The sequence below is a fragment of the Vibrio sp. 10N.239.311.G01 genome, assembly GCF_041465805.1.
In the GTDB taxonomy this organism is placed as follows: domain Bacteria; phylum Pseudomonadota; class Gammaproteobacteria; order Enterobacterales; family Vibrionaceae; genus Vibrio; species Vibrio crassostreae_C.
In genome coordinates this window covers 119310-176980 of record NZ_JBFSRM010000007.1, presented here as the reverse complement: position 1 = coordinate 176980, position 57671 = coordinate 119310, and the positions used below count along the sequence as shown (strand labels likewise).

General features: G+C 43.6%; 53 protein-coding genes and 1 pseudogene (1 of these 54 only partly in view). 25 read left to right on the top strand and 29 right to left on the bottom strand.

Going from position 1 to position 57671, the window contains the following annotated elements:
- Nucleotides 1-406: the 5' portion of a sterol desaturase family protein gene (locus AB6D06_RS08085; protein ID WP_065584420.1), read on the bottom strand. The gene continues 398 nt to the left of window position 1, outside the view; only the first 406 of its 804 coding nucleotides appear in the window; the start codon lies at nucleotides 404-406; the stop codon falls past the left edge of the window.
- Between the two features lie 68 nt (nucleotides 407-474).
- Between AB6D06_RS08085 and AB6D06_RS08080 the strand changes: the two genes are divergently transcribed.
- Together AB6D06_RS08080 and nagK are read left to right on the top strand one after the other, a co-directional pair.
- Nucleotides 475-1221 carry a tRNA-uridine aminocarboxypropyltransferase gene (locus tag AB6D06_RS08080; protein ID WP_017080483.1) on the top strand — a complete coding sequence of 249 codons (747 nt, stop codon included), beginning with the start codon at nucleotides 475-477 and terminating at the stop codon, nucleotides 1219-1221.
- 163 nt (nucleotides 1222-1384) lie between these two features.
- The gene (gene nagK, locus AB6D06_RS08075) at nucleotides 1385-2293 is read left to right on the top strand and encodes an N-acetylglucosamine kinase (protein WP_004733781.1); all 909 of its coding nucleotides are present in this window, start codon (nucleotides 1385-1387) and stop codon (nucleotides 2291-2293) included.
- Between the two features lie 193 nt (nucleotides 2294-2486).
- On the opposite strand, the gene AB6D06_RS08070 is transcribed toward nagK, so the two are convergent.
- From AB6D06_RS08070 to AB6D06_RS08045, 6 genes are all read right to left on the bottom strand, one after another.
- Nucleotides 2487-2753 (bottom strand): DUF2960 family protein, encoded by a 267-nt coding sequence (locus AB6D06_RS08070; RefSeq protein WP_017063882.1) that lies wholly within the window; start codon nucleotides 2751-2753, stop codon nucleotides 2487-2489.
- 281 nt (nucleotides 2754-3034) lie between these two features.
- Complete coding sequence (locus tag AB6D06_RS08065; RefSeq protein ID WP_065584419.1) at nucleotides 3035-4852, bottom strand: bifunctional molybdopterin-guanine dinucleotide biosynthesis adaptor protein MobB/molybdopterin molybdotransferase MoeA; 1818 nt, start codon at nucleotides 4850-4852, stop codon at nucleotides 3035-3037.
- Nucleotides 4852-5436: a molybdenum cofactor guanylyltransferase MobA gene (gene mobA / locus AB6D06_RS08060; RefSeq protein ID WP_004733776.1), complete on the bottom strand. Its 585-nt coding sequence runs from the start codon at nucleotides 5434-5436 to the stop codon at nucleotides 4852-4854. The genes AB6D06_RS08065 and mobA overlap by 1 nt, the downstream gene beginning before the upstream one ends.
- Nucleotides 5414-6133: an energy-coupling factor ABC transporter ATP-binding protein gene (locus AB6D06_RS08055; protein WP_371725352.1), complete on the bottom strand. Its 720-nt coding sequence runs from the start codon at nucleotides 6131-6133 to the stop codon at nucleotides 5414-5416. Before AB6D06_RS08055 ends, mobA begins: the two co-directional genes overlap by 23 nt.
- Nucleotides 6134-6143: 10 nt before the next feature.
- A complete protein-coding gene (locus tag AB6D06_RS08050) occupies nucleotides 6144-6842 on the bottom strand; it encodes an ABC transporter permease (RefSeq protein ID WP_017068184.1) in 699 nt (232 codons plus the stop codon).
- Nucleotides 6843-7164: 322 nt separating this feature from the next.
- A complete protein-coding gene (locus tag AB6D06_RS08045; protein ID WP_017059611.1) occupies nucleotides 7165-7971 on the bottom strand; it encodes a substrate-binding domain-containing protein in 807 nt (268 codons plus the stop codon).
- Nucleotides 7972-8273: 302 nt separating this feature from the next.
- Between AB6D06_RS08045 and AB6D06_RS08040 the strand changes: the two genes are divergently transcribed.
- Together AB6D06_RS08040 and AB6D06_RS08035 are read left to right on the top strand one after the other, a co-directional pair.
- Nucleotides 8274-9737, top strand: a complete 1464-nt coding sequence (locus AB6D06_RS08040) for a sigma-54-dependent transcriptional regulator (protein WP_372099232.1) — start codon at nucleotides 8274-8276, stop codon at nucleotides 9735-9737.
- Nucleotides 9727-11754, top strand: coding sequence for a cache domain-containing protein (locus AB6D06_RS08035; RefSeq protein WP_102333335.1), 2028 nt, complete (start codon nucleotides 9727-9729; stop codon nucleotides 11752-11754). The genes AB6D06_RS08040 and AB6D06_RS08035 overlap by 11 nt, the downstream gene beginning before the upstream one ends.
- Before the next feature lie 368 nt (nucleotides 11755-12122).
- Here the strand turns inward: AB6D06_RS08035 and AB6D06_RS08030 are convergent.
- Together AB6D06_RS08030 and AB6D06_RS08025 are read right to left on the bottom strand one after the other, a co-directional pair.
- Nucleotides 12123-13010: pseudogene (locus tag AB6D06_RS08030) on the bottom strand (mechanosensitive ion channel family protein).
- Nucleotide 13011: 1 nt separating this feature from the next.
- Nucleotides 13012-15357, bottom strand: coding sequence for an ATP-binding protein (locus AB6D06_RS08025; protein ID WP_017068188.1), 2346 nt, complete (start codon nucleotides 15355-15357; stop codon nucleotides 13012-13014).
- Nucleotides 15358-15819: 462 nt separating this feature from the next.
- On the opposite strand from AB6D06_RS08025, the gene AB6D06_RS08020 reads away from it, so the two are divergent.
- Nucleotides 15820-17403 carry an ABC-F family ATPase gene (locus tag AB6D06_RS08020; protein WP_102305420.1) on the top strand — a complete coding sequence of 528 codons (1584 nt, stop codon included), beginning with the start codon at nucleotides 15820-15822 and terminating at the stop codon, nucleotides 17401-17403.
- 175 nt (nucleotides 17404-17578) lie between these two features.
- On the opposite strand, the gene fdhD is transcribed toward AB6D06_RS08020, so the two are convergent.
- Entirely contained in the window at nucleotides 17579-18424 is an 846-nt protein-coding gene (gene fdhD, locus AB6D06_RS08015) for a formate dehydrogenase accessory sulfurtransferase FdhD (RefSeq protein ID WP_010440869.1), read from the bottom strand.
- Nucleotides 18425-18777: 353 nt separating this feature from the next.
- On the opposite strand from fdhD, the gene AB6D06_RS08010 reads away from it, so the two are divergent.
- The 11 genes from AB6D06_RS08010 (at nucleotide 18778) to cobB (ending at nucleotide 30382) form a co-directional block, all read left to right on the top strand.
- Nucleotides 18778-19242, top strand: coding sequence for a DUF3305 domain-containing protein (locus AB6D06_RS08010; protein ID WP_010440867.1), 465 nt, complete (start codon nucleotides 18778-18780; stop codon nucleotides 19240-19242).
- On the top strand, nucleotides 19232-19903 hold the full coding sequence (locus AB6D06_RS08005) for a DUF3306 domain-containing protein (protein ID WP_372035708.1): 672 nt from the start codon (nucleotides 19232-19234) through the stop codon (nucleotides 19901-19903). The genes AB6D06_RS08010 and AB6D06_RS08005 overlap by 11 nt, the downstream gene beginning before the upstream one ends.
- Nucleotides 19904-20203: 300 nt before the next feature.
- Nucleotides 20204-21865, top strand: a complete 1662-nt coding sequence (locus tag AB6D06_RS08000; RefSeq protein WP_046209398.1) for a 4Fe-4S dicluster domain-containing protein — start codon at nucleotides 20204-20206, stop codon at nucleotides 21863-21865.
- Nucleotides 21866-21874: 9 nt separating this feature from the next.
- Nucleotides 21875-22507 (top strand): molecular chaperone, encoded by a 633-nt coding sequence (locus tag AB6D06_RS07995; RefSeq protein WP_010440860.1) that lies wholly within the window; start codon nucleotides 21875-21877, stop codon nucleotides 22505-22507.
- Between the two features lie 76 nt (nucleotides 22508-22583).
- Nucleotides 22584-22784, top strand: a complete 201-nt coding sequence (locus AB6D06_RS07990; protein WP_016768068.1) for a twin-arginine translocation signal domain-containing protein — start codon at nucleotides 22584-22586, stop codon at nucleotides 22782-22784.
- Nucleotides 22785-22794: 10 nt separating this feature from the next.
- Nucleotides 22795-25650 (top strand): formate dehydrogenase subunit alpha, encoded by a 2856-nt coding sequence (locus AB6D06_RS07985; protein WP_010440856.1) that lies wholly within the window; start codon nucleotides 22795-22797, stop codon nucleotides 25648-25650.
- 11 nt (nucleotides 25651-25661) lie between these two features.
- The gene (gene fdh3B, locus AB6D06_RS07980; RefSeq protein ID WP_010440854.1) at nucleotides 25662-26270 is read left to right on the top strand and encodes a formate dehydrogenase FDH3 subunit beta; all 609 of its coding nucleotides are present in this window, start codon (nucleotides 25662-25664) and stop codon (nucleotides 26268-26270) included.
- A 13-nt stretch (nucleotides 26271-26283) separates the two neighbouring features.
- Entirely contained in the window at nucleotides 26284-27357 is a 1074-nt protein-coding gene (locus AB6D06_RS07975) for a formate dehydrogenase subunit gamma (protein ID WP_016768065.1), read from the top strand.
- Nucleotides 27341-27757: a hypothetical protein gene (locus AB6D06_RS07970; protein WP_010440849.1), complete on the top strand. Its 417-nt coding sequence runs from the start codon at nucleotides 27341-27343 to the stop codon at nucleotides 27755-27757. Before AB6D06_RS07975 ends, AB6D06_RS07970 begins: the two co-directional genes overlap by 17 nt.
- Before the next feature lie 413 nt (nucleotides 27758-28170).
- Nucleotides 28171-29391 (top strand): ammonium transporter, encoded by a 1221-nt coding sequence (locus AB6D06_RS07965; RefSeq protein WP_016791188.1) that lies wholly within the window; start codon nucleotides 28171-28173, stop codon nucleotides 29389-29391.
- 256 nt (nucleotides 29392-29647) lie between these two features.
- Nucleotides 29648-30382 carry a Sir2 family NAD+-dependent deacetylase gene (cobB, locus tag AB6D06_RS07960; protein ID WP_010440846.1) on the top strand — a complete coding sequence of 245 codons (735 nt, stop codon included), beginning with the start codon at nucleotides 29648-29650 and terminating at the stop codon, nucleotides 30380-30382.
- A gap of 94 nt (nucleotides 30383-30476) precedes the next feature.
- Here cobB and AB6D06_RS07955 read toward each other — a convergent pair whose 3' ends face one another.
- The 5 genes from AB6D06_RS07955 to potA form a co-directional block, all read right to left on the bottom strand.
- Complete coding sequence (locus AB6D06_RS07955; protein ID WP_016784888.1) at nucleotides 30477-31514, bottom strand: extracellular solute-binding protein; 1038 nt, start codon at nucleotides 31512-31514, stop codon at nucleotides 30477-30479.
- 219 nt (nucleotides 31515-31733) lie between these two features.
- Nucleotides 31734-32768: an extracellular solute-binding protein gene (locus AB6D06_RS07950; RefSeq protein ID WP_010440842.1), complete on the bottom strand. Its 1035-nt coding sequence runs from the start codon at nucleotides 32766-32768 to the stop codon at nucleotides 31734-31736.
- 148 nt (nucleotides 32769-32916) lie between these two features.
- Nucleotides 32917-33687 carry a spermidine/putrescine ABC transporter permease PotC gene (gene potC, locus AB6D06_RS07945; protein ID WP_010440840.1) on the bottom strand — a complete coding sequence of 257 codons (771 nt, stop codon included), beginning with the start codon at nucleotides 33685-33687 and terminating at the stop codon, nucleotides 32917-32919.
- Nucleotides 33687-34544, bottom strand: a complete 858-nt coding sequence (potB, locus tag AB6D06_RS07940) for a spermidine/putrescine ABC transporter permease PotB (protein ID WP_017059630.1) — start codon at nucleotides 34542-34544, stop codon at nucleotides 33687-33689. Before potB ends, potC begins: the two co-directional genes overlap by 1 nt.
- Complete coding sequence (gene potA, locus AB6D06_RS07935) at nucleotides 34528-35643, bottom strand: spermidine/putrescine ABC transporter ATP-binding protein PotA (protein ID WP_017059631.1); 1116 nt, start codon at nucleotides 35641-35643, stop codon at nucleotides 34528-34530. Before potA ends, potB begins: the two co-directional genes overlap by 17 nt.
- Nucleotides 35644-35972: 329 nt before the next feature.
- Between potA and AB6D06_RS07930 the strand changes: the two genes are divergently transcribed.
- The 4 genes from AB6D06_RS07930 (at nucleotide 35973) to ttcA (ending at nucleotide 39602) form a co-directional block, all read left to right on the top strand.
- A complete protein-coding gene (locus AB6D06_RS07930) occupies nucleotides 35973-36788 on the top strand; it encodes a membrane protein (protein WP_017063864.1) in 816 nt (271 codons plus the stop codon).
- Nucleotides 36781-37632, top strand: a complete 852-nt coding sequence (locus tag AB6D06_RS07925) for a glucosaminidase domain-containing protein (protein WP_137001777.1) — start codon at nucleotides 36781-36783, stop codon at nucleotides 37630-37632. The genes AB6D06_RS07930 and AB6D06_RS07925 overlap by 8 nt, the downstream gene beginning before the upstream one ends.
- Nucleotides 37633-37755: 123 nt before the next feature.
- The gene (locus AB6D06_RS07920; protein ID WP_017059634.1) at nucleotides 37756-38406 is read left to right on the top strand and encodes a DUF2987 domain-containing protein; all 651 of its coding nucleotides are present in this window, start codon (nucleotides 37756-37758) and stop codon (nucleotides 38404-38406) included.
- A gap of 302 nt (nucleotides 38407-38708) precedes the next feature.
- On the top strand, nucleotides 38709-39602 hold the full coding sequence (ttcA, locus tag AB6D06_RS07915) for a tRNA 2-thiocytidine(32) synthetase TtcA (protein WP_372110101.1): 894 nt from the start codon (nucleotides 38709-38711) through the stop codon (nucleotides 39600-39602).
- A gap of 103 nt (nucleotides 39603-39705) precedes the next feature.
- Here the strand turns inward: ttcA and uspE are convergent, their stop codons facing one another.
- The 10 genes from uspE to ccoN form a co-directional block, all read right to left on the bottom strand.
- Nucleotides 39706-40656, bottom strand: a complete 951-nt coding sequence (uspE, locus tag AB6D06_RS07910) for a universal stress protein UspE (protein ID WP_017070547.1) — start codon at nucleotides 40654-40656, stop codon at nucleotides 39706-39708.
- Nucleotides 40657-40788: 132 nt separating this feature from the next.
- Nucleotides 40789-41535, bottom strand: coding sequence for an FNR family transcription factor (locus tag AB6D06_RS07905; protein WP_017059637.1), 747 nt, complete (start codon nucleotides 41533-41535; stop codon nucleotides 40789-40791).
- An 86-nt stretch (nucleotides 41536-41621) separates the two neighbouring features.
- Nucleotides 41622-42296: a sulfite exporter TauE/SafE family protein gene (locus AB6D06_RS07900; RefSeq protein WP_017059638.1), complete on the bottom strand. Its 675-nt coding sequence runs from the start codon at nucleotides 42294-42296 to the stop codon at nucleotides 41622-41624.
- Nucleotides 42286-42522: a cbb3-type cytochrome oxidase assembly protein CcoS gene (gene ccoS / locus AB6D06_RS07895; RefSeq protein WP_017059639.1), complete on the bottom strand. Its 237-nt coding sequence runs from the start codon at nucleotides 42520-42522 to the stop codon at nucleotides 42286-42288. Before ccoS ends, AB6D06_RS07900 begins: the two co-directional genes overlap by 11 nt.
- Nucleotides 42522-44894, bottom strand: coding sequence for a heavy metal translocating P-type ATPase metal-binding domain-containing protein (locus AB6D06_RS07890; protein ID WP_029235846.1), 2373 nt, complete (start codon nucleotides 44892-44894; stop codon nucleotides 42522-42524). Before AB6D06_RS07890 ends, ccoS begins: the two co-directional genes overlap by 1 nt.
- 5 nt (nucleotides 44895-44899) lie before the next feature.
- A complete protein-coding gene (locus tag AB6D06_RS07885; protein ID WP_017059641.1) occupies nucleotides 44900-45379 on the bottom strand; it encodes a FixH family protein in 480 nt (159 codons plus the stop codon).
- A gap of 108 nt (nucleotides 45380-45487) precedes the next feature.
- Nucleotides 45488-46462, bottom strand: coding sequence for a cytochrome-c oxidase, cbb3-type subunit III (gene ccoP / locus AB6D06_RS07880; protein ID WP_372110100.1), 975 nt, complete (start codon nucleotides 46460-46462; stop codon nucleotides 45488-45490).
- Nucleotides 46462-46635 carry a CcoQ/FixQ family Cbb3-type cytochrome c oxidase assembly chaperone gene (locus tag AB6D06_RS07875; protein ID WP_004733679.1) on the bottom strand — a complete coding sequence of 58 codons (174 nt, stop codon included), beginning with the start codon at nucleotides 46633-46635 and terminating at the stop codon, nucleotides 46462-46464. The genes ccoP and AB6D06_RS07875 overlap by 1 nt, the downstream gene beginning before the upstream one ends.
- Before the next feature lie 9 nt (nucleotides 46636-46644).
- Nucleotides 46645-47265: a cytochrome-c oxidase, cbb3-type subunit II gene (gene ccoO, locus AB6D06_RS07870; protein WP_017059643.1), complete on the bottom strand. Its 621-nt coding sequence runs from the start codon at nucleotides 47263-47265 to the stop codon at nucleotides 46645-46647.
- A gap of 11 nt (nucleotides 47266-47276) precedes the next feature.
- Nucleotides 47277-48710 carry a cytochrome-c oxidase, cbb3-type subunit I gene (gene ccoN, locus AB6D06_RS07865; protein ID WP_009846707.1) on the bottom strand — a complete coding sequence of 478 codons (1434 nt, stop codon included), beginning with the start codon at nucleotides 48708-48710 and terminating at the stop codon, nucleotides 47277-47279.
- A gap of 252 nt (nucleotides 48711-48962) precedes the next feature.
- Between ccoN and AB6D06_RS07860 the strand changes: the two genes are divergently transcribed.
- The 5 genes from AB6D06_RS07860 (at nucleotide 48963) to AB6D06_RS07840 (ending at nucleotide 54830) form a co-directional block, all read left to right on the top strand.
- Nucleotides 48963-49328: a hypothetical protein gene (locus AB6D06_RS07860; RefSeq protein WP_372110099.1), complete on the top strand. Its 366-nt coding sequence runs from the start codon at nucleotides 48963-48965 to the stop codon at nucleotides 49326-49328.
- A gap of 114 nt (nucleotides 49329-49442) precedes the next feature.
- Nucleotides 49443-50627 carry an FIST signal transduction protein gene (locus tag AB6D06_RS07855; RefSeq protein WP_017059646.1) on the top strand — a complete coding sequence of 395 codons (1185 nt, stop codon included), beginning with the start codon at nucleotides 49443-49445 and terminating at the stop codon, nucleotides 50625-50627.
- On the top strand, nucleotides 50627-52348 hold the full coding sequence (locus AB6D06_RS07850) for an ATP-binding protein (protein ID WP_017059647.1): 1722 nt from the start codon (nucleotides 50627-50629) through the stop codon (nucleotides 52346-52348). Before AB6D06_RS07855 ends, AB6D06_RS07850 begins: the two co-directional genes overlap by 1 nt.
- A 938-nt stretch (nucleotides 52349-53286) precedes the next feature.
- Entirely contained in the window at nucleotides 53287-53889 is a 603-nt protein-coding gene (locus tag AB6D06_RS07845; protein ID WP_017059668.1) for a porin family protein, read from the top strand.
- 338 nt (nucleotides 53890-54227) lie between these two features.
- Nucleotides 54228-54830 carry a DUF2971 domain-containing protein gene (locus AB6D06_RS07840; RefSeq protein ID WP_372110098.1) on the top strand — a complete coding sequence of 201 codons (603 nt, stop codon included), beginning with the start codon at nucleotides 54228-54230 and terminating at the stop codon, nucleotides 54828-54830.
- A gap of 100 nt (nucleotides 54831-54930) precedes the next feature.
- On the opposite strand, the gene AB6D06_RS07835 is transcribed toward AB6D06_RS07840, so the two are convergent.
- The 4 genes from AB6D06_RS07835 to matP form a co-directional block, all read right to left on the bottom strand.
- Nucleotides 54931-56151 (bottom strand): hypothetical protein, encoded by a 1221-nt coding sequence (locus AB6D06_RS07835; RefSeq protein WP_372099252.1) that lies wholly within the window; start codon nucleotides 56149-56151, stop codon nucleotides 54931-54933.
- A 144-nt stretch (nucleotides 56152-56295) separates the two neighbouring features.
- Nucleotides 56296-56607 carry a hypothetical protein gene (locus tag AB6D06_RS07830; RefSeq protein WP_017059671.1) on the bottom strand — a complete coding sequence of 104 codons (312 nt, stop codon included), beginning with the start codon at nucleotides 56605-56607 and terminating at the stop codon, nucleotides 56296-56298.
- 105 nt (nucleotides 56608-56712) lie between these two features.
- The gene (locus AB6D06_RS07825) at nucleotides 56713-57021 is read right to left on the bottom strand and encodes a DUF3634 family protein (RefSeq protein WP_017059672.1); all 309 of its coding nucleotides are present in this window, start codon (nucleotides 57019-57021) and stop codon (nucleotides 56713-56715) included.
- A gap of 23 nt (nucleotides 57022-57044) precedes the next feature.
- Complete coding sequence (matP, locus tag AB6D06_RS07820; protein WP_010440786.1) at nucleotides 57045-57500, bottom strand: macrodomain Ter protein MatP; 456 nt, start codon at nucleotides 57498-57500, stop codon at nucleotides 57045-57047.
- Nucleotides 57501-57671 lie beyond the last annotated feature (171 nt).

Here is a 57671-nt window from a genome sequence, read left to right as displayed (position 1 = left end):
CAATAGGGTGAAAGCGCGTTCCGGTTGTGACATCAATATCTAGGTCCGCATGGTGAACTCGATGTAGCTTCCACAACCAAGGAACACGGTGAAACACCAAGTGCTGCAGGTAAATGGCGCAATCTAACAGTAATACGCAGACCAGAATGGTGAGTTCTTTCGGAAGTGACAGGGTATTGAACAGACCCCATTGGTTTTCTTGCGCAATGACCGCCGCTTGGAATGCTGCAATAGGAATCAGAGTGGCTAATAGAAAGCTGTTCAAAGCGACCAGCGCAAAGTTGTTTCCCCAACGAAACCACTTGTTTTGAGTCAGTGTTTTACGCGGAAAACGGTATTCCCAAAGCGCACACAATCCAAAAACGACAATAAAACAAACAAGGCGAAGCAGTGATGGGTCTTGCATGGGAATTCCTTCTATCATTCTAAGGACACTGTAAGTACAATCGTGCCACTTTTCTAGAGTTATCGTTATTGTCCATGAGAATCCACGCTTTTCACCGTTTATATCAACATCGTTTATCCATTGCTACCAAACCGTTTAATGCGCGCGGGTGTAAAGTCGTGCGATGTGAATTCTGCAAAATCAAACAAGACAGCTGTATCTGTGAGCATCAACCTAACGTTGATACGAACGTCGCGACTATGTTGATCTTGTCAGACAACGAAATCTTAAAGCCAAGTAATACCGGCCGTTTGATTGTTGATACGGTTAAAGACAGTTACGCCTACCTTTGGCATCGTACTGAGCCAAATCAAGAGATGTTGGATGTCCTCAAAGATGACAAATACCAACCTGTGATCGTATTCCCTGAAGACTATACCGACGACAAAACGCGCGTAGTTCAAGATCTGCCACAAATGCGTGACCCAAACAAAACACTATTGCTGATTTTCATTGATGGCAGTTGGCGCGAAGCACGACGTATCTTCCGTCGCTCAGAGTATCTGCAAGATTTACCGGTGTTGTCGATTGAGCCGGAATCGGTTTCTCAATACATGATGCGTAAGTCAGACAACGAACAACATCTATCAACGGCCGAAGTAGCGAGCTTAGTTTTGAAACAAGCCGGTGAAGAACAGGGCGCTAAGACTTTACAGCTATGGTTTGAAGCATTTCGTGAAAGCTACATGTTGAGTAAGACGCGTTATAAGTCCGATCCAACCAAACCAAGCCTGAATGCTTTCATAGAGCATACTAAAAGTGAGACGTCACTCTAACCTTTAACCGCTTTGTGCTGACTTGTTGTTCAAACAGATTCGAACACGAGATAAGTTTGTTATCTATCACGGTTTGTAGGGGGAGTGTTATGGATAATGCTTCCTAGTTGTTTAATTTAAAAATTTTATTTGCCCGAATTTAGGGAAAAATTGGAGAGATTTCATGTATTACGGCTTTGATGTTGGCGGCACAAAAATTGAGTTTGGTGCGTTCAATGAAAAACTTGAGCGAGTAGCAACCGAACGCGTACCAACGCCTACTGAAGATTATCAACTGCTACTTGATACGATTGCCGGTTTGGTAAAAAAATACGATAGCGAATTCTCTTGCGAAGGCAAAATTGGCCTTGGTCTTCCAGGCATGGAAGATGCGGACGACGGCACTATGCTTGTTGTTAACGTACCGGCTTCAACAGGTAAGCCATTACGCAAAGACTTAGAAGCGCTGATTGGTCGTAGTGTTAAAATCGAGAACGATGCGAACTGTTTTGCGCTGTCTGAAGCGTGGGATGATGAATTGAAAGATGAACCATCAGTAGCTGGCCTAATTCTAGGTACTGGTTTTGGTGGTGGTTTGGTTTTTGATGGCAAAGTATTTTCAGGACGTAACCACGTTGCTGGCGAGCTCGGCCATATGCGTCTTCCTATTGATGCATGGTTCCACCTTGGCGACAACGCACCGTTACTAGGCTGTGGTTGTGGCAAGAAAGGTTGTTTAGACAGCTACCTATCTGGTCGCGGCTTTGAACTGATTTATGAGCACTACTTCGGTGAGAAAAAGAAAGCGATTGAAATCATCCAAGCGTACAACGAAGGCGAAGCAAAAGCAGCTGAGCACGTTGACCGTTTCATGGAACTATTGGCTATCTGTTTCGCAAACCTATTTACTGCACTTGACCCGCATGTTGTAGCACTAGGTGGTGGACTTTCAAACTTCGAACTTATCTACGAAGAGATGCCAAAGCGTGTTCCTAAATACCTATTGTCTGTAGCGAAATGTCCAAAGATCATCAAAGCGAAGCATGGTGATTCAGGCGGCGTTCGTGGTGCTGCATTCCTTAACATTAAGTAATCGTGACTTAAGTTAAGCTAGCTAAGGTTAGATAGTTAAAAAGTACAAATAAAAATGCCGCAATCTCGAAAGAGGTTGCGGCATTTTTTATTGTTCGGTGCTTTCGTTTCTTTAGCTGTTAGCTGTTAGCTGTTAGCTGTTAACTACAAACGAAAAGCTAGAAACGACATATCAAGAAAAGAGCCAAGAGGGCTTACTTCTTCTTTTTACCAACACCAAGATTGTCTTTTTGCTTCAACGTAAGCTTAGTAAAGCCAAGCTTGCGGAAGTAGTTGTCTTGGTAGTTGCGAACCGCTTTAGTATCAGAAATCAACTCAAGCTGTTGCTCAGTTTTTAGATACTCAGAGATATCGATGCCTTCAGCTGCAGCAACAGCTTCTTGGATCGTGCGGTGTTCTTGTTTCGAAAACAGTAACTCTTTGTCTTCGTCTTTGTAAGTGTACAGAATGGTACGAGCCATGATGCTCTCCAATAGAATTATTACTTTGCGCGCACTCTACATAAAAACAGTACGTGGCTCAAGGTTATGATAAGAAATCTTAAGATTATCGTTCTAACGTTTAGCGTAATTTAAGCTATTTGTCTTTTAGGCAACGAACAGGTTGTCTTTCACGAAACGAAAAGAACAAAAAGCCCCTTAACATCGAAAGCTCGATAGAAGGGGCTTCGTCTATGTCTTAGCAATGAGCTTCTAAGTCAATTAAAAAGCAGCTAAGTCAATTTAGGTGTTTGAGCTTTGAATCAAACACGACCTTGCAGAGGAATGATCGTCACTGTCTCGCCAACTTTCACAGTATCAACTGCTGGAGAGATTTCGATTAAGCAGTTCGCTTCACTCATTGAACGCAGAATACCTGAACCTTGCTTGCCCGTTGTTTTCACTTCAAGCACGCCAGATTCATTCATCGAGAACACACCACGGCTAAATTCAGTACGGCCTTGGCGTGAGCGCAGTTGTTCAGTTGCTACAGCATTTGCTTTTACTGGTGTCCAGTTCGTTTGACCTTGAAGCTTACGGATCGCAGGCTCAACAAAGTTAATGAACGACACCATCACAGCAACAGGGTTACCCGGTAAACCAAAGAACGGCTTGTTCTCAATCTTACCGTAAGCCAATGGGCGACCTGGACGCATGTTGATACGCCAGAAGTTGATTTCACCCAGTTTATCTAACGCAAGCTTGATGTAATCCGCATCACCAACAGACACACCACCAGAAGTCAAAACCATATCGGTTTCAAGCGACGCAGAATGCAGCACATCCATCATCTTCTGCTCATCATCTTCAATGATGCCGTAATCGACGATGTCACAGCCGAGCTTTTGAAGCATGCCGATAATAGTAAAACGATTTGAGTCATAGATAGAGTTTGGTTTTTGCTCGTGCCCCGGCGCTTGAACTTCATCACCCGTAGAGAACACACCCACTTTCACTTTACGCAGAACAGGGCAGGTACCAAAACCTAACGACGCCATCATGCCCATTTCTGGCGCTTCAATGCGTGTGCCACGTGTAAAGACAGGTTGGCCGATTTCTAAATCTTCACCTGCCATACGGACATTTTGTCCGACCGAGATTTTAGCATCAGGGAAGCTAACTTTATCGCCATCTCGGACGGCTTGTTCACGCATCACGACAACATCAACGCCTTCTGGCATTGGTGCGCCCGTCATGATCTTAACCGCTTCACCTTGTTGAACGATTTGCTCGTAGCTGTGACCCGCCATGACTTCAGCAACGATGTTGTAGCTGTCCAATTCTAGATCTTCACTACGAATTGCATAACCGTCCATTGCAGAGTTGGTATTCTGAGGAACGTTGATTGGCGAAATCACATCTTCAGCCAGCACACGGCCGTAGCCTTGCAGTAATTCAACACTCTCTGTGAGATCGAGTGCGTCAATGCTATCAACAATCTTTTGCTGACCTTGAGTAACGGTTAAACCTGCAGGAGAGAACGAATCACAACAAACAGCTGGCGCAGCGTCTTTTGAAGATGAGCATGACACTGCTTTGCCTGTTGTAGAGGCAAGGTCAAAGGACTGCGCGTAATTGATGATGAAATCACGAATCGCTTCTAAATCGCTGATCGCCATTTGTGGCAGTTCTGATTCAACTTGGCTGTCTGCCGCGATAGCAATAATGTTGTTATCGTTTGGATATAACCAAGGTTTGCCCACTTCATCTCGGTGCAGTTCAATTTTAGGGAAGGCGATGTTCTTACAGCCTTCAACCAAAATCAGATCAAGCGTGTTGGTATCAAATCGAGTCAGCAGGTAATCAAAATCGGCTTCGGCTTCTGGTGTTTCTGTCATCATCACGTGACGATTACGAGAAGCGATCAACATTTGGTTTGCGCCCGCTTTACGCAAGCGGTAACTGTCTTTACCCGGCTTATCGACATCAAAATCGTGGTGAGCATGTTTTAACACGCCAACTTTTAAACCCGCATCAGTCAACAGAGGAAGCAGGGCTTCAAGTACGGTCGTTTTGCCTGTACCGCTATAAGCAGCAAAGCCCAATAAAGGAAGGTTAGGGCGTTGTTTAGAATCTTTCATTATTGAAGCGTTCCGAATTGGGTGAGTTCTTCTGGCGTGTTGAGATTAACAAAGCAGTTAGGAGAATCGCTGAAATCAACGTATTCGGTAACACACTCTTTGTATAGCAAGATGATTTTACGGTCACCACGTTCCAAAAACGCTTCTAACTTTGGTAGAACACGTTTGTGGAATAGGGTGAATACAGGTTGCTTAAATTCGCCATCATGCGCGACAAGAATGTCACTGTCTTCTTTTACTGCAGAACAAAAACGCTCAACAAGGTCGTCACTGATTTGTGGGCTGTCGCAAGGGACAAAACCAACCCAGTCTGTGCTCGCGTTTTTAAGGCCAGCATGAATGCCACCCAACGGACCTGGGTAGTCAGGGAAAGAATCGGAAACAACCGGAGCAAATGCTTGGTAGCTGTCTAAGTTACGATTGGCATTGATAGTGATGCTGACATCTTGTTGTGACAGCTTGTTTATAACGTATTGAATAAGCGGAGAACCGTTGAGCTCAACGAGTCCTTTATCTTTTCCGCCCATACGGCTGGCCTGCCCGCCAGCCAAAATAACCCAACTAGTTTGCGTTGGAAGCAGCATAAATATTCTCTTGTGCTTTATCTTTCTTAATAACTTGAAAAAGCGGGGATTCGGTCAAAGTATTGTCTTTGATCCACCATTGCTTCTTACATAAGTCGGTTAACGCGTTAGTTTGGTGACTAGTGATGACTAAACTCGCGCCTCTTTGAAGAAGATCTTCGGCCATTATCACCAATCTTTCAATAGATTCTTTGTCTAAAGAGGCACTTGGTTCATCCATAAGCAAGATTGACGGCTTAAGAATCCAGGCTCGTGCCATTGCAACGCGTTGACGCTCACCACCAGACAACACAGAAATGTGTTCATCTGCCAAGGTTTCTAAACCTACCATTCTCAATGCATTAATTATTTGAGCTCGCTTATCTTTTTGGCTCTCTTTGTTAAAGCGAATGCCATAAGCGACATTTTGGTACACCGAACCATCAAAAAGATAGGGGGTTTGATGCAGGTAGATAATGTCTTTGAACTTGAGCCTAGGGAATAAGATCTGCTGCCAGCTTTGTGTCGGAGACTGAATGCGGCCAGAGCTGGGCTGAATCAATCCAGACAATATTTTAAGTAGGGTCGTTTTACCCACACCATTATCTCCTTTGAGATAAATGGCATCGTTGGGGCCGATCGACAATTCGGGAATATGGAACAAAACACGCTCTTTGTAGCGCATTGAAATTTGCTGCGTTGTTATTTTTATACTCATGACAGCGTTCCTAAGTTCTTAAATAGCCTTTTCCTCTCACACTGGAAAGGAAAAAGTTAAGGGCTAATGCCAATGCTAATAACACCATACCGAGGGCGACGCCTTGAGCGAATGCGCCTTTGTGGCTTTCCATAGCGATAGCTGTTGGGATGTTTCTTGTCATCCCCATAATGTTGCCACCGACCATCATTGAACAACCAACCTCAGTGACGATACGAGAGAAGGCAGCGATAGTTGCAGCTAAAAGAGGGAAGCGCGTTTCCCAAATTAACGTACACGCCACACGAGTCGTTGATACGCCAAGCGTGCGCGCGGTTTCTACCGCTCGGCGGTCACTGGCCTGCAGAGCGCCATGCATCATCGCAACTAGGATTGGGAAACAGATCAGCATCTGACCTAGAATCATCGCCTTTTGGGTGAACAGTAATTCCCAATCACCTAACGGGCCAGAGCGAGAGAGCATCATGTACATCAACAAACCGATAACCACGGTTGGGATAGCTTGCAGGGTGTTGATCACCGATAACAATGCCCACTTCCCGGGGAACTCGGTATAAGCCAATAAGAAAGCCATAAGGATTGCAGGAACAATCACTAATGAGATGGCGGACAAAGATACGCTGAAAGATACCGCGACGATTTTCCACAATTCGTGGTCAAAACTCACTAGTAGGTTCATTGCATCAATCGTTGTTTGCCATAGGGTCATGAAGTATCTCGTGTGAATCGATAATAGGTCTTTATCGGTAATGACTGATGTTAATCATAGCTGACCCAAACTATTTGAGTGTGTATTGGTCAGCGATTGCTCTTAAGCATGATTGTGTTTCTAAGCATGAATGTGTTGTTAAGCGTGAACGCTATTAAAGCGAGACAGCTTTATAGCGACCTGCTGTTAAACAAGATAGTTATTAAAGCGATATTGCTTAGGTGCTTCGTTAACTGTTTAGTTAAGCGTAGCGCTAATTGATTCGGGTTGAACCCTTAGCGCTACTTTTACTTACAGAAAACGACGGTTCACTTACAACAAACTATTCTGCGCTTGCAACAAACAGCTGTTTGCCATGCAGTTTAAAGTCGTTAATCAGTTTCTGACCTTTAGGGTTCACCAACCAATCACTGAATACTTTCGCTGCTTGATAGTTAATGCTTGGGTAGCGCTCTGGGTTAACAAGGATTACTTGGTAAGGGTTGAATAGGTTCTTGTCACCTTGGAAAAGGATTTTAAGATCCAGTTTGTTTTGGTAAGCCAACCATGTGCCACGGTCTGTCATGGTGTAGCCTTGCATCTCTGACGCCATGTTCAGAGTAGGGCCCATACCTTGACCAACACTGCGGTAACCACCAAAGTTTGGTTCAATTTTAGTTTGCGCCCAAATACCCATCTCTTTCTTATGAGTACCAGAGTCGTCGCCACGAGACACAAACGTCACGTTATTAGTCGCGATCGCTTTGAACACATCTGCCACTGCTTTTTGAGATTCAATTTTTGCAGGGTCGCTTTGTGGACCAACGATGACAAAGTCGTTATACATCAGCTTACGAGGTAAAACGCCGTAGCCTTTTTCTACGAAATTCGCTTCAGCTTTTGGTGCGTGAGTCATTACCAAATCAACATCACCATTTTCGCCCATGCGAAGTGATTTACCGGTACCCGCAGCTAGAACATCAACCTTGATACCAGAATCTTTTTCGAACTCAGGCAATAAGTAGTCCAGTAGACCAGAGTGATAAGTACTTGTGGTTGTCGCCAACTTAATATGAGTGGTGTCTTCCGCGCTGCTAGCCGTGTAACTGACGATAGATAGAGCTGCAATAGTTAGGGGAATTGCTTTCATTATTATTATGTCCATTCTGTTATAAATGAATGACATGCCTTCAATTTTAAAGGGCTCAAAGAGGGCATGTGCATAAGACGCTAATTGTTGTAATTAGAAATCTACACCTTATAAGCAATCTTAATGCCAACAAATAATGCATCAGATTTCATTAAATTGCTGTTATTTCGGACAAAACTGAGTCTTTTACCCCGTTAAAATGAATCAAAACATGAGCTAGGACAAAATGTCGCACATTGTCCCTGTTGGAGAAAAGGTTAATTGGTACACTCTGTCCCAACTTTTCTCACCGGCTAATCATTATGTCTTTACCTAGTTCATCTGCATCCAATCTCAACCCGAACACATTGACTCAGTATCAGGCCTTTTCCGTTTTGGTCGTCGATGATGAATTGGGTATGCAGGCTATCTTAAAGAAAGCACTAGGTAAGTTCTTTGGCAAGGTGTCGAGCGCAGGATCGGTTGAAGAGGCTGAAACGCTGCGTTTGAGCGAACATTTTGATCTGATTGTCCTTGATATCAACCTACCAGGCCGATCTGGCATTGAGTGGGAAGAGGCGTTTAACGACAACGACAAACGCGCCGATGTGATTTTCATGACGGGTTATGCCGATCTAGAGATGACCATATCCGCGCTTAAGCTTGGTGCTTCAGATTTTATTCTTAAGCCGTTCAACCTCGAACAGATGATACAAGCGGTTCTGCGTTGTATGGATAAGCGACTCGACCAAAGAATGCAGTACGCGTTGAAGCGTGATGTGAGTCGTCATATCAAGACTGAACTGATTGGCAATTCAGACAAGACCAAACAACTTAAATTGCTGATCAGTCAATTTGCACCGTCTCGAGCGTCCGTCTTGATAGAAGGTGAGTCGGGTACCGGCAAAGAGCTGGTTGCTCGTGGTGTACATGAAGCCAGTAAACGCACAGGTCCATTTGTGCCAATCAACTGTGGTGCGATTGCTCCAGAGCTTCTAGAAAGTGAACTGTTTGGACATACATCAGGCGCATTTACTGGTGCGAAGAAAAACCGTGAAGGTCTTTTCCGAGTCGCAAGTGGTGGCACCTTGTTCCTTGATGAAATTGGTGAAATGCCACTGCCAATGCAAGCTGCATTGCTACGCGTGTTAGAGCAAAGAACCATTCGTCCAGTCGGTAACGAAAAGGAAATTTCCGTTGACGTACGAGTGGTGGCGGCGACCAACCGAAATCTTCAAGAAGAGGTCGATAAAGGGCACTTCCGCCGCGATCTGTTCTACCGACTCAATGTACTTAAGATTGATGTGGTGCCATTGAGAGAGCGCCCGTCAGACCTGATTGAACTTGTTCCATACTTTACTCGTCTTTTATCGAGCGAGCTTGGCATGCCAGTTCCAAATTGGGCACATGAAGATATCTTGGCGTTGAACGAATACGAATGGCCGGGAAATATTCGTGAACTTAAAAACTTAGTCGAACGATGCATTCTTTTAGACAAGCCACCAGCACACTATTGGCGCGAGATTAATGGTGATCCTGTTCCCGCTAGCATTTCAGTGACGGTGTCACATGGTGCGGAAATGCCAAACTTGAATAATGCAGACGCTGCCGAGGGTTATCCAAACACTTGGACACTCAAAGAAGTAGAAAAATCTCATATAGAACAGCTGGTTAGTTTTCATGATGGCAATAAATCGGCAGCTGCAAGAGATCTTGGCGTCGCACGTAAAACGCTAGAGCGTAAGTACAAAGATTGGAACACAGAAGGCTCTGAATATGCCGATTAGACGTCGTTGGTGGTCAAAGTGGGCGTTCCGATTCAAAACCATGGTTCGCTACCGATTATTATTCCTAACATCAGCTCCGATCATTCTGACCTTGTGCGCGCTTGTGGCTATCACACTGTATTGGTCAATACGTTACACGTGGCAGGGCGCTCTGATTGATGTTGATGAACGCTTGGATGTTGCCGATAACAGTATTCACCTGATCCAAAATCAGCAAGCATACAACGTTCGTGCGTTCGCCGAGTCTTATAACTTTCGAACCAAACTCGCGAGTGATCTTTCACACGAAGAGCTAACTCGCTGGGTGTCTGAGAACAAATCTCGCTATGAGCTCGATTTTCTGCGCTGGCGCAGTGTCGAGAGCATGGAAAAGAAACTCGAATATCTAAACTTAACTCACAAGCCTTCATTTTTCAGTGTCTTAAGCCGTAATGAACTCAATTATCTCGATCGTGACCTCGCTAAAAAAGCGGAAGTTCCGATGCTCAACGGGCAAGAGGTCGAGACTCGCGGATTGGTAAGCCGAACCGTTGTATCCATCAAAGATGAACATGATCATGTGATTGGTTTTCTGGATGGTGGGATCTTACTGAATAACAGTACTCAACTTGTTGACCAAATCAGTAACCTTATCTATCCACAACGAGAAGGTTTTAATCGTCATATAGGAACGGTCACGGTTTTCCTTGATGATCTTCGTGTTAGCACCAACGTGCCTTTGAGCAGTGAAGACAGTGTAGGGCGCGCCATTGGTACACGTGTTTCTCACGAGGTTCACTCGAAAGTCTTGAATGAAGGTAAAGAGTGGCTAGATCGAGCGTATGTTTACGATGCTTGGTACATCACAGCTTACCAACCAATCCATGACCAGTTTAATAATGTGATTGGTATGCTTTACACCGGTTATTTGATTTGGCCGCTGATAGAAACGTACTTAACCAACCTTGGCGAAATTAGCATTACCATTGTGTTGCTTCTGTTGGCATCCGGTTTGATCGTTCACCGTGGCGCACGTGATCTTTTCAACCCAATCGAACGCATTCATAAAGTGGTGAAGCTAGTACAGATGGGGCAAGACAAGCGAATTGGTACGCTAGGTTTGGATGATCAACACGAACTGACACTGCTCGCTAAACAGTTCGATAAGATGTTGGATCTACTGCACGAGCGTAATCAAGAGATTCAACAAGCGGCGTCTGAACTAGAGTGCAAAGTGCATTCTCGTACCGCGAGTTTGAAAGAGAAAACTGAAGAACTTGAACTGCACATCAAGCTTCTCAATCAAGCCAGAGATAAGCTGGTGGTCAATGAAAAACTGGCCGCGTTAGGTGAATTAACGGCAGGGATTGCTCATGAGATCAATAACCCAACCGCCGTGATTCTTGGCAACGTTGAACTGATGAAGTTTGAACTGGGCGATGAAGTGAGCCGTGTAGATGAGGAAGTCCACGCGATCATGGAGCAGATTGACCGAATTCGAAATATCACACGAAGCCTGCTTCAATACAGCCGTCACGGCGGCGTACAAGACGAAATTACGTGGCAACATATCAACCCAATAGTGGATGAAAGTATTACGCTCGTAAAAACAGGTGCGAAGAAGAAAGGCATTGTGTACGTATCGCAGCTGAACGCTAAAACCTCAGTCGAGGTCAATCGAAACCAATTGCTACAGATTCTGGTTAACCTACAAATGAACGCGATTCATGCAATGGACGGTCAGGGCACGTTAACCATTTCGAGTGAAGACTGGGTTGAAAATGGTGTGTCTCATGGCGCTATCGTTCATGTTCAAGATGAAGGCTGCGGTATTAAGGAAGAACAACTGAAACGTATCTTCTCGCCTTTCTATACCACCAAACGAGATGGCACGGGCTTAGGGTTGTCAGTATCTCAGAGTATCTTGAGCCAAACTGGCGGCGAGATCCGAGTTGAATCTGAGGTAGGTAAGGGAAGTTGCTTTAGTATCTATCTTCAACAGAAAGCGACACCTCAATTGCTTGTATCAAACCTATAAGTTCTAAGAACTCATTCACTGATATTATCATCTGATAATATTTCTAACGCGCTTGGGCTATTACACGAACGTTTTAGCCCAAGCACGAAAATTCTGCACTACTAATCTATCGCAAACCAAATCTCAACTCGCTGCAAATGAGGTACTCCAAGCCTCACAATCGCTCGCAGAAGACAGTCAGAAAATGGCGAACACTACAGAACACCTTACTGAGCAATTGAAATACTTTAAGGTTTAGCATCAATAGGACTATTAGCTTAAAGATAAAAAGCTCATAAAAAACACCTCCGCACTTGCGATAAGTTCGGAGGTGTTTTTATTTATGGCTAGTCATTTGCTATAAGCAACAAACGTCTAAAGCATCAAGCCTAATGCGCCGCTACTGAAATTTTCGGTGGGTTGATGTTGTGCTTCTTAAACTCTTTCATCACACGCAAAGTAATGTCGGTTTCAAACAGCTTCTCATACGCAGTATCCACAACGTAAGCCTTACAAGTTAGCTATATTGCTAGGTAGTTATCGGTAATCGTCTGTTTAACCAAAACCGTTACAGGTTTCGGCAAGTGGATATAACGACTTGAAGACGCCGCTTCTTGAATCAGATCGCGGGCTAGGGTGATGTCTTCATCCATACCAACGTAAAACGGAATCACCACCTGCATGTCCAACGCACCGTAGTTACCACTGGTGGTCACTTCATTTAAGAACTTGTTGTTCGGAATGGTAATGATGTCATCGTTCAGGGTTCTCATTCGCACTGAACGCAAACCAATGGTAATGATATCACCGTAGTTGCCTTCGAACGTGACGCGGTCACCAACTTGAAAGGGCCTATCAATCATTACCGTGATGCCCGCGATGAATGAAGCTGCCAAATCTTTAAGCGCAAAGCCGACTGACACGGCGAGGGTACCACCAATCAAAGCCAGTATTTGGTCGTTGATTCTAAAGCTCATCATGAACACGATAAGACCGGTGCTCACGTAGATAAAGAACTGAGTAAACGACTGCAGTTTCTGTAGCAACATTCGATATTGCACGAATTGGCTACCAAAACTGGTCACCATTGAGTTGATGAACTTGAGCAGTAACCACATCGCAGCAATAACGATCATGGAGAAGAACACGCCGCTCCATCGCACTAGGCTAGCTATCTTTGAGATGTTTTCTACATTGGCTAACTCTTCCGTCGCAAAGGTCGGGAAACTGACAGCACTTGCCAAGCCAACAAATAGTAGGATAAATAACTTCTTCATTTTACTTCACCAGTAGATGTTGACGGTCGAGAACGTTAGTAATGTGGCGGAACCAGTGCTCGGAAATTCGAGCCTTTTCTTCATGCCAACCAATATAACCACGGCTTTCAAAGTAACGCAGAATGCCGGTTATCTCTGCCGTGCTTAGCTGCGTACAGTCAGACAAGACTTCCGGAGAAGCGATTTCCAACTGCACGATAGAACGAAGCACAGCCAGCATAGGTTTTGGCATGTTTTCTAGTTCTTGTGCTTCTGGAACATGGAACAAGCGCACCACGGCTTGATCGGTATCTTTGTTTCGATTCAATGAGAGTCGGAAGAAGCGCAACGCAACGGTAGGGTTACCATCAGAGTAATGCCACAAGATTCGGTAGAAGCCTTGGCGTGCGCGATCTTCCTCGCTCATGTCATCTTGGTCCCACTGTTTAGGCACCACCAAACCATCAAACGATAACGGCTTCTCAAGCTCCGTATTAATACGGCTATTTAGAAGCTCACCGACTTGTTTCTCTGTCCAACGCGGAAGGAAACACACCAAGTCAAACAGCAAACGTTCGCCACGCGCTCGATCGACAAACCGCCAGCTTGATTTGGCGATCGATATCACGACACGGTGGTTCTTTTTAGAACGACGCAGTAGATTGGTTAAACGTATCAGATCAGACAAGCCGCCAACCATTGGCTTAACTAGACGTTGTGCATTATCGATCGCAATCAAGTACGTGGTCTTGCTTTTACGAAGGTGAGCCAAGATCTGAATCTCAGTCGCTTTTTCTTCCAAGCCGATGCTCACCGCTAGATGCGCTAACAGCTCTTGATAACCAGCGTAAGGGCAACTTACGTAGACAGGTTCAGCGTTAGAGACTTTGTGCAGCAGTGTATAAAGCAGCGTTGTTGCGCCCACACCACGTTCACCTGAAACAATACAGATAGCAGGGCTGTCTGACATCAAGTAGCGAGACAGTTGCTTAACCTCATCACCGGCGTAATCAATCAGCGTGCTGTCGATATTACCCGGAAGAATGTATTCATAGGTTTGATCGCCTTTGATTCGAACCAAGTTTTGCTGATTCTTGTCAAGGTCAGACTGCTTAGCCACTTCAATTCTAAACAGGTACGCCAAAGCTTGGCTAAACAGTGTGTAATTAGACAGTAAGGCCATGATGCGGTGTTGGAAGTTGTAAACACTCAACCATACGATGCCAATGGCCGTCGCCAATATATTAAGTAAGAAGGTATCCTTGCGGTTTACTGCCCAGTTCACCCATACCGGACGATCAGAGATGTGTTGCAGCGTATCGAAGACTTTCGCACGCCATAATCTAAGCACTGAAATGGTAACCAGTACAAACCAGAAAAATAGGGCGCTGTAGATCCAGCTATAGATAGTGCCTTTGCCTAGCGTGATACTCGATATTTGCAAAGTCACACCCGCAACAATGAAGCTCCAAACATAACGGCGAATGGTCGATAGGCGCAGCGCAATCACTTCTTGATTAGATGTGCGGCCCAAACGATACGCAAATTCCAAAATAAAGCTGATAGCAATCGAACCACCTAGAATCCACCAAGTGAAGATCTCAAGGAAAATCAGGTGTTGCAGGCTAGGGATGCTGGAGAGCACTCTTAGAGAAAGCGTAATCGCAATTAACCAAGCAATCGCACGATCAGCGCGGCTGATGTACCAGATCACACGTACTAAAAATGGAGGGTTCGTTTTCGCTTCAAGAAAATTAATTCTGAACAACTCAATCAAACGAGTGCTATTGGCAAGCCACCACGCTAAACCAAAATAGATAAACAACACTTTTAACGATGCACCAATCACAGGCACTGGCGAAATAAAGATGTCTTTAACGAGCGCTTTAAAGCTACGAATTTGGAAGTAAACAAGATACTCAATGTTGAGCTTGGTTAATTCCCACTCTTGCTTAAATTGAGTTACACCGTAGGGGCCAAAACCCGTTAGGCGCTCTTTATTAGCGGAATTCGTCTGCTCTAACAGGTGTTGCTTGCTCACATTCAAGCTATTCAAAGTGACGTAACTGGTTTGAACGGCAAACCATTGATCGGCGTCGTTGTTCGCTCTGTAGGCTTTTATCTGTTGCTCGAAGGTTTTGATTTCCTGCTTTTGAACTTGTAGCACTTCAGCGAGCAATATATTGACTTGGCGTCTGTCCGACGGTTCCATAAAGAGGGGGTCGGGTAACGAATCAATTCGATCATCGAGATCAACAGCAGAATCGGATACCTGCGGCTGAGATTGTAAGTCATATTCCAAGTTGGCATGACTAGGCCAAGAGAGAATGGCCAAAGTGAGGATTAAGAAGCGCGATAGTGAACGCATAAAAGTCTCTTAGAATTATGAGGTTAGGATTACTATAGTTAGATAATCTGACTTTGTGAAATCCAACCCCGTGTCGGGGGCGAGTACTTTATTCCTGTTTCGAGCGATTTTGTCATGAAATTGTCAGGGATTAGGCTAGTATTTGAGCATCTTTATTATGTCTTCTGTTGCGTTGATCGGGTTGGCTTTTACTGTGACCAATCAGCATACGATATATTCAATGGTTGGCATGATTTGGGACGTTATATACCGCCCATTATGGTGCGCTGTTCGATATTTTGTTTTTCCTTAAAATCGACGGTTTTACGGCGATAAATAGAAAACCAAAAATGTGAGTCAGTTCAAACTATGATTTGGCTAGGTTATCACTCACTTAATGGCCAGTAATTGCAATCAATACTTGCAGTTAAAGCCCTGAACAAGTAACGTTGCGGCGTTTTTCACATTAAAAAGGTAATGGCATTGATCTCCACAGCAAATATCACCCAACAATTCGGCGCTAAGCCACTTTTCGAAAATATTTCAGTTAAGTTCGGCGAAGGCAACCGCTACGGTTTAATCGGCGCGAATGGCTGTGGTAAATCGACGTTCATGAAGATCCTATCTGGTGAACTTGAGCCAAGTGCTGGTAACGTAAGCTACGATCCAAACGAGCGCGTTGCTAAGCTAAACCAAGACCAGTTTGCTTACGAAGAATTCACGGTAATCGACACGGTTATCATGGGTCACAAAGAGCTTTGGGCTATTAAACAAGAGCGTGACCGCATTTACTCTTTGCCAGAAATGAGCGAAGAAGACGGCATGAAAGTGGCTGACCTTGAAGTTCAGTTCGCTGAAATGGACGGCTATATGGCAGAAGCGAAAGCGGGTGAGCTTCTTCTTGCGGTAGGTATTGAAGAATCAATGCACTTCGGCCTGATGAGCGAAGTAGCACCGGGTTGGAAACTTCGTGTTCTATTGTCTCAAGTACTGTTTGCAGACCCGCATATCATGCTTCTTGACGAACCAACGAACAACTTGGACATGGACACGATCAAGTGGTTGGAAGATACGCTAAACCAACGTAACTGCACAATGATCATCATTTCGCACGACCGTCACTTCCTAAACTCTGTTTGTACACACATGGCTGACCTTGATTACGGCGAACTTCGTCTATTCCCAGGTAACTACGATGAGTACATGACGGCTGCGACTCAGGCTCGTGAGCGTCTACTGTCAGACAATGCTAAGAAGAAAGCACAAATCGCTGAACTTCAAACGTTCGTTTCTCGTTTCTCTGCTAACGCATCTAAAGCGAAACAAGCGACGTCTCGTGCTAAACAAATCGATAAAATTCAACTAGACGAAGTTAAAGCGTCTAGCCGTCAAAACCCATTCATCCGTTTCGAACAGTCAAAAGAGCTATTCCGTAACGCGCTTGTGGTTGAAAACCTATCCCAAGGTTTTGAAGAAGACCTATACAGCAAGTTCGATGCAATCTTCGAAGTTGGTGAGCGTGTTGCTATCATCGGTGAAAACGGTGTAGGTAAAACAACACTACTTAACACACTAGCTGGCGCTCTTGAGCCTCGCACTGGTGAGTACAAATGGTCTGAAAACTCAAACATCGGTTACTACGCTCAAGATCATGCTCATGATTTCGAAGAAGACATGAACCTGTTTGATTGGATGAGTCAATGGCGCCAAGAAGGTGAAGACGAGCAGGTTGTTCGTGGCTTCCTAGGTCGTATGCTATTTGGTCAAGATGACATTAAGAAATCTGTAAAGGTTATTTCTGGTGGTGAGCAAGGTCGTATGCTTCTTGGTAAGATTATGATGCATAAGCCAAACATCCTACTAATGGATGAACCAACAAACCACATGGATATGGAGTCTATCGAAGCGCTTAACTTGGCTCTTGAGAACTACAAAGGCACATTGTTCTTCGTATCTCACGACCGTGTATTTGTAGACTCGCTAGCGACCCGTGTTCTTGAAATCAAAGATGGCAAGATCAACGACTTCCGCGGTACATACGCTGAATTCTTGAAAGCTCGTGGCTAAGCATTAAGCTGACCTTAGTTTCCTACTCAGCAGGTGGGAAACTTGAAGCTTTAACTAAGAAAACGCCGTCATACTGAAAAGCATGACGGCGTTTTTGTATCTATATATTGTGAGCCACTAACTCTTCACATCAGAATTTCACATTAAAAGCAGTTAGTGAATCACCAAGTCAAACTCACGCTTTTTGTCCGGGTGCTGATTGTTCACCTTTCACATCAAAATCGATCTTGTCTGCACCGGTGAACACTTGGAAACGTAAACCTTTAGCACGAGCAATCGTTGTGATACCGAACTTCTGAGCCAAGTCTAAGCCCATTTGCGTTACGCCAGAGCGTGAGAGCAGAACAGGGATACCCATCTGCGCAACCTTAATCACCATCTCAGACGTTAAACGCCCTGTGGTATAGAAGATCTTATCTTCACCTGACTCTTTGTTAAGCCACATCTCACCAGCCAATGTATCAACGGCATTGTGTCGGCCAACATCTTCAACAAACGATAGAACCTTGTCGTCTTTGCAAACCGCACAACCGTGCACCGCGCCGGCTTTCTTGTAGGTATCATTATAATGAGTCAATGCTTCAAGCGCTGTGTAGATTTCAGATTGCTTGATCTTGTTTTGAGGCACTTGGTAATCTTCCAACTGCTTCATCACGTTGCCATACATGGTGCCCTGACCGCAGCCAGAGGTCACTGTTTTCTTCTTAAGCGCTTGCTCAAGTTGGCTCGTATCTTCTTTGGTAATAACCGCAGCAGAGCTGGTTTCCCAATCGATGATGATAGATTCAACCGCTTCGGGATCGGAAAGGAAGCTCTGGTTTTTCAAATAACCTAATACTAATGACTCAGGACGAGAGCCGAGTGTCATCAGGGTTACGATCTCTTTCCAGTTCAACATCACGGTAAGAGGGCGTTCGCAAGCGATCTGTTTAGTTAGTTTCTCACCATATTCGTCGAACACTTCAACTTCGATTGTCTGAAGTGGGTTTTCGCTGGTTTTTATTATGTTTGGTTTTACCACAATCACTTCCTACTTAATGAGATAGGTTTGTAACAAGGAGGTCTAGCACCGCTCTGTTAATTGATTCTTTAGTTCATACTTAAAGCAAATCTCATTCCAAAATAACGGGGATTGATGGAAACATGAAGCATTAGATTAAAATAGCGCAAAATATGAGAGTTCATCGTGTGGAGTTGTATGAAACAACCGCTATCAACTAACGTTATAGTGACAACTTGATGGCGGACGCTATAGATACGCTCTCGCAATTAATCCATATTGGCGTGTTTATTGCTTTATGGGGTGTATATGATTGCGCACAGTACAAAATGTCCAAAGTGCATTCAGACCAAAGAAAATCAATTGGGTGAAGTATGTCTGAGACAAAAGAATTCAAAGAACAATATGAAAAAACTGAAGCAGCTTGGCCAATCGGTGTCCAAAGAATAGAGAAAGAGATCAAAACAGGTATCTGGGTAACCACGCAATGGGAATTGACGGGATTTGAACTGTCGCCAGAATACGATACCCAAGACGTTTGTTTGCTTCAATTACATAAAGACGAGCGTACAGACTACCGTTTCAACCTAAGCTCTCAGCAACCTAAGCTATTCTTAGTGATGGATAACGTCGATTCTGGTGTTAAGCCTGTGATTCAGTTACTTACGGCATCACAAACCGTTGCAGGGCAATACATGGACGGTGACAACCAAGTACTTTCATACGACATTCCGTTGCCTGTACAAGCTTGGATGGAAGCGTTCATCGGTCGTCATGGCGAGTTATTAGAAGCAAGACGTAAAAAACGCAAAGGCGCGGGTCGATCAAATGGCAACTAACTTTTTTAGTCGTTGGTCTCAACGAAAGCTTGATGAATCTACTGACGAGTCTCAGGAAACAGAACAAACGCTTGAGATAACTGAATTTTCTTCTGAGATTTCGTCAGGTCAGTCAAATGCATCCTCTGAGATCGAACAAGTCGATACTGAAGCTTCTACTGAAACGACGTTGTCATCAGCAGGCGCTGAAGAGGCGACTGATGTTCAAGGTTTAGCGCCAGAAGAAGACGTTTCTGTTGCTCAATTATTGGTTTCAGAAGCATCAGAAAGCGTAAAAAAAGCGGCGTTGCGTAAATTATTCCTCTCAGAAGAGTTCAACGTTCGTGATGGTTTAGATGATTACGACGATGATTACAGTAATTTGAAGTCTCTTTCTGAAGGGGTTGCGGAAACCTTGCGTGATTGGGTTAAAGATAAAACAGAAGAAGAAACTACGCTAGAAGAAGAGCAAGTCATTGATAATAAAGATGAGGGTGACGTTTTAGAAGGTACTGAAAGCGATCTTGAGGTCTCTGACAATGAACTTGAAACGTCAGAAAGTGCCGAAATAGCCGAAGAAGAAAAAGAACTGTATAAAAACACAGTTCCCGATATTGGCGCTGCAATATCAGACGAAGCTGACCTGAAAAAAATGGGACAAAATATACCACACAAAGAATAGGTACATTTTGACTAAACACTCAATGAACCGCTTGCGACAAAATGTCCCAAGCGGTTTTTTTATTCTTAATTCAAATGATAATCACGCAAGAATGCACTCTAACCTATTGAAATAAAATGGATATTAAATTGGCATGGCATTTGCTAAATAACGTTTATTATCAACTTTTTTGTAGATAGCCTGAGTAAGATTGACTTGTTGCGCAATCTCAAACGGTTAAGCGATTACTCAGCAAGTTCTCGAACGCTAACTACAATGAAGGTTGAACAGATTATCCATGTCCAAAGATGGAACTGAGCAATGCTTAAACAATTATTAGAACAAGCAACTTCAAATAACGCTAAAGCAAGACTGTATGCCTTTGAAAATACAGTTGAGTTAACAAATCTGATTCCACCTACTGTTAGCTACGAAAGCGGCGGTAACACTCTTATTATTGGTCCAACTGCGATCATTGAAAGTGCTGCAGCTCAATTACCTCAATTGACGAGCCTAACCTTATTGTCAACAGACGGCGAGAAGGGCACAAACCCGGAACTGTACTTCGCGAATTCGGTTCAAGTATCCGGTTTCCTTGGTACGTTTGAAATCGTGATCGAAAGTAAAGGCACATCAAGCAATCTGGCGAAAGTCGCGATTAATCACGATTGTTTCGATGTTGTTCTGGACTTATGTCTGAATAGCTGCATGACAGAAGAAGTCCCTGTACCGGGTTATTACCCAGTAGGCCGCGGCTATCCAAAGCTGGCTGAAGCGTTAGAAGAGATTCCAACGTTAATGGGCACGTTTGATAAGCCTAAATTCTTCCGTTTAGACACAGATCTTTGCGCACACAGTTCACGTGGCGTTAAAGGCTGTGAGCGTTGTGTTGACGCTTGTCCTGCTGGCGCACTGTCGAGTGAAGGTTCAGATAAAACAGGTCACAAGATCGAGATTAACCCTTATCTATGTCAAGGCGTTGGGACTTGTGCAACAAGCTGTCCTACAGAAGCGATTACCTATGCGCTTCCAAATCCTGACGATACTCAAAAGTTCATTGAACGTACGCTAGCTAACTATGAGCAAGCGGGCGGTCTGGATCCTATCGTGCTTATCTGTAGCTCACGTCATGAAACCTACAATGTAATGGCGCTTAAAGCTCTGCCGGATAACGTGATTCCGATTGTCGTCGAAGAACTGCCTTCAATTGGTATCGATACGTGGTTTGCAGCTTTGGTTAATGGCGCGACTCAGGTTCTGTTTGCGGCTTCTCGCTTTATGCCAGAAACCATCATTCGTGTTCTGAATAACGAAGTCGGGATCGCTCAAGAGCTTCTTGACCAAATCGGTATTCCAAAAGAAACCATTGATATCCTTTATCTAGAATCGCTTCGCGAAGGTCCTCCGACATTGTGTGTGGATTCGTTTGACCTTGCACTTGGCGATCTTCAAGGCAATAAGCGTCAACGTTTGTTCACAGCACTTGATGCGATGTCTTCATCTCGTATTCCAGTTGAGAACATTGTTGAGCTTCCTTCGAATGCACCATACGGCACGGTTTCATGTGAAAGCAAAGATTGTACTTTGTGTATGAGTTGTGTGGCGGTGTGTCCAACACGTGCTCTGCATACCGACGGTGCGTCTCCATCGCTTAAGTTTGTAGAACAAGACTGTATTCAATGTGGTCTGTGTGAAAAGGCATGTCCTGAGAACGTACTTACTCTGACTCCTCGTATGAATTGGGTGAAAGAAGAACGTCAGAAGGCGGTTGTAATTCATGAAGAGAAAGCAGCGGAATGTTTACGTTGTCATAAGCCATTCGCACCACAGTCTATGATTGACATGCTACAGAACAAGTTACGCGGTCACTCTCATTTCTCGGATGAGACAGCAATTAATCGTATTGCGATGTGTGAAGACTGCCGTGTGGTAGACATGTTCGATTCAATGGCTCAAGACCCATTGAAACAATTGAAATACTAGGAGTTCGCCTTGGATACTCATTTAGATCAAGAACAGACACTAAGAACTGAAATCTATCTGGTTCTTTCTGCATTGTTTCGTAGCGCACCTTCTGAAGAGGTGATCGACTTTCTCAAGACGCTAGACATTGAAGCATCAGAAAGCGCGATGCAGAAGGCTTGGATTGCGATTCAACAAGCAGCAACCGAATCAAACCGCGAAGCATTAGAAGACGAATATCAAGACTTGTTCATTGGCATTGGTCGTGGGGAGATTGTTCCATTTGGGTCTTGGCATAGAACAGGATCGATGATGGAGAAACCATTAGCTGAGATCCGTCACGATCTTGAATTGCTTGGCATTGAGCGTGATGAGCAGGTTAAAGAGCCTGAAGATCATATCGCGGCTCTTTGTGAAGTAATGGCGATGCTAACCGATGAAGAAGACGCGTTACAACAAGCCGTTTTCAATAAACATATCGGTCCTTGGTTTAACTCATTTACACGTCAGCTTGAAGCAGCAGAGAGTGCCAACTTCTACAAATCTGCAGCTCAGCTATGTGAAGCATTCTTAACGTTGGAGCAGGTTCGTTTCAGCGTGAATACAAAAAGCAGTAAACACAAATTAAAGATTGATGTGAAAAACGTCACTGATTACGAGTAATCGAGCAGTACGCGATTATATCGATAGAGGGGCATGAAGCCTCCAAAAAGATCTACCGCAAGGTAAGGAAGCAATGATGAAAGATAATAAAGAAATAGATACAAGCCGTAGAGACTTACTCAAAGGTTTAACGACTGCAGCCGTTGCTGGTGCCGTTGTCGCTGGTACAACCAAAGTGGCAACCGCTTCAGAAACGGTTGAAATACCTGAAAAAGACGTGAAGAAGACGGGCTATCGTGAAACGCAACATATTCGCGATTACTACGACACACTTTAGGAGATAACGGATGAAACTTGTCAAACGCTCCGATAGTGTGAGCAAAGAAACTAATCAGCTAGGTGTGTCTCGTCGCGCCTTCATGAAAAACACTTCACTTGCTGCTGGTGGCGCGGTTGTAGGCGCAAGTCTATTCGCACCGGGCATGATGAAGAAAGCACAGGCTAAATCAGTCGACCCAGAAGCGAAAACAGAAGTAAAACGTACTATCTGTTCTCACTGCTCCGTAGGTTGTGGTATCTACGCTGAAGTTCAAAATGGTGTATGGACGGGTCAAGAGCCTGCTTTCGATCACCCATTTAACGCTGGTGGACACTGTGCGAAAGGTGCAGCACTACGTGAGCACGGCCACGGTGAACGTCGTCTTAAGTACCCAATGAAATTGGAAGGCGGTAAGTGGAAGAAGCTTTCCTGGGAACAAGCGATTGAAGAAATCGGCAACAAGGCGCTAGAACTGCGTAAGGAATCTGGCCCTGATTCGGTTTACTTCCTCGGCAGTGCAAAACACAGTAACGAGCAAGCTTACGCATTCCGTAAGATGGCGTCTTTGTGGGGAACAAACAACGTTGACCACCAAGCTCGTATTTGTCACTCAACCACAGTAGCCGGTGTTGCGAACACTTGGGGTTACGGTGCGATGACAAACTCGTTCAATGACATGCACAACTGTAAATCAATGCTATTCATTGGCTCGAACCCTGCAGAAGCTCACCCGGTTGCGATGCAACACATCCTGATCGCGAAAGAGAAGAACAACTGTAAAATCGTAGTTGCGGATCCTCGTCGTACGCGTACTGCTGCGAAATCTGATCACTATGTTTCTCTTCGCCCGGGTTCAGATGTTGCCTTCATTTGGGGCATCTTATGGCATGTATTTGGAAACCAATGGGAAGACAAAGAGTTCATTCGCCAACGTGTATTCGGTATGGAAGAAATCCGTGAAGAAGTGGCGAAATGGAACCCAGCAGAAGTTGAACGTGTGACAGGCGTAAGCGAAGAAGACGTTTACCAAACTGCGAAACTACTTTCTGAAAACCGCCCGGGGTGTATTGTTTGGTGTATGGGTGGTACTCAACATACTACTGGGAACAACAACACACGTGCTTACTGTGTCCTTGAGCTTGCGCTAGGTAACATCGGTAAATCAGGCGGCGGTGCAAACATTTTCCGTGGACACGATAACGTACAAGGCGCAACTGACCTTGGCGTACTGTCTGACACACTTCCAGGCTACTACGGCTTGTCTGAAGGTTCTTGGCGTCACTGGTCTAAAGTCTGGGAAGTTGACTTTGACTGGATCAAAGGACGCTTTGACGACAACGCATACGGCGGTCAAAAACCAATGAACAGTGCAGGTATTCCTGTATCTCGTTGGGTTGATGGTGTGCTTGAAGACAAAGACAAGATTCGCCAACGCGAAAACATCCGCGCCATGTTCTACTGGGGTCACGCGGTGAACTCTCAGACTCGTGGTCCAGAGATGAAGAAGGCGATGCAGAAGCTGGATATGATGGTTATTGTTGACCCATACCCAACAGTCGCGGCAGTAATGAACGATCGCTCCGACGGCGTTTACTTGCTTCCAGCAACCACTCAATTTGAAACCTACGGCAGTGTAACGGCGTCAAACCGTTCTCTACAGTGGCGTGACAAGGTTGTTGATCCTCTGTTCGAATCTAAACCTGACCACGAAATTATGTACCTTCTTTCTAAGAAGCTTGGTTTCTCTGATCAGTTGTTCAAAAACATCCGTGTTGAGAACAACCAACCACTGATTGAAGACATCACTCGTGAATTCAACAAGGGTATGTGGACAATCGGCTACACAGGTCAAAGCCCAGAACGTTTGAAAGAGCACCAACAAAACTGGCACACGTTCCACAAAACCACGCTTGCAGCAGAAGGCGGTCCAGCAAATGGCGAGACTTACGGTCTTCCGTGGCCATGTTGGGGCAACCCAGAAATGAAACACCCAGGTACGCACATCCTTTACGATACGTCTAAACCGGTAGCAGAGGGCGGCGGTAACTTCCGTACTCGTTTCGGTGTGGAGTTCGAAGGTCAAAGTATCTTGGCGGAAGACAGCTACTCGAAAGGCAGCGAAATCAAAGACGGTTACCCAGAATTCAGTGACAAACTTCTGAAGCAACTGGGTTGGTGGGACGATCTAACCGCAGAAGAGAAAGCTTCAGCGGAAGGTAAGAACTGGAAGACCGACGTTTCTGGTGGCATCCAACGTGTGGCTATCAAGCATGGTTGTATCCCGTTTGGTAATGCGAAAGCACGTGCAATTGTTTGGACATTCCCAGATCGCGTACCTCTACACCGTGAGCCACTTTACACACCACGTCGTGACCTTGTTGCTGATTACCCAACTTGGGATGACAAAGAAGCGATTTTCCGTGTTCCTACGTTGTACAAGTCAATTCAAGACCAAGACAAGTCTGGTGAATACCCAATCATTCTGACTTCTGGTCGTCTGGTTGAGTACGAAGGTGGTGGTGAAGAAACACGTTCTAACCCTTGGCTAGCAGAACTTCAACAAGAGATGTTTGTTGAAGTGAACCCGAAAGACGCAAACGACATTGGCTTCAAAGATGGCGATGATGTTTGGGTTGAAGGTGCAGAGAAAGGCCGTATCAAGGTCAAAGCGATGGTGACTCGTCGTGTTAAACCGGGTTTAGCGTTCTTGCCGTTCCACTTCGGTGGTAAGTTCGAAGGCGAAGATTTGCGTTCTAAGTACCCTGAAGGCACTGATCCTTACGTTATTGGTGAATCAGCCAATACCGCAACCACATATGGTTACGACCCTGTCACGTTGATGCAGGAAACGAAAGTAACCCTTTGTAATATTCGTAAAGCGTAAGGAGTCTTAAAATGGCTAGAATGAAATTTCTTTGTGACACCAAACGTTGTATTGAATGTAACGGTTGTGTCACTGCATGTAAGAATGAAAATGATGATGCTCTGGAATGGGGTATTCAACGTCGCCGCGTTGTAACACTGAACGACGGTGAACCGGGTGAAAACTCTATCTCAGTAGCATGTATGCACTGTACTGATGCACCTTGTATGGCTGTGTGCCCAGCAGACTGTTTTGAACATACAGAAGACGGCATCGTACTTCACAATAAAGATCTGTGTATCGGTTGTGGTTACTGTTTGTTTGCTTGTCCGTTTGGCGCACCTCAATTCCCTAAACAGGAAGCATTTGGTGAGCGCGGTAAGATGGACAAATGTACCTTCTGTGCTGGCGGCCCAGAAACAGAGCCTGGTTCTGTGGAAGAGCGTCAGAAGTACGGTGCGAACCGTATTGCTGAAGGCAAACTGCCAATGTGTGCTTCGCTTTGTTCGACAAAAGCGCTGCTTGCTGGTGATGCTGAGCAAGTCTCTGATATCTTCCGTCAGCGTGTTGTAGAACGCGGTGCGAAAGGTGCTGGCTGGACAGACGGCAACGACCTTTCTTACGATGCGATGAAGAGCTAGTTAGGAGAGACATATGCTTACAATGTTTAAGCGTCTCTTCCTTGTTGTGCTACCGATGTTGGCAGCACTAACAATGCTGTCTCCTTTGAGTCATGCATCTGAGACGAACTCATCACAAACTCAATCGAGCTCTGCTGAAAGAGAAATCACACAACTTGCTGGCGCTGATTTTTGGCGACAAGTAAGAAACGGTGAGGAAGGTTACACCACCTCTCAATCTGCTGAGCACGGTGTGTTGATCAGTACTCCAGGTCAAACGTGGTACATATTGAAAGAGAAGTGGATGTCGCCAGCCGGTGCTGTTGCTATCTTTGGCAGTATTGCTTTCGTTACTTTAATGTACGTTGTGATTGGCCCATTAATGCTAAGTGCGCCAAGAACGGGTCGTAAGATCAAACGTTGGTCTCGACTGGATCGTGCGTTGCACTGGAGCATGGCGTTTACTTTCTTAACGCTCGCGTTCAGTGGTTTGATGTTGGTTTACGGCAAGCACTTTTTGAAACCCTACATTCCAACTGACCTTTGGGGCTTTATCGTTCTATTGGCGAAGCAATACCACAACTACATCGGCCCGATTTTCTATGTGCTGTTGATGGCTGTTCTTATCAAGTGGTGGCGCAAGTCGATATTTAAGATGGTGGATGTCCAGTGGTTCATCAAACTGGGTGGTATGGTCGGGAAACATAAAGGTTCTCATCCATCGGCAGAATTCTCGAACGCGGGTGAAAAAGCGCTGTTTTGGCTGTTAATTGTGATGGGCAGTGTGGCGGCAATCAGTGGTTTGGTGTTGGATTTCCCAATATTCGGTCAAACACGCCGCCATATGGAACTTTCAAACCTTGTTCATATGATCGCCGCTCTTATCCTTATTTGTGGCTTTGTGTTCCACATTTATATCGGTTTGTTCGGTATGGAAGGCGCATTAGAAGGTATGGTAACAGGCGAAGTTGATGAAACCTGGGCTAAAGAGCACCATGACCTTTGGTACAAAGAAGTGATGGAACAAGAGAAAAACGGCGTTGAACAAAGCGCTAACGTAGCAACAGAGAAAACGGAAGGGGTGAATAAGAATGAACAAACCTCATAAGGGTATTTGGGTTGCTTACATCCTAAGCTGCTTTACACCATTTACTTGTCTTCTCTCTGGTGTGATTGCCATTATCTACGCGGGCTATCGTTTAGATAAAGGCGAAGACGGCGAAGTCGTGGATACCCATTACTACGGCTTGATTCGCTCGTTCTTCTTGAACCTGACGTTTTTTGTTGTGCTTATCGTCACGGTAGCGACCTCTAACGGCGTATTGATCGGTGTGAACGATTACTGGTATCAAAACCATATTATCGATGACATCGCTTACTACATTCCATATGTAGGCATGTTATTTGGTGGTGTGGCGATTGTGGTTTGGTTTATTCGTATGTATCAAGGCATGCAGCGTTTAAGTCAAAACCTACCGCAAAACCCGACAACAGGTCCAAACCTTTAAGCGTTTATATGTAAGTCGTTTGGGTTACCAAACTCGATAATAACTCCTTTGTCGATGAGTTAACTCTAATCAGCGAAAGACATTAAAAGCCCAGTGATTCATTTCTCTGGGCTTTTTGTCATTTGGTCGCTAGGTAACTGATCTAATGCCCTACAATGACCGCATCAATATGGTGCAAATCCCTCAATTGGTGCAATCAGTTATCAAATATTTTCTCTACCTGAGAACCAATAAAGTGCACTTTAGAAATTAACCACGAAAAATCAATAACTTAAAATCAAACTCTGTTGCACGTTTTTTGCGTAACCAAGTTGGAACGCATCTTGCGTTTACTGTTGAGTCTTTAATTAATTGCAGCATCAATTCGCACGAATCTAGTGCAATTGAGACAAAAGCTAAGGGAGAAAGCTTTAATGAGTCAAACGGTTACCCAAGTTAATAGCGCAGTAGAAAGCTTGACGCAGAGTTCAGACACTCTATTTCTATTATTAGGCGCGATCATGGTCTTCTTAATGCACGCAGGCTTTGCATTTTTGGAAGTTGGTACAGTAAGAAAGAAAAACCAAGTTAATGCATTAGTTAAAATCCTCTCTGATTTTGGCGTCTCTGCTATAGCTTATTTCTTTATCGGTTATTGGGTCGCTTACGGCGCGCATTTCTTTGCTGACGCAGAGACGTTATCGCAAGGCAATGGGTATGAGTTGGTTAAGTTCTTTTTCTTAATGACGTTTGCAGCCGCCATTCCTGCCATTGTTTCTGGTGGTATTGCAGAGCGTGCTCGTTTCTATCCAATCCTTATCGCAACTTTGTTTACCGTTGGTTTCGTTTACCCATTCTTCGAAGGCATCATCTGGAACGGCAATTTTGGTTTCCAAGCTTGGCTAGAAAATCAGTTTGGTCATGGATTCCATGACTTCGCAGGCTCTGTTGTGGTTCACGGTGTTGGCGGTTGGATTGCATTGGTCGCAGTTTACTTCCTTGGCATGCGCAGAGGTCGAATCCGTGCAGGTAAGCACACCAACTTCGCGCCATCGAACATTCCATTCTTAGCGTTAGGTTCTTGGATTTTATGCGTAGGTTGGTTTGGCTTTAACGTTATGTCTGCTCAAGCTATTAATGGGATCAGTGGCCTAGTAGCGATGAACTCATTAATGGCAATGGTTGGCGGTATTCTTGCGGCTCTAGTCGCAGGTAAAAATGACCCAGGCTTCATCCATAATGGACCTTTGGCTGGCTTAGTCGCTATTTGTGCCGGTTCTGACTTAATGCACCCACTTGGCGCTTTAGTGACTGGCGGCGTGGCAGGCGCGCTGTTTGTTTACTTATTTACTTACATGCAAAACAAAACTCAGATTGATGATGTACTGGGTGTTTGGCCTCTACACGGCGTATGTGGCGCTTGGGGTGGCATTGCGGCAGGTATCTTCGGTCAGCAAGCATTCTGGGGGCTAGGGGGTGTGAGTTTCGCGTCTCAGGTTGTTGGTACATTAGCGGGTATCGCTGTTGCTCTGATTGGCGCTTTGATTGTTTATGGCGTACTTAGCAAAGTGACAGGTCTACGCTTGAGTGAAGAAGATGAATTCAACGGTGCTGACCTTTCAATTCATAAGATCTCATCGATCAACGAAGACTAACGTTGGTCACTTCGAAGATTCATAGACTCTTCGAATCAATATCAGTGAAAAAACTAAGCGGCTTCGGTCGCTTTTTTTGTGTCTGGTGAAAACAACTAAGAGTTTTAATAACAGAGCCAAATGATAGACAAGCGAGTTCTGTCACAAATAACTAATGAATTCAGTTGGCTAAGACTATGGTCTAATCCCTAAAACTATTGTTGGAATTTGAACAGTGCTAAGCTGTTACAAAGTGACATATTGAAAAGGACGTTATATGCATTTCCCATATCGAAATATCGTAATTCTTACTGGCGCCGGCATCTCTGCGGAATCAGGAATACAAACATTCCGAGCACAAGACGGATTATGGGAAAACCATAAAATCGAAGACGTTGCGACACCTGAAGGGTTCGAGAAAGATCCGGATTTGGTACAAGCGTTCTATAACAAGCGTCGTCACGGCCTGCAAAGCGAAAACATCCAACCAAATTCGGCCCATAAGGCGCTAGGCGAGCTTGAAGACAAACTTGATGGAAAAGTAACAATCATCACACAGAATATCGACAATCTGCACGAGAGAGGCGGTAGCAACAACATTATTCACATGCACGGTGAACTGCTTAAAGCGCGCTGCAGTGAGTCGAATCAGGTTATCGACCATAAAGACAACATCGAGACAGGCGAGCTTTGTCACTGCTGTCAGATTCCCGCACAGATGCGTCCACATATTGTTTGGTTTGGTGAAATGCCATTAAGAATGGGGGATATCTACTCGGCATTAGAAGAAGCAGACCTTTTTATCTCGATTGGTACATCTGGCGTCGTCTACCCAGCGGCAGGATTTGTACATGATGCGAAAATGCATGGTGCACATACAATAGAAATCAACCTTGAACCAAGTGCAGTAGAGAGTGAGTTTGAAGAGAAGCGTTACGGTAAGGCAAGCATTGAAGTGCCTAAACTGGTGGGTGAGTTATTATGTACAGAGAAGGGTTCTTTAACGGCCTAGGCCTTGTCTTTAATAAAGCACATCAGTTTCTTAATCTGAAAAAATAAAGCGGCTTACGCCGCTTTATTTACTTAACTGATTACCTAACAAAAACTTAGTTATTCACTTTAAGTTTTTGGAAATACTCGTCGTAGATAACGCTCGCTTCACCAACTTCATCTTGCCATACACCGTTATCCATTACTGACTGTGGTGGAAAAACGTTCTTATCTTCAGAAAATTCTTTCGGAAGAAGAGGGTAAGCTGTTTTAACTGGCGTTGGGTAGCCGATCTCTAGAGCAATCTTCGCTGCATTCTCAGGGCGAAGAAGAAAGTCGATCATCTTATGTGCCGATTCGATGTTCTTAGCGCCTGACGGAATCGCCAGGCTGTCCATCCAGAAGATAGCGCCTTTTTCTGGCCAGATAATGTCAATCGTTGCGCCTTCTTGGCGTGCCATGTAAGCAGAGCCATTCCAAAGCATACCAAGAGACACTTCACCAGCTAGGTAAGGGTTCGCTGGGAAATCTGAGTTAAATACCAATACGTTTGGCATTAGCTTACGAAGTTCTTCGTAGGCTTCTTTGATTTCTTCAGGGTTAGTCGTGTTTGGAGAGTAGCCCAGTTTAGATAGAGCGATATGGAAAACCTCACGAGAGTCATCCATCATCATCAATTGACCTTCCCACTGCGTATCCCACAGATCGCCCCAGTTTTTAACTGAAGACTTGTCTAGCATATCTGAGTTGATACCAATACCCGTTGCGCCCCAGATGTATGGGATCGAGTAGTTGTTGTTTGGGTCAAATGGCTTATCTAAGTAATTTGGATCCAAATCAGCAAAGTGGCTTAGCTTAGTTTTATCAAGCTCTTGAAGCATGCCTTCTTTACGCATCTTAGAAACGAAGTAAGTAGAAGGAACCACTAAGTCGTAACCCGTACCTTGAGTTTTTAACTTAGCGTACATGCTTTCGTTAGACTCATAAGTTGAGTAATAGACTTTGATGCCAGTCTCTTCTGTGAAGTCTTCTAAAACTTCATTTGGAATATATTCAGACCAGTTGTAAAAATACAGTTCTTGGTCAGCTGCGAAAGAGGGTGTAGAAAGTAAAGTAGCAGCACACAATGCGCCGGTATACAGTGTTTTTTTCATTACTGTTCCGTTCATTTGTTTGATTTGGAGCTGGGTAGTGAACCCAAAGTAAAAGGATTTCTAAAAATCGCGCTATATTATAGCAGTGATATAACAAAATAGGCAGCCTAAGCTGCCTGTTCATTGTTATTCTTCTTTTTAACTTATTGATTATCTAGGTTGGGTTGTTATGTAAACCAGTGGCTTACAACCAATTGGATAACGGCCAAACGAGTTAATTTACTGACCGGCTTTAAGCTTCATGAAGTAATCTTCGTACTTCACAGTCTTGTCGCCAACCGCAGCTTGCCATTCAACGCGGTCAAGGTCTTCTTGCGATGGGAACAGAGCCGGGCTGTCTTTGAACTTCTCATTAGACGCTTTAACGGCTGTTAGGTAGCCTGTATCACGAGAGATTTGCTCAGCAATTTCAGGGCGAAGTAGGAAGTCAATCATCTTATGAGCTGCTTCTACGTTTACCGCGCCAGAACTGATGGCAAAGTTATCAACCCAACCGATGCCACCTTCTTTAGGGAAAACCAATTGAATTGGTAGACCTTCGTTTTGCGCAGCAGCAGCAGAACCGTTCCACAGCATACCAAGACCCACTTCACCAGACATGTAAGGCGAGCCTGGGTTGTCTGAGTTAAATACTAGAACGTTTGGCATTAGCTTTTTTAGCTCAGCGTAGGCTTCGTCGATCTCTTTCTCGTTTGTTGTGTTACCAGAGTAACCTAACTTACGTAGCGCAATGTGGAACACTTCACGAGTGTCGTCCATCATCATCAGTTGACCTTCAAGCTCAGGCTTCCATAAATCAGCCCAGCTTTGGAAATCTTCTGGATCGTACATATCAGTGTTAACAGCTAGGCCCGTAATAGCGACAACATGTGGAATAGAGTAGTCGTTGTTCGGGTCATATGGCTTATCTAAGTAATTTGTATCTAGGTTCGCAAAATTGTTTAGCTTGGTTTTGTCGATCTTTTGAAGCATGCCTTCGTCGCGCATTTTAGACACGAAGTAAGTTGAAGGAACCACAAGGTCGTAACCTTTATTGTGCGTTTTCAATTTTGCGTACAAAGTTTCATTCGATTCGTAAGTCGAGTAAATCACTTTGATGCCAGTTTCATCAGTGAACTGTTCTAAGATCTCACTGTTGATGTAAGGTCCCCAGTTCATGAATACCAACTCTTTGTTATCTTTTGCAAACGATGGTGCAGATAACATTGAAAGCGCACATGCACTACCAGCTAATAGAGTAGCCCATTTTTTCATTGACGTTAGCTCCAAACTAAACGTTGCCCGAAGGCAGTAGATAGAAAAACAGAATGGCAATTTACCATTCTGTTTATGAATAACACTTTTGTTAAACTTCAAGTATCTTAACTTCTTATCAAGTCAGCCTTTGTATAGAGTAGGAGACTTACTTGATTTTCTCTCTTGCTAACAACTGGGAAATAATCACCAGTACTAACGACACCACTAACATCACTGTTGCTAGGGCGTTGACCTCAGGAGAGATACCCACTTTAACCATTGAGTAAATCTTCAGTGGTAATATTTCATAGGTTGGGCCAGTTACGAAAGAGCTTATGATCACATCGTCCAAAGACAGAGTGAAGCTCAATAACCAACCCGCAGCAACCGCTGGCTTAGCAAGTGGAAGGATGATCTGTTTTAGAATCGTCCACTCGCTTGCTCCTAAGTCTTTTGCGGCTTCTAGCATCTTCACATCAAAGCCATTCAAGCGACTGTAGACCGTTACAACAACAAACGGCAGACAGAAAGTAATATGTGCTGCAAGCAGGGTAAAGAACCCAAGTTGTACACCCATTACCAAGAATAGCGCAAGAAGCGAAATCGCCATTACGATATCTGGTGACATCATCACGATGAACAACATGCCATTGACGATGCCTTTACCTTTAAACTGGTAACGGAATAGGGCAACCGCAGTTAGGCTCCCTACAATTGTGGCAGCTGTTGCTGAGAATACCGCTACGTTGATCGAGTGCCATGCTGCCTGCATTAGGCTGTCGTTGTTAATAAGCGCGTCATACCATTTAGTCGTGAAACCACCCCATTTCATACCAAACTTATTGGCATTAAACGAGTTAGCAATCAATACGACAATAGGTAGGTATAGAAAGGCGTATACCAGCGCCATAAAGCTGAACTTAACTGTGCGACCCATTAGTCTAGCTCCACTTTCTTGTTCAATAGCTTACCTGCTCGGTAGTAGGCATACAGCATCACAGCCATTGCCATGGTCAGTGCGATACTCGTCGCTGCGCCAAACGGCCAGTCTCGAGCGTTGAGCACTTGGCTCTTAATCACGTTACCAATCAATAGGTTCTTAGCTCCGCCTAATAGGTCAGAGATGTAGAACATACCTAACGCTGGCAGTAGCACTAACAAACAGCCGCCAATAATGCCCGGCATTGTTAGTGGTAGTACCACTTTCAATAGCGTTTGCAGTTTGTTCGCACCTAAATCTTTAGCCGCTTCTAAATACGTATCGTCCAGTTTTTCAATCGCTGAATACAGCGGCAGAATCATAAACGGAAGTAGGATGTACACTAAACCGATCATTACTGCGGTTTCTGAGTACATGATACGTAGCGGTTTATCAATGATATCTAACGCTAACAAGCTTTTGTTCAAGACACCTTGCGTACCCAGTACAATTTTTAATCCGTATGTACGAATCAAAGAGTTCGTCCAGAATGGTACTATCACTAGGAACAACATGATTGGACGCCACTTCGCCGGCATTTTTGCCACGATGTAAGCGAATGGGTAACCAATAATCAAACAAAGTAGGGTTGCGACAATTGCCATATAGAAAGAGTGCATCAACACTTTAAAATACAGCGGGTCAGCCAAACGCACGTAGTTATCGAGAGTGAAGGTCATCTCGATCAAGTTCGCTTCATCACGAGTTAAGAAGCTAGTACCAATGATCATGATGTTTGGAATCATCACGAACAACACTAACCAACCTGTGATTAAAGCAACAATTGCGTTTTGTAAATTAAACTTCTTGCTCATCTTCTAATACCACTTCCCAGCTCTCAACCCAAGTTACTGCAACTTTTTGGCCCAGTGAGTGATCAACATCAGGGTCATCTTCGTTGAAGAATTCGCTAACCATGACACGCATACCAGATTCAAGTTCTACGACTGAATCTAATGTCATGCCTTTATAGGTTCGCTCGACAATATGGCCAACAATACCGCGTTGCTCTGACTCTTTAATTTCTTCGATTCGAAGATCTTCAGGTCGAAGCAATACTTGCAGTTTTTGACCCGGTGTTACGTCTTTATCGTGATAGATAATGGACTCTTCACCTTCGATTGTCGCAACAATGCGTTTTTCATCTTGACGAGATTTCGCTGTCGCTTCGAATACGTTAATTTCACCAATGAAACGCGCTACAAATAGGTTCTTAGGCTCTTCGTAGATCTCTCTTGGTGTTCCGTCTTGTTCAATCACGCCATCACGCATAACAATAATACGGTCAGACATAGACAGCGCCTCTTCTTGGTCATGCGTTACAAAAATGAACGTGATACCAAGTTGGCGTTGTAATTGTTTCAGCTCGATTTGCATCTGTTTACGTAGTTTGTAATCCAGAGCAGATAGAGATTCATCCAACAAAAGAACTTTAGGCTTATTAACGACAGCGCGAGCGATTGCGATACGTTGCTGTTGGCCACCAGATAGCTGGTGTGGCTTTCGTTGTGCCATTTGTTCTAGGCGCACCATTTTCAAAGCATCCATTACACGAGGTTCAATCTCGCTGTTTGGAACTTTCTGCATGCGTAAGCCAAATGCCACATTGTCGAAAACGGTCATATGCGGGAATAGGGCATAGCTTTGGAATACAGTGTTTACATGCCTTTGTTCAGCAGGAACTTGGGTTACGTTTTGTTCAGCTAATAGTATTTGACCACTATCTGCCGTTTCAAAACCCGCAATCATTCTTAGCACGGTTGTTTTACCACAACCTGATGGGCCTAAAATCGTGAGAAACTCACCATGATTTACGTTTAAATCCAGATTGCCGATGACTTCCTTACCATCGAAACTTTTACTGATGCCAGTTAGCTGTACTACTGGCTTTCCTACTGATTTTTTAGCGTTCAACGTCTGTTTTTCTCCACCTTGGTTCTATTTGAGACCTGTTGCTATACACCTTTAAGGCGCGCATCATAATCACCAAAAACGTGAATTCAAAGCATTTTTTACCTTTCGAAGATAAAAAATTTCGCAGGTAAAAGTAAACATCCTTTACCATACTGTTATTTACTGGGTTTACACCCTAACAAGTGTCTAATTATTAACCATCAAGACGCAAAAGCAAGCCTTGTTACAGATTCATATTTTAGTTTGTATCCGACATATGAGTATAATGAAGGTAATTTTTTATCAATAAGTTAGGTGGCTTCGCTTAATCGGCACACCTAGGTATCAATATGAACAACGACATCGAAAAAGATTTTAATTTGGGCGGTAGTATCAACCGTGCACTTTCTGGCGATTATGAGCTCAAAGCAACGGCTGTATTCCAAGAAGCTTGGAAACATACGATAAGTCACTTTCTTTCGTTTTCCCCAGCGATTATTGCTTTGATGTTTGTGCAGCTCGCTATCTTTTATATCGCACTAAAACTACAGCTTGGTGATCCCGCGGTTATCTTAGATGCAGTTATCGACCCAGAGTCGTTTACGCCACAAATCGTTGAATCGATTTTTATCGCGAACTTTAGCTATGAAGTGATCAGTGCGCCTATCTATGCGGGTATCTGTTTAATGGCAATGAGTCACGCCGCTGGCCTACAAACCAAAGTACGCCACATCGGTAAAGGTTTGCAGTTTACGGTTCCGGTTATTCTAGTGACTTTGTTTAGCCTAATGCTTCAAGGCATCGCAGGTATGATTCTGCCGTTCTTGTCTATCTACTTCTCACTGGCGTTCAGCCATTCGATTCTGCTGATTTGTGATAAGAAAGTGCCGCCAATGCAATCGCTGCTGCTTTCTCTGCGTGCTGTCAACAAAAAAATCTTCACCGTTGCTTCTATCTACCTATTAGTAATGCTGATGTTCATCGTCGCGGCAATGATGTACGGCATTGGCCTTATCTTCGTTTTACCTTTCTTCTTCCACGTGAAAGGGATTCTTTACCGCGAGATGTTTGGCATTAAACTCAAACTGATCGCGTCAGACAGACCAAAGAGCGACGACGACCACAACGGTAGCAACAATAAAGACCCACAGGTATTCGATGCATAACAACTCTAAATTAAGCGCAAGTAAATCACTTGCGCTAAAAGTGACAGCATTAGCCTTAGTTGGCTCGATCTCGTTAGTTGGCCCAATGCTTTACCAACAAGAAGAAGAGCGCAGGCGAGCGGGGCAAAAGGCTTCAGACTCAGAGCAAAACTTTGGTGACTTGACCGTCTCTTCTGATAAGCCAGATTTCGCAGCGATTGAAGATGTAAATAAAAAGAAAGACACCTTCTTTTCTTATCTTCGCCCAAGTATCAACATCGAAAACAAGCGAATCACCAAAGAACGTGCGTTTCTAACCAAGCTTTCAGAGACGGGGTTGAACAATGTTGACTCTGAAGACGCGTCATACGCAAAGAGACTAGGGAAGCTGTATAGCCTGCCTGTACCTTCATCGGGCTTAGATGACGCTTGGCTGAAAGAAATGTTGAATCGTGTAAACGTGCTACCTGAAGCGCTTGTGTTAACTCAGGCGGCCAATGAATCAGCTTGGGGTACATCTCGTTTCGCCACTAAAGCAAATAACTATTTTGGACACTGGTGTTACACCAAAGGTTGTGGCCTTGTTCCGCTACAACGTAACGAAGGTAGCTCGCATGAAGTCGCAACATTCTCTTCAAGCCAAGAATCCGTACATCGGTATTTCATGAACCTTAATCGTAATCGTGCTTACGCCGATCTAAGAGCGATTCGTGCAAAACTTGCTGCCCAAGGTGATGATCTTTTAACAACCGCAACGGCGACAGAGCTCACCAATGGCTTGTTAAAATATTCTGAGCGAGGTTCCGACTATGTGACTGATTTACAAGCTATGATCCGTCACAACGAGGTATACTGGAAAAAGTAACTCATTTTGATACCAACTTGATTGCCTTCGATAGTCGGCTTATACCAAGTAATATCACAAAAAGAGCAGCTCATTGGCTGCTCTTTCTATTTATAAACGCTCAACTTCGACAAGATTATAATAATGAAAAAGACAGCACTCGCTTTATTAGCCTCATTAAGCCTTGGGGTTTCTCTTCCTGCTACAGCGCAAGAATACATGTTCACGTATTCTAAGCTTTATACTCAGCTGAAAAACAACACCAAAGAAGGGCATGATGATGTCAAAGTTGCGGTCTTCTTTGTTGATCAACAAGCTCAGCAAACCTGTCACATCAGCAAAGCTTGGATGGAAAAAGAAGAGCACTACGAAGAGCTAAAAGTCTCTCCAGCCAATGAACTGCTTCTACCGGTAGATCAAAACCTTCGTTCAGCAAACCCTCTTATCTTTGTACAAACTCAAGAACAAGAATGTGCGTATTCTTTGGTCGTGATGACGCAAGAGCCTTTAGCTGGCACAGTAGAAGTAACTCAACTAGAAAACCTATTACCACAGATGCAGGCGATGCTTGAAGATGTCAGCGGTATGTTCTCTGGTTGGTTCACGCCTGATATCCAAGGGTTAACGCTGGAATTCGCTAATAAGCTTGAAGGCAACATAGAGCTTTCAAACGGCAAGCAACTACCAATCAAAGAAGGGCGAGCGAAATTCACCTTAGAAGAACTGAATGGAAGTGACAGCATCACGTTGCCAGAACCAACAGTTCGCGTATTGCCGTACATTCCCGCGCAATAATTTTTAAAGGAATTATTGTTAGCAGAATCAGTCTCCAAACTTTCATGACATATCTTAAAGCAGCCTGATCGAATTAGAGCAGGCTGCTTTTCTTTATCTATGATACCAACCGAGAGCTTGTGAAGCCGCGTTTCTCTGCCGTTTAGGCGCTTATCGAACAATAAAAGCAGAATCTTTCTATTACTCAGCTTGTTTATCCGGCCGTTACTATTTCAACATCAAATAAAAATCCGTATAATCCACGCCCTAAAACAGTCCCACTAGCAATCTACAGTCGGTAATACGACGGTGTGAGAGTCGCAATGAACCAAAACGATAATAGAAAAGAAACACTTGAATTCAACAAACTTCAGAAACGTCTGAGAAGAAATGTTGGAAATGCCATCATCGACTACAACATGATCGAAGAGAATGACGTAGTAATGGCATGTATTAGTGGCGGTAAAGATTCATTTGCGATGTTAGATATTTTGCTACGTTTACGTGAAGCAGCACCGATCAAATTTGATGTTGTGGCAGTAAACCTAGATCAAAAACAACCTGGGTTCCCTGAACACATTCTTCCTGAGTACTTTGAAACGCTGAACATTCCTTACTACATCGTAGATAAAGACACGTATTCAGTGGTTAAAGAGAAAGTGCCAGAAGGTAAAACAACGTGTGGCCTATGTTCTCGTCTTCGTCGTGGTACTTTGTACTCATTCGCAGAGAAGATTGGTGCAACTAAGATCGCTCTGGGTCACCACCTAGACGACATCGTTGAGACCATGTTCCTAAACATGTTCCACGGTGCGCGCTTAAAGGCTATGCCACCAAAGCTTCGTTCAGATGATGGTCGTAACGTTGTTATTCGTCCACTGACTTACTGTCGTGAAACGGACCTAATCAAATACGCAGAACATAAAGAGTTCCCAATCATTCCTTGTAACCTATGTGGCTCTCAAGAGAATCTACAGCGTCAGAACATTAAAGCGATGCTAATTGCTTGGGATAAGAAAACGCCAGGTCGTGTTGAGAAGATCTTCAAGTCAATCCAGAACGTAAGTCCAAGCCAACTGGCTGACCGCGAGCTGTTTGACTTCGTGAACCTTCCACTAGACCGTAGTGAAGACCGCAAAGCGTACGAATTCGAAGAAGCTGAAATTTCATCTTCTAACATCGATGAGTCAATGTTCATCGACGTAACGAACGTATAATAAGAATAATCGTTGTAGAGCAATAGATGCGCCTACAACAGACAAACAAAAACGCCTCAAGCAATGCTTGAGGCGTTTTTTTATAAGTTAAACTATCCCTGACCTAACCTTTCGAAAGGTTAGGGTCTAGTGGGCTGACGTAACCAGACGGTTTAAGAGCCAACACATCACAGTTAATCTTATCGATAACATGTTCCGCGGTATTACCAATAAACACGGCAGACAAGCCAGTACGACCCGTTGTACCCAGAATCACCATCGCAGCGTTATTTTCAGAAGCGACGCGAGGAATAACATCTTCTGGCAAGCCTTGTTCAACCACAGTTTGTTCTTCACACATACCGTGCTTCTGGCGCAATGCTTTCATTGCCGTTAAGTGATGGCCACGAACCGCATCGGTATAAGACGTTGGATCAAACTCTGGCAGTTCAATGGTAATATTCGCAGGTGTCACAGGGTAGGCATTCACCAAGAACGGTTCCGCATCCAAACGACCGGTGATCTCTAGCAATCTGTCGACCATCGTATCGTTAAGCTCTAAATGAGCTTCTGTTTCAGAACCTACATGAACTGAAGCAAAAATCTTCGCGTGATCTGGCCAGAAATCGTTTTTAACCAATAGCACTGGGCTAGGGCACTTTCTCAATAAATGCCAATCGGTTGGAGTAAAGATGACAGATTCCAAGGTATCGTGCTTACGCGTGCCTTTGATTAAGATGTCGTGCTCACCACTGTAAACCTCGGCAATGATCGCTTCGTATGGGCGGTTGTGCCAAACCACTTGTACATTAAATTCAATAGAATCATCTAGGTAAGGTTCTGCGACTTTATTCATCCAAATTTCGCGTTGATGAATTACGCCTTTGCGCATTGCGTCTCTTTCATCGATAGAGAGCATAGATGTCATTTCATACGAGAAGTCGTATATCGACAAAAAGAAAGTGATGTGGCTTGTTGAGGTGCTTTTCTTAGCAAGTTGGATAGCACGAACTAGAGCAGGTTGCTCATCGTGATTAATGTCTGCGACAACTAAAATTTTGTTATAGATACTCATAACTAAGCCTACTTTTCAGACCGAACATATAAATAATGTAGCGTAGTTATGGAGAGATTAAGAGAAATATAAGAGGTTTTAAGAGAGAAACATGATGTAGCTCATTATTGAACTACATCATTGATATCTAGACTATTCTTTTGAAACGCCAGCAAGTTCCATCAACGCATCGTGATCTTCGATAGTGATATATTTGCCTTTAACGCTCAAGATGTCTGCTTTTTGGAAACGGCCTAGAAGACGGCTAATTGTTTCAACAGTCAAACCAAGGTAGTTACCAATATCACCACGAGTCATCGTTAGGCGGAACTCACGCGGGCTGAAGCCACGTTGAGAGAAGCGAGTAGAAAGGTTATAAAGGAATGCAGCAAGGCGCTCTTCCGCGTTCTTCTTAGAAAGAAGCAGAATCATTTCTTGGTCACCTTTAATCTCATTACTCATCAGGCGCATAATTTGCTGACGCAATTTAGGCATTTTTCCTGATAGGTCATCAAGAATCTCATATGGGATTTCACATACCATAGAAGTTTCTAGCGCTTGTGCGAAACTAGGGTGTTGGTCACCAGTAATCGCATCGAAGCCAACAAGATCGCCCGCTAGGTGGAACGCAGTAATCTGCTCATCACCTTGCTCAGTAATCGTGTAGCTCTTGATCGTTCCAGAGCGAATAGCATATAGAGATTTAAGCTCGTCACCGGCTTTAAATAACTCTTGGCCTTTTTGAATAGGCTTTTTTCTCTCAATGATCTGATCAAGTTGATCGAGTTCAGATTCATTCAAAGTAAACGGAATACAGAGCTGGCTAATACTACAATCCTGGCAATGGATCGCACAGCCACCAGACTGAACACGTTTCGTCACAGGCTTTTCAGAAATCATAACAATCTTTCACTATTTGATATACGTCAATATTTTAGCATTCCTTTATCCAGTTGGGTAGTAAAAAAACCGGATTTAAAGATTACCTATACGGTATAAATAATGAGCTGCAATGCCATATATCCGGTATAGAAACCGTAAAGGAGGATTAAAATTGCGCCTAATTGGCGAAATAAGTCAGCTTGTTGCAGTTTTTTGAGGAAATTAGCGCCCATGCCTACTGTGAGCATTGCTGGAAGCGTACCTAAACCGAAAGCAAGCATAATACCTGCACCGTTGTACCAACTTCCTGATACGGCCGCCCACGTAAGCATTGAGTAAACTAAGCCACATGGTAGCCAACCCCAAATAAAGCCAAACGGCAAAGCATGGCTAGGGTGCTTCAAGGGTAGAAATGATTTACCTAAAGGAGAGATATAGCGCCATAGTTTCTGCCCGACTTTTTCAAAGAACAACAAGCCGAACCACCATTTACCGATATACAAACCTAAGACGATCATAAAGCCAGCTGCAAATAATCGCAGCCAACCTAGCAGAGCGTTAAAATCGCTTAGCTGACCTATCGAAGAGATTGCACCGCCAATCACACCACCAATCACGGCATAACTTAGCAAGCGCCCTAGGTTATAAAGTAGGGGAATAACAGGGGAAGGTTTACTGTTGCCAATCGAAAGAAGCGACGCAATACCACCACACATTCCCATGCAGTGGCCTGCGCCGATCAATCCAACAACAAAGGCTCCGATCCAATCAGGCGTCATCGTTCTTTTTGTCTACGTTAGTTTGGCTTTCGCTGTTAGCTTTCTCATTCTTGACAGGTTTACTATCAGAATGGTTGTGAGCCTTTTCGTCTTCATCAAACAGTATATTGTGACCTTGACGTTCTAGGTCTTCAAACTGTTCGCTCTTCACCGCCCATAGAAAAATACCAACAGCGATGCACACCAGTACAATCGCAATGGGGATCAGGATGTATAAACTTTCCATTATTTACCTTGCTCTTTTAAAAGCCTTAACGAGTTAGACACAACAATAATAGAGCTGGCAGACATGCCCACAACGGCAATGTATGGAGCAACCAAACCCGCGACAGCCAATGGAAGGATAAGTAAGTTATATCCTAATGACCAAGCTAGGTTTTCACGAATTATCTTACGTGTTTTTAACGCCAAAGTACGCGACTTAAGTAATCTATCGAGCTTATCACCCAGTAACACCATATCCGCAGAAGCTTTCGCCACGTCTGTACCGCCGCCCATAGCGACAGAAAGGTGGGCACCTGCAAGAATAGGGGCATCGTTAATGCCATCGCCAACCATCATGGTAATGTCACTTGCATCTCGAGAGTTCAGGTAAGCAAGTTTATCTTCAGGTTTCGCGTTAGCAACAATATCAGTAATACCAATCTCTTCAGCAACAGGCTTCGCGTTAATCAAAGAATCGCCAGTAAGCAGAGTTGTTTTGATGCCCGCTTCTTTAAATTGCTTAATAAACTCGATGCTTTCTTTACGGATTGGATCTTCATAAGTAAATGTAGCGATATGACGACCCGCCATCGACAAGTAAATGCCGTTGCTTTCCGATGGTTGAGCTTCACCTAGAATGAATTCACTACTACCAATCGCAACTTCTTGGCCATTCCACTCACCAGTGATACCTGAACCAATCACGTTATTAACTGACTCTACTTCGATCTCATCAGAAAGATGAGTCTTGAACGCTTTAGCGATAGGGTGGTTAGCGTGTTGTTCCAGGCTCGCCGCTACTTTGAGACAAGTGTCTTTATCAAGTTCAGCGAAGGTTTCAACTTGGCTGATACGAATATCACCCTCAGTCAATGTACCTGTTTTATCGATGATCAAGTGATTCACTTTGCACAAGGTTTCGAATACGTGGCCTTTGCGCAGCAAAATACCGAAGTTACCCATGCGAGAAGTGGAACAGGTAATCGCCGTCGGTGTTGCCAGTGACAGAGCACAAGGACACGTTGCTACCAATACCGAAAGCATGATCCAGAAAGCGTCTTCTGGTCGTGTTTGGTGCCAGTAAAACCAAGTACCGAATGAGATGATTAAGATCACCGCAACAAAGTATCGAGCCACAACATCAGCAATTTCTGCAATGCGGGGTTTAGACAATTGCGCTTCGTCTTGCAGGCGAACGATATTGGAAATAACCGAATCCGCTTTTGACGTCATTACTTCCAATTCAAATGATTCATCACCATTCAATGTACCAGCAAAGACGGTATCGCCTTCGTTTTTGACCACATGGATAGATTCGCCAGTCAGCATCGATTCATCGATATGAACTCTGCCAGACAATACTTTGCCATCGGCAGGAATGTGCTCACCCGGTAGAACGCGAATTTGGTCGCCAACTTTTAAGGTTTTGACTGGAACTTGTTCGCCATCTAACGTTGTTGCCATAGCAGGAACGAGCTTAAGCAGGTTACCACTAGCAGCGGCGGCTTTACGACGAGCGCGCATTTCAAGGAAACGACCAAGCAGTAGGAAGAAGGTAAACATCGAGATAGATTCGAAGAATACTTCACCTTTCTCTGTCACCGTTGCGACCAAACTTGCAACGTAGGCAAACAAAAGAGCGATCGACACAGGTACATCCATACCCAATGTTCGACCTTTGAGGCTACGCCACGCGTTGATATAGAAAGGCAATGCAGAGTAGAGCAGAACCGGTGTTGCAAAGATTAAGCTCACCCAACGGAAGTAGCTTTTGAATTCGGGCTCAAGGTTACCGAAGACTTCAAGATACAACGCCACAGCCAGCATCATGACCTGCATGGTTGCTAAACCAGCAATACCAAGACGATAGAGATAATTCTTCATCGATCGATGATAGGCGGCTTCTTGTTGATCAGCCTCAAAAGGTGCGGCTTTGTAGCCTAAGGTATGGATTGCAGACAACAGCTCGCTCAGTTTCGTCTGAGTGTTGTCCCAACTGAGCAGGGCGCGGTTAGTCGTGGTATTAACACGAATACTAACAACCCCTAACTTTGAAGAGACTTGCTTTTCAATAAGCCAAGCACAAGCAGCACAAGAGACACCTTCTAGTGACAATGTCACTTCAGAGGTGTTTTCAGAGTTACGGACGAACTCCAATTGAACATCTTCGTTGTCGTAATGACTGAGTGCCAGAAGTTGCTCTGGCACGAGATCCGCTTTTTCAGCTGGAGCGGTACGATATTGGTAGTAAGAGACCAGACCGCTATCAACGATTGTCTGGGCTACGGTTTCGCAACCCGGACAACACATAGGTCGCACCGATCCTAAGATTTCTACTTTAAAATCCGTTTCCGCTGGTACATCTTCACCGCAGTGATAACAGGATTCACACATAAGATTTAGTTCGTTAGTTGAGTAGGAGTATCAATAGGGAAGTTCATGCGACCTTGCACTAACCATTCAGAATCATGCGGAGAAAGCTCGATAAACCATGGACCTTGCATTTCATGATCCAGAGTCAACGTGTAGTTGCCTCTCGCATCAGCGGTCAGTAGCTGAGTAAAATCACGGTCAGGCAGCGTTCGGTGCACGAACATTGCGCTAATAGCAGGGAAGTGGTCTAGTTTGCCTTTGTCGAGAGTAATGATAACTGAGTTACCTTTCTCGCTAACTGAAGCTGATAAGCCAAGCTCTTTAGCAACATTTACTTTCGAAATGTCGACATTAATACCTTTACCTTTTTTATAGTAATCTTCAGTGACAACGTTAACTGAATGGTTGGTAAGTATCGCGACTCGAACCAATGTTAGCATAGAAACGCCAACGGTTAGGAAGATCAAAAACCACGGCCAAAACTGCTTATACCAAGGTTGTTCCATATTATTATTCTCAATATATACAATGAAATAAAACTAATTTTTACAAACACTTAAGGTTATAACTGTAAAAGAAAGACAGCCCCTTAAGAAGGGGCTGTTATTATTATGTTACTCTTTATCTGAGTTGCTGAGGCTCCAGACGTAGGCAGAGACGAGCTGAACCTTATCCTCACCGAGGATGTCCTTCCAAGCCGGCATTACACCAGAACGTCCGTACATGACTGTTTCCGTCACATCAGCGCGAGAATCGCCGAATAGCCAGTCGCGGTCAGTCAGGTCAGGGGCGCCAACAGCAGGGTTACCCTTACCATCAGTACCGTGACACGCTGCACACACTACAAAGCGAGCTTTACCAGCCTCTGCTTCACGTGCGTTTACGCTACGACCAGAAAGGCTAAGCGTGTAGCTAACTACTTCTTTTACGCCTTCTTCGCCAAGAGCGTCTTTCCAACCTGGCATTTGACCGACACGACCATGCATGATGGTAGTAACGATAGCTTGTGGTTCACTACCATATAACCATGCGTCATCAGTTAGGTTCGGGAAACCTTTCTGACCACGTGCATCAGAGCCGTGACACTGAGAACAGTTTTGTAGGAACAAACGTTGGCCCACTTTGATTGCATCAGCATCTGATGCAATGTCAGGGACGGAACGTAGACCATTTTCGTCGTGAGCTAGCTTTCTGAATGCTTCACCAAAGTAGGTGTCTGCATCATCAAGCTCTTTCGCGTATGCGTCTAACTGTTTGTTTGCTTGCGCAGCAGCGATTGCAGAGCGAGACTCTTCTACGCTACGAACTGTTTGGTTTGAACTCGTCCAACCTAGTAGACCTTTAAAGTTGCCAAGGCCTGGGTATAGAGCTAGATAAACAGCTGCAAACACAATTGTGCTAACGAAAAGGTATGTCCACCATTTAGGTAGCGGGTTATTAAGCTCACGAATACCATCGTATTCATGGCCCATATCCTGACCTTCTTCTACACCTGTTTTATCGTTGGAACACCAACGAAGTAAGGCTGCACAGCCAATCAATGTACCGATTGTGATTACTGTTACCCAAATACTCCAGAATGTACTCATTACTTCGTCACTCCTTGATTTTTATCTTTCGCAGGTGCTTCATCAGCGAACACTAGGTTTGCATCTTCGTCGAAGCGCGACTTACGATTTTTACCGAAAGCCCACCAAACGATGCCGATGAAACAAGCAAAAACAGTAACAGTCCAAACACTTTGAAATGTAATAATGTCCATAATTATTCCTTATTTCATTGCGTGGCCAAGCGATTGAAGGTAAGCGATGATTGCATCCATCTCTGTTTTTCCTTCAACATCTTGTTTAGCGTTAGCAATTTGTTCGTCTGTGTAAGGAACACCAAATTGATTACGGAAGATTTCAAGCTTCTGTTTAGTCAATTTGCCATCAAGTACATTCTCAGCAAGCCATGGGAAACCAGGCATGTTTGATTCAGGAACAAGTTCGCGAGGGTCGATAAGGTGAACGCGGTGCCACTCATCAGAGTAACGATCACCAACACGCGCTAAATCAGGACCAGTACGCTTAGAACCCCATAGGAATGGGTGTTCCCAGACGCTTTCGCCAGCTACAGAGTAGTGACCGTAACGTTCAGTTTCAGAGCGGAAAGGACGAATCATTTGGCTGTGACATACGTTACAACCTTCGCGAATGTAGATATCACGACCTTCCATTTCCAGAGCAGAGTAAACACGTAGATTTTCTACAGGTTCAGTAGTCTGCTTTTGGAAAATAAGTGGGGTAATTTCTACTAAAGCACCAAAACTGATAGCAATAACGATAAGAATCGCTAGTAGGCCAACATTCTTCTCTACCAACTCATGGCGATTATTTGAATTTGAGCTCATTCTAAATCTCCTTAAGCCGGTTGAGGGATAGCTTTAAGGCTATCTTTAGGTGCAGAAACAGTTTTGTACGTGTTGTATGCCATTAAGAACATACCAGATAGGAAGATGAAACCACCTAAGAAACGTACAAAGTAGAACGGGTAAGACGCTTCTACAGATTCAACGAAGCTGTAAGTTAATGTACCGTCAGAGTTAACTGCACGCCACATCAGACCTTGCATCACGCCAGAGATCCACATTGCTACAATGTAGAAAACCGTACCAATCGTTGCTAACCAGAAGTGAACATTGATTAGGGATACAGAGTACATACGCTCTTGACCAAATAGTTTAGGAACTAAGTGGTAAACCGAACCGATAGAAACCATTGCAACCCAACCTAACGCACCAGAGTGAACGTGACCGATAGTCCAGTCCGTGTAGTGAGATAGTGCGTTAACCGTTTTGATTGCCATCATTGGGCCTTCGAAAGTCGACATGCCGTAGAATGATAGAGAAACGATTAGGAAACGTAGGATTGGGTCGTAGCGAAGCTTATGCCACGCACCAGATAGAGTCATAATACCGTTGATCATGCCACCCCAAGATGGAGCAAACAGAACCAAAGACATAACCATACCTAGAGATTGAGTCCAGTCAGGAAGTGCAGTGTAGTGTAGGTGGTGAGGACCAGCCCAGATATACAGAGACACGAGAGCCCAGAAGTGAACAATCGACAAACGGTAAGAGTAAACAGGGCGACCAGCTTGTTTAGGAACGAAGTAGTACATCATGCCTAGGAAACCAGCTGTCAATAGGAAGCCTACCGCATTGTGTCCGTACCACCATTGCACCATTGCATCGATCGCTCCGGAATAAATCGAGTACGATTTAAACGCAGAGACAGGAACAGCTAGGCTGTTAACGATGTGCAACACGGCAACCGTGATAATGAAGGCTCCGAAGAACCAGTTTGCTACGTAAATGTGCGATGTCTTACGTTTAATCATGGTTCCGAAGAACACGACCGCATAAGCTACCCACACAAGAGTAATAGCAATATCGATTGGCCATTCAAGTTCTGCGTATTCTTTACCAGAGGTTAAACCTAACGGTAAAGTAATTGCAGCGGACAGGATAATCGCTTGCCAACCCCAAAAGGTAAAGGCTACGAGAGGGCCACCAAAGAGACGCGTCTGACAGGTACGTTGTACAACATAATATGATGTTGCAAACAGCGCACTTGTACCGAACGCAAAAATAACCGCATTAGTATGCAGGGGACGTAAACGACTGTACGTCAACCACGGCGTATCAAAGTTTAGCTGTGGCCAAACTAATTGAGCGGCAATCAAAACACCAACGCCCATACCGACAATACCCCACAAAATTGTAACTAGGGTAAATTGACGGACGACCGTATAGTTGTAGTTTTGTTCAAGCTGCTTTTCTTGGCTCATTTGCATGCTTCCAATTTCTTATTTACTACACTTTACTTCCAACACGACTCACGTCGTAATGCCACCCAAATTAGAAAAGGAAATTCAGCCTATTCAGGGCTTTATTTCCACTTGCTGATTTTAAAAAAAAGTGGCATTTTCAACGCGACACTATACTTGAATTAACAAATCAATGACAGAGTAGTAACCTTACGCTTGGTCTGGAATTGGATTTTTATTTAAAAACTTTGAACTTTGTAACAAGGAGTAAAGATTATAATGGCGGCACAAAAGCTAACAAAAGGCAGGCTTGTTCAAATTATCGTCATGTTGGTTATTTTAATAGCTGCATTTACTTGGAGAACAGTAACATACGATAATAACGAAACAGTAAACTGTATAGTTTCAAAACCTTGTAAATTTGGTATTGATAATCATAATGTTTCAGTTTCAAGCAATAACCTAGGGTATTGGATCGAAACATCTAAAACTGGCAAATTTATCATTAGCTATAATGAAAGCGGAATTCTGGAAGAAAAAGGACCATCAAATTGGCTGTTACAAACTAGTGATAAGACCTCCTCAATAACGGTTACATTTCCACAACAGGTGAGCACGTTTTCTGTAAACCTTTCTAAGGAGTAACAGAGAGAAACTGGGGCACACCTCGGTTCTTTTGATAGAAACATGTACCAAATCAGTGAAACACAATGCATTAAAGTGTTATAAAGAGAGCATTAATAAAGTTACCCAGAATCTATGAAATTTCTATCAAAAGTCTCTTACTCCCTAGACGATAAAATCGCAGTAGATGAGTTGCTCAGCGGGGTGGAAAACCCTGACGATATTGCTTGTCTTATTTGCTACTGCACAGAAGAGTATTCGACACTCGCTGTGCAGAGATATTTCGTAGATGCTCTCCCGAACACTCCCATACATGGCTGTACTACTTGTCACGGCATTATGACCGAAACTGGTTTTCATTCTGGTCCAGTCATTGGCGTCCTCATTATTTATGACTCGGGGATCAACGCCTATGGTACGGGAATCGAACATTTCAGCGACTCCATAGACCGCAGTACCTTCAGCGCGATAGACAAAGCACTCAAGAACGCCAACCGAGAAGGTGAAATTCCTGATCTTATCTTGCTGCATTCCACACCGGGTAACGAAGAAAAGGTGATGGCGGCTATCGATAAGAAATTTGGTACTGAAGTGCCAATTATTGGTGGCAGTGCTGCAGACAACCAGGTTTCCGGAAATTGGAGTATCTTCACCGAAGAGTCGCTGTCTATAAATGGTGTGTCTTTAACGGTAGTGTTTGCGTCTCAGTCCATCTATTCCTCTTTCAGCGCGGGTCATACGCCTACGCGGTATTCAGGCACCGTGACCAAAGTAAGAAACCGAATTTTGTTGGAGATAGACCACAGGCCAGCCGTCACCGTTTACAACGAATGGACTAATTTCCACTTAGATGGCAGTGATGATGGCTACATATTCGAAAAGTCGTCAGTCTACCCATTAGGCAGGAAAGTCGGCTCTTCTTACGATTACCCATATTTCAAATTGTCTCATTCGATCAGAGAGACGGAGTGTAATGGGATTGAGCTGTTCACAGACATCAGTGAAGGCGACACCATCTACCTGATGCAAGGGTCTAAGCAGCAGTTGATTAGCCGCGCCGCGAATATCATTCACTCCTCATACTACAACGACATGGATCTTGAAGAGAAACTAGGGGCGATCAATATCTTTTGTGCAGGCCCAATGTTGAACCTTAAACAAGATATGGATGAGGTTTGTGACCAAATAAATCAAGCACTTAATGGGCTCCCATACATATGTCCATTTACGTTTGGTGAACAAGGCAGGCTCTCTGGTGGCGAGAATGCACACGGGAATTTAATGGTATCGTCTGCAACGTTTTATAGGTTGAAAAAGTAATGGGTTCTGAAGGTCAAGAAGCGCTGCAAGAAGCACGTATTGAACTGCAAAAACTAAAAGCCCGTGAGCGAAAGCTGGCTGAAGAGAACAGGGTGATCTTATCAACCATCTCTGCGATCAGTAAGGCAAGTAACATATCTGAGATATTCTCCAGTCTCGAGTTCGTGCTCAAAAAATACATTAAGTTTGATGACTTTATCGTGGTATCAAGGGTAGGGAACGAAGGCAGTTTCAAAACCCTGCTAAGCAATAACAAAGTCTTCGAACAGATGAATTGGAGTGATTGTGGCAAGTTATCTCGAGTGATCAATGGAGAATGCGCCATCCTTTTTGAACCCAAGTCTCTGGGTGAATTCAATTCCTTACATCCCATTATCCTCGATCAAATCAACTCTGTTCTAATTACTGGTATCGATAGCGGACTAACACAATCCGTCATCATCTTTATCCACTCGAATACCAAGCACTTTAGTATTGAAACTAAGGCCACACTAAACCGTTTTCGACCGTTGATAGAGCGTGCTGTTTTCGATATTGAGAACAAAGAAAAGCTTGAAGCAACCGTTCGAGAACGTACCGCAGAGCTTGTCACAGCAAGAAAAGACGCAGAAAGAGCCAACAAGGCCAAGTCTGAATTCCTCGCGATGATGAGTCATGAATTAAGAACACCGCTAAATGCCATAATTGGCCTAATAGACACCCTAAAATCCACATCATTGAACGAAGAACAACAGTCTATACTGCTTAATATGAGCACATCATCTGAGCTATTGCTGGCAATTATCAGTGACGTATTGGATTTTTCTAAGATTGAATCTGGGTGTTTCTCGTTGGCTCCTCAATGGAGCAACGTAAGAGACACTGTAACTTTTGTATTATCTGAACAAAAGAAGACAGCAGACGATAAAGGTTTGCCGCTAACAGTAACTAGCGATATCCCTGAAGGTGAACTTCATTACATCGACCCAAGTCGCTTGGCACAGATCCTATTTAATTTGATCGGTAACGCGATTAAGTTCACTGAGCGTGGGCATGTCCATGTTTCTATAAAGTACCAGCAGAGCTCTTTCTATATAACGGTGGAAGACACAGGGATTGGCATTAGCTCGCAACAACTTTCGTCGCTGTTCAGTCCATTTGTGCAAGCTGATAGCACAATCACACGTAGATTTGGTGGCACAGGTTTAGGCTTGGCCATCACTAAAAGACTGGTTGAACTGATGCGCGGGCGCATATCGGTAAAGAGTGAGCCTGGAAAAGGCTCCAAATTCGAAGTACAGTTGCCAGTGCTTACTAGAGTTACGAATAATCTGGCTAACAAAGAAGACGAATCTTCACGAGAGTTAAGAAGCCGTTATTCAGTGTTAGTTGTCGAAGACAATCCAACGAATCAAATGGTGATAAAGTTAATCCTTACAAGACAAGGCCACGAGGTTTTCATCGCAAGTAATGGTGAAGAAGCGATTGGCTTTATTGAAAGAGGCAACGAATCAATAGACATTATCTTAATGGATGTGTCGATGCCGGTCATGGATGGATTAACCACAACCAAATACATGAGAGACGCAAACATCAAAACACCAATCGTTGCGCTAACAGCACACACATCAGTAGAAGACAAATGTTCGTGCTTAGATGTCGGCATGAATGATTTCGTGACCAAGCCAGTAAGAACTAAAGAGATCACAGAAGCAATTGATCGATTAATGCTTGAAGTCTAATAAACGTATTCTTAATCGAAGATTAGGAAATATGTTTATTAGGTATTTTATGGTAAATAGCCTTACTGTTAAATAGAACATCGATTTGGTAGATAAACAAGAGGCAGGGCATCGCACAAAGATACCTGCCTTATAAATACCAAACACCATTTAACATAATATACATAATACGCACCAAAAAGGAGATTGAAATCTGAGAGGTTTCAGGGCCTGTTACTCGCGTAATTTTACGTACAGCGCCGCATGAATCTATCTATTTAATTACTGGCTGGCTTTGACTCCGCGTTAATTGGATTAAATCGTGATGGCTTTATCACATGTCTGCTCAAACTTAATTAAGACTTCTAATTACGGATGCCTCTCCAAAGTTAGTCCAGAGTCTCTGCTGGTTGAGTGTTAAAAGCTATTACCCTGATTTTGCTTACCAAAAGAACCTAGATGATTAACGCTTCCACTAACTCTCGGTCTATTGTCCGTACTACCAATAAACTGAAAAGACTTGGTTACTCTTGTTCGCTAGATTTAACGGTCCCAAAAGACCAAGCGAACTCCCGAATCATCTAGTCTTGTTTACCTATGTTGGCTTGTTCTTCACCAAATTGAATCAACTATCAACGTCATCAGTAACATCCGTACTCGTTTTTCAAACCACTAACTTTGAATTTTCTGATGCCCAACGGTCATTGTTACCAAACTGCGTTGCCATCCAAAACGAACTTCTATAAACGACTTGGCTAATCGTAAGTTACAGTGCAACATAAATTCTATTAACCTCTGTCTGGACTATATTAACTTGTCTCATAACTGCGATAATGACACTTCTATTACCAACAAGTCTTTAAAATCAGATCTTTAGGCTAGTTCTCAATTAGTTAGAGTATCTTTTGTTTGTTAACATATTCTGGAACAGAATAACTTATTATCTTAGAAGGCTTTACATGAAAATCAGTACAATCGCCCTATCGCTATTCACCGCTTTTTTTGGCATCAGCTCGCAGGCGCTTGCTAGTGAAAACGAAAACTCACCTAGAGAGCATGGTCATTTTTATGCTGGTGTTGATATCGGCTTTTATAATGAAACTGAATTAGAATATCGTGGCAGCGCCATTGAAGATTCATCTGATCTATCAGACTTTAGCTATAACTTGGTTGGAGGCTACGAATTCAATACACATGATGTCGTCAAACTGGGGCTAGAAGCCGAGTACCGAAAAATCGGAAAAGTTAGCTATAACGACTTAATGGATATTGAAGGCCATGCTTTCTTCGTAAACATTAAACCAAAGTTTATTGTTGAAGGTGACGTATTAGATCTGTATGTATCTTTATTAGCCGGTGTTGGCTCTATGGATATGGAAGCGAAAGCTTTTGGAGTATCAGACTCTAAGTCTGAAGCAGCCTACCAAGTTGGTGCTGAGCTTGGTGCGATGGTAACAGACAACATCGATATCCATATTGGTTACCGCTATGCAAACGTTGAAATTGAATCCATCGATGTGTCACCTCAAACCGCTTACCTAGGTGCAAGGTACCACTTCTAAACTTGATTCACTCGTAGGCTCAATACTACTAAAGCCGTCCTTTTAAAGCTCGGCTTTAATTTTGATCACCTATTTCCCTACTCGACCTCTACTTTGACAAGACAATTCAACCATAAATAAAGTTACGTTGTATCTTCTGTAAAAAGTTACAACTTGAAAGCTTTGCCCTAACGCAAAATAAACCACTTTAACAGGCTACTATTTCGTGTTTAAATTTTGATATATCAAACAGTTATACGAATAAATTTGGTGATTAAGCAATCAAATGCTATGCATTCAATCCTTAAAAATAAATTAAAGTGTTAACATCAGGCAATTTTGTAAACTAGGTGTTTGATATGTTGCCTAAACTTTATAAGTTCAGATCGCTCCACGACAGAAACATACAATCTATTTCCGAGTGTTCGTTGTGGTTTGATTACGCTAAAACTTTTAATAACCCTTTTGAATCTAACCACGCATTCAACAAAGAGCTTCAACAAAACTTTAAGATCATGTGTTTCTCTCAGTCGAACGACCACCCAATACTATGGTCGCAGTATGGTGACAACTTTAAAGGCATGTGTATCGAGTATGATCTCAACTGCTATAACGGCGAGGCCAATCTCAACTGTTTTGAAGTCCAGTATGAAGACGAACCGAATATGTTCCGCCCGGCATCGCTAAGAGGTTTACAAACATCAAGACTGGGAGCTGAGATATTCAAAATTAAGCATTCTAATTGGCGTTATGAAAAGGAATACCGCTGGGTATTACCTGATGACGAGGTGATCGGAAATAAACTCTACCTTAATAGAGAGTGCCTAAGCTCGGTGATTCTGTCAGAGCACGCTCCTGCCGACAGGAAATTGAAAGTTCTGATGACTTGCCAGCGCCTTGGTATCCCTGTTAAACACGCAATAGCAAAGCAAGAGTCGTTTACCTTCGAAGTGGTCAGTTAAGTAGAGTGTAATCCTACTGTTTAGCGCCAAAACAAGACATTCACATAAAGTTACAGCGCAACAAAAAAGAGAGCGACATTAATGAGACTCTCTCTTTTTATTACATGTTCACCGTAAGCTTTCCCAATCCTTTATCTTGCATCTGCTCAATCGTCGCGATAGACATTTGAACAGTTGAAAACCAATAAGGTCGGTGCTTAACGTTAAATAGTTCACTATTATCTAACGCCTCGAAAACAGAATATTTTCTACCTTGAGCCAAAGCTGCACCATAAACCGTTCGCTCAAGTACTGGAATGTCATTCACTTCCTCTAGAAGTGCCCTCTTGATGAACTGATTTCCAGGGCTCCAATCTATAAATTCAACGAGGTTTTTTAGTAGCTTAAGCTCTAGCTTCTCGACCATTGATTCAAGAAACTGTGTGTTTGGCATCACCTCAGTACAAGCATAATATTCGTCATGCTTGTCACTTGCTTCACGATAACCAAGCATCGTTTTTACCAATGCGTCTTCAAACGTTGAAGAAAAGTGGTTACAAATTAAAAACAAAGGCAGAACTCTCAACACACCAAGTAAAATGCCTACGTTAGGATCTTTAACCGACGTTTCTTGAAGTCGAATTCGAGTCGCATTTGACGTCACGACCAAGTGTTGCCAAACCTTAGGTGTGATGTGTTTAATGTTGCCATCATTCCACTTAATCAGCTGTTGACTCATTAACAATGGGAACAATAAACGACAATTTTCTATTCCTATTTGTCGTGCTGCAACTTTTGGATCGAGAATTACCTTAGATTTCTTTCCATATTTATCTGCAAACTCTTGATTGGAAACAAACTCGATTAAACTTGAGCTCAATGGCCTACTTTTCGCGGATATTTCATGGAGTTTGGAAAAGTTTAAAGATGGCGAATACGCAACACTAGCGAACTGATTGTAATCGGGTAAGTCTGAAAACAACGAACTTATTAAGGTACCTTGAAGCTTCTCAAGCATTAGCGCAGAAGCGGCATTGCTGACATCATCGATAACGTATCGTAAGGTTTGTTGCTTCGCGTCGACTTTTTCACGATGAGCATTGACTCTATCCTGCTCGCAGCGCAATAAAATACGTTGATTGTGAGATATGCGGTCAGATTCATCAAATATGACACTATCACAATACCTATTTTCCAAACTTAGTAACGTGTCTACTGTGGATTGTGCGAGCTTATATTCAGGTGAGATTAACCATCGATTAAAGCGAGCTTCAACATTGATTGAGACCTTCCTTGAGATCTCAACTACTTCAGGGGTATAACTTTTATTTGCTAACAACAACCGTGACTTTCCTTTGCCGTAAATGCTCTTGTATCGGCATATCCTGCCTTTATAACAAAACTAATATTAATAGAAATTAGAGATTGGTTCACGAAATTGTTTCAATAAAATTAAGGATATTTAGTTATAGTGCGTTGAGAGTGGCTAGTGTGTGATATGTAGCCGGATATACTTTTCTGGAAAGCTGTATTTGAACCTTTTCTTCGTCGGTAGGTGTTTTTTCGCCTGCTTGCAAACTTTACTATCTCCAGACGTTCTCACCTTTTTGATTCTTGCATAACCTTTAGAGTGCTTCATCTCAATCATCAGATCGCAATAACCCTCGAAATCAACATTACTCTTGTTGAGCCCTTTCATGACGGTGACTTTTATCTTTTTAGCTACAGGATTAACCAATGCATCGTCGGGAAAAGCGACTGGGGATAAAAAACATAATAGTAATACTAGATATCTCATACTGCTCTCTCTTTGTTGAGGGTGAGAACAGTATGCGGAGATTTAAGAGAAATGAAGGATTAACTTAGTATGAGGATTGACCAGCTAACGCGTAACTCTCAACGATTACGCTTTCTTTGAGCCTTTAGACTTAAAACCATTATGCGGGAACACGTTACGAATACGTTGCTGTACGTTTTTAGGAACATCTTTAGTGAACTTGAGATTGTAACCAGAACGTTTTGCATACACTTTTAGCTCGCCTTTAAAGGTATTGTTATGACCAATCTCTTGAAGGTTGTGCTTAAAGCTCGGTGGAAGATGCCCTTTAACTTGTTCGATCGCCCCGTCGCTAAATTTAATTTTCAATACCGGTCGATCGACTGCTACTAACCAAAAAACTAATACCGCACCGATTAAGATTACGTACATCATAATGTCACCACTACTGTTGATGGTTATTTATCGTCAGAAAGGAGCTTGCTTAAGTCTTCTTTGAGGCTAGTCACCGTCTTGCTGGCCTGCTCACTACGAGACGCTTCGCTAACCAAATACTCGATGGCATCTGAGAGCGTACAACCTAGCTCGTTCGCACGTTGAGATAGCTTTTCCCATACACGGTAATCAAGGTCGATTGATTTCTTCTTTGTATGAACTTGTTCAGCATTGAAGTGGCGTTTTCGCTTAGCTCTGATCGCTTGTTTAAGCTTGTTATCGAGCTCAGGAGACATGTTGTTAGAGATCCACTCAAGAACACCCGTAGGCTGGTGTTCCAGCTTCAATAAGGCTTGAACAGCAACGTCAGCTTCACTTGAATCAATATGGCAAGTAATCGATTCACCTTCTTTCCACTTTTTGACCAGATAGTTCCATTTCCAACCACATTCCAAGTTTTCAAGTTGCTGATATTTCATGTCTAATCTCGAGAGTTAATCCTAGTGACAGCGTAACCCAGAATGGGTTATTTCACAATTATTGTCTTGAAAGAATAGACCAAGATCATACTTATATTAGCTTAGTGATTAGTAACTACCACATAGAGCTACAAGCGAGATCGGTTTTTCTATATACTCCCTACCTCATTA

Coding starts and splice junctions, on each gene's coding strand:
- AB6D06_RS08010 (WP_010440867.1), top strand. CDS start 18,778: ATGTCTGAGACAAAAGAATTCAAAGAACAATATGAAAAAACTGAAGCA.
- AB6D06_RS08000 (WP_046209398.1), top strand. CDS start 20,204: ATGCTTAAACAATTATTAGAACAAGCAACTTCAAATAACGCTAAAGCA.
- AB6D06_RS07875 (WP_004733679.1), bottom strand. CDS start 46,635: ATGGACATTATTACATTTCAAAGTGTTTGGACTGTTACTGTTTTTGCT.
- AB6D06_RS07890 (WP_029235846.1), bottom strand. CDS start 44,894: ATGTGTGAATCCTGTTATCACTGCGGTGAAGATGTACCAGCGGAAACG.
- ccoO (WP_017059643.1), bottom strand. CDS start 47,265: ATGAGCTCAAATTCAAATAATCGCCATGAGTTGGTAGAGAAGAATGTT.
- AB6D06_RS08055 (WP_371725352.1), bottom strand. CDS start 6,133: ATGAGTATAAAAATAACAACGCAGCAAATTTCAATGCGCTACAAAGAG.
- AB6D06_RS08070 (WP_017063882.1), bottom strand. CDS start 2,753: ATGGCTCGTACCATTCTGTACACTTACAAAGACGAAGACAAAGAGTTA.
- AB6D06_RS08065 (WP_065584419.1), bottom strand. CDS start 4,852: ATGAAAGATTCTAAACAACGCCCTAACCTTCCTTTATTGGGCTTTGCT.
- AB6D06_RS08005 (WP_372035708.1), top strand. CDS start 19,232: ATGGCAACTAACTTTTTTAGTCGTTGGTCTCAACGAAAGCTTGATGAA.
- nagK (WP_004733781.1), top strand. CDS start 1,385: ATGTATTACGGCTTTGATGTTGGCGGCACAAAAATTGAGTTTGGTGCG.
- fdh3B (WP_010440854.1), top strand. CDS start 25,662: ATGGCTAGAATGAAATTTCTTTGTGACACCAAACGTTGTATTGAATGT.
- AB6D06_RS07840 (WP_372110098.1), top strand. CDS start 54,228: ATGTTGCCTAAACTTTATAAGTTCAGATCGCTCCACGACAGAAACATA.
- AB6D06_RS07965 (WP_016791188.1), top strand. CDS start 28,171: ATGAGTCAAACGGTTACCCAAGTTAATAGCGCAGTAGAAAGCTTGACG.
- ccoS (WP_017059639.1), bottom strand. CDS start 42,522: ATGGAAAGTTTATACATCCTGATCCCCATTGCGATTGTACTGGTGTGC.
- AB6D06_RS07905 (WP_017059637.1), bottom strand. CDS start 41,535: ATGATTTCTGAAAAGCCTGTGACGAAACGTGTTCAGTCTGGTGGCTGT.
- AB6D06_RS08045 (WP_017059611.1), bottom strand. CDS start 7,971: ATGAAAGCAATTCCCCTAACTATTGCAGCTCTATCTATCGTCAGTTAC.
- AB6D06_RS07855 (WP_017059646.1), top strand. CDS start 49,443: ATGAAATTTCTATCAAAAGTCTCTTACTCCCTAGACGATAAAATCGCA.
- AB6D06_RS08035 (WP_102333335.1), top strand. CDS start 9,727: ATGCCGATTAGACGTCGTTGGTGGTCAAAGTGGGCGTTCCGATTCAAA.
- AB6D06_RS07970 (WP_010440849.1), top strand. CDS start 27,341: ATGAACAAACCTCATAAGGGTATTTGGGTTGCTTACATCCTAAGCTGC.
- ttcA (WP_372110101.1), top strand. CDS start 38,709: ATGAACCAAAACGATAATAGAAAAGAAACACTTGAATTCAACAAACTT.
- matP (WP_010440786.1), bottom strand. CDS start 57,500: ATGAAATATCAGCAACTTGAAAACTTGGAATGTGGTTGGAAATGGAAC.
- potB (WP_017059630.1), bottom strand. CDS start 34,544: ATGAGCAAGAAGTTTAATTTACAAAACGCAATTGTTGCTTTAATCACA.
- cobB (WP_010440846.1), top strand. CDS start 29,648: ATGCATTTCCCATATCGAAATATCGTAATTCTTACTGGCGCCGGCATC.
- AB6D06_RS07930 (WP_017063864.1), top strand. CDS start 35,973: ATGAACAACGACATCGAAAAAGATTTTAATTTGGGCGGTAGTATCAAC.
- AB6D06_RS07975 (WP_016768065.1), top strand. CDS start 26,284: ATGCTTACAATGTTTAAGCGTCTCTTCCTTGTTGTGCTACCGATGTTG.
- AB6D06_RS07985 (WP_010440856.1), top strand. CDS start 22,795: ATGAAACTTGTCAAACGCTCCGATAGTGTGAGCAAAGAAACTAATCAG.
- AB6D06_RS08025 (WP_017068188.1), bottom strand. CDS start 15,357: ATGCGTTCACTATCGCGCTTCTTAATCCTCACTTTGGCCATTCTCTCT.
- ccoN (WP_009846707.1), bottom strand. CDS start 48,710: ATGCAAATGAGCCAAGAAAAGCAGCTTGAACAAAACTACAACTATACG.
- mobA (WP_004733776.1), bottom strand. CDS start 5,436: ATGCTGCTTCCAACGCAAACTAGTTGGGTTATTTTGGCTGGCGGGCAG.
- AB6D06_RS08040 (WP_372099232.1), top strand. CDS start 8,274: ATGTCTTTACCTAGTTCATCTGCATCCAATCTCAACCCGAACACATTG.
- AB6D06_RS07845 (WP_017059668.1), top strand. CDS start 53,287: ATGAAAATCAGTACAATCGCCCTATCGCTATTCACCGCTTTTTTTGGC.
- AB6D06_RS07955 (WP_016784888.1), bottom strand. CDS start 31,514: ATGAAAAAAACACTGTATACCGGCGCATTGTGTGCTGCTACTTTACTT.
- AB6D06_RS07990 (WP_016768068.1), top strand. CDS start 22,584: ATGAAAGATAATAAAGAAATAGATACAAGCCGTAGAGACTTACTCAAA.
- AB6D06_RS07885 (WP_017059641.1), bottom strand. CDS start 45,379: ATGGAACAACCTTGGTATAAGCAGTTTTGGCCGTGGTTTTTGATCTTC.
- AB6D06_RS08050 (WP_017068184.1), bottom strand. CDS start 6,842: ATGACCCTATGGCAAACAACGATTGATGCAATGAACCTACTAGTGAGT.
- AB6D06_RS07860 (WP_372110099.1), top strand. CDS start 48,963: ATGGCGGCACAAAAGCTAACAAAAGGCAGGCTTGTTCAAATTATCGTC.
- AB6D06_RS07900 (WP_017059638.1), bottom strand. CDS start 42,296: ATGACGCCTGATTGGATCGGAGCCTTTGTTGTTGGATTGATCGGCGCA.
- AB6D06_RS07950 (WP_010440842.1), bottom strand. CDS start 32,768: ATGAAAAAATGGGCTACTCTATTAGCTGGTAGTGCATGTGCGCTTTCA.
- AB6D06_RS07920 (WP_017059634.1), top strand. CDS start 37,756: ATGAAAAAGACAGCACTCGCTTTATTAGCCTCATTAAGCCTTGGGGTT.
- potC (WP_010440840.1), bottom strand. CDS start 33,687: ATGGGTCGCACAGTTAAGTTCAGCTTTATGGCGCTGGTATACGCCTTT.
- AB6D06_RS07850 (WP_017059647.1), top strand. CDS start 50,627: ATGGGTTCTGAAGGTCAAGAAGCGCTGCAAGAAGCACGTATTGAACTG.
- AB6D06_RS07830 (WP_017059671.1), bottom strand. CDS start 56,607: ATGAGATATCTAGTATTACTATTATGTTTTTTATCCCCAGTCGCTTTT.
- AB6D06_RS07925 (WP_137001777.1), top strand. CDS start 36,781: ATGCATAACAACTCTAAATTAAGCGCAAGTAAATCACTTGCGCTAAAA.
- AB6D06_RS07825 (WP_017059672.1), bottom strand. CDS start 57,021: ATGATGTACGTAATCTTAATCGGTGCGGTATTAGTTTTTTGGTTAGTA.
- ccoP (WP_372110100.1), bottom strand. CDS start 46,462: ATGAGTACATTCTGGAGTATTTGGGTAACAGTAATCACAATCGGTACA.
- uspE (WP_017070547.1), bottom strand. CDS start 40,656: ATGAGTATCTATAACAAAATTTTAGTTGTCGCAGACATTAATCACGAT.